Annotated in this window: 59 protein-coding genes and 1 riboswitch (2 of these 60 running past the window's edge); of the genes, 57 read left to right on the forward strand and 2 right to left on the reverse strand. The window is 42.7% G+C overall.

Annotated elements, in window-relative coordinates; all coding sequences use genetic code 11:
* From NSQ52_RS07510 to NSQ52_RS07705, 40 genes are all read left to right on the forward strand, one after another.
* A protein-coding gene (locus NSQ52_RS07510) for a S8 family serine peptidase (protein WP_342474107.1) crosses the window boundary here: on the forward strand, window positions 1-1,865 show its final stretch. It extends 2,449 nt beyond the left edge of the window; the window shows 1,865 of its 4,314 coding nt (coding positions 2,450-4,314); the start codon falls outside the window, past its left edge; its stop codon occupies window positions 1,863-1,865.
* Between the two features lie 249 nt (window positions 1,866-2,114).
* Window positions 2,115-3,044 (forward strand): sigma-E processing peptidase SpoIIGA, encoded by a 930-nt coding sequence (spoIIGA, locus tag NSQ52_RS07515; RefSeq protein WP_342474034.1) that lies wholly within the window; start codon window positions 2,115-2,117, stop codon window positions 3,042-3,044.
* A 59-nt stretch (window positions 3,045-3,103) separates the two neighbouring features.
* Window positions 3,104-3,823, forward strand: a complete 720-nt coding sequence (sigE, locus tag NSQ52_RS07520; RefSeq protein WP_007499746.1) for an RNA polymerase sporulation sigma factor SigE — start codon at window positions 3,104-3,106, stop codon at window positions 3,821-3,823.
* Window positions 3,824-3,966: 143 nt separating this feature from the next.
* Window positions 3,967-4,746, forward strand: a complete 780-nt coding sequence (gene sigG, locus NSQ52_RS07525; RefSeq protein ID WP_003211879.1) for an RNA polymerase sporulation sigma factor SigG — start codon at window positions 3,967-3,969, stop codon at window positions 4,744-4,746.
* 150 nt (window positions 4,747-4,896) lie between these two features.
* A complete protein-coding gene (locus tag NSQ52_RS07530; RefSeq protein WP_024720314.1) occupies window positions 4,897-5,835 on the forward strand; it encodes a sugar-binding transcriptional regulator in 939 nt (312 codons plus the stop codon).
* A 243-nt stretch (window positions 5,836-6,078) separates the two neighbouring features.
* On the forward strand, window positions 6,079-7,323 hold the full coding sequence (locus NSQ52_RS07535; RefSeq protein WP_007499740.1) for an SAF domain-containing protein: 1,245 nt from the start codon (window positions 6,079-6,081) through the stop codon (window positions 7,321-7,323).
* Window positions 7,324-7,335: 12 nt separating this feature from the next.
* The gene (locus tag NSQ52_RS07540; RefSeq protein WP_008354650.1) at window positions 7,336-7,767 is read left to right on the forward strand and encodes a transcriptional regulator GutM; all 432 of its coding nucleotides are present in this window, start codon (window positions 7,336-7,338) and stop codon (window positions 7,765-7,767) included.
* Between the two features lie 17 nt (window positions 7,768-7,784).
* Window positions 7,785-8,315, forward strand: coding sequence for a PTS glucitol/sorbitol transporter subunit IIC (locus tag NSQ52_RS07545; RefSeq protein ID WP_003210918.1), 531 nt, complete (start codon window positions 7,785-7,787; stop codon window positions 8,313-8,315).
* 13 nt (window positions 8,316-8,328) lie between these two features.
* A complete protein-coding gene (locus NSQ52_RS07550) occupies window positions 8,329-9,339 on the forward strand; it encodes a PTS glucitol/sorbitol transporter subunit IIB (RefSeq protein ID WP_024720315.1) in 1,011 nt (336 codons plus the stop codon).
* A gap of 26 nt (window positions 9,340-9,365) precedes the next feature.
* The gene (locus NSQ52_RS07555) at window positions 9,366-9,722 is read left to right on the forward strand and encodes a PTS glucitol/sorbitol transporter subunit IIA (protein WP_007499733.1); all 357 of its coding nucleotides are present in this window, start codon (window positions 9,366-9,368) and stop codon (window positions 9,720-9,722) included.
* Between the two features lie 128 nt (window positions 9,723-9,850).
* On the forward strand, window positions 9,851-10,627 hold the full coding sequence (locus NSQ52_RS07560; protein ID WP_019743283.1) for an ABC transporter ATP-binding protein: 777 nt from the start codon (window positions 9,851-9,853) through the stop codon (window positions 10,625-10,627).
* Window positions 10,628-10,706: 79 nt separating this feature from the next.
* The gene (locus NSQ52_RS07565) at window positions 10,707-10,943 is read left to right on the forward strand and encodes a YlmC/YmxH family sporulation protein (RefSeq protein ID WP_008344958.1); all 237 of its coding nucleotides are present in this window, start codon (window positions 10,707-10,709) and stop codon (window positions 10,941-10,943) included.
* 212 nt (window positions 10,944-11,155) lie between these two features.
* The gene (pgeF, locus tag NSQ52_RS07570) at window positions 11,156-12,019 is read left to right on the forward strand and encodes a peptidoglycan editing factor PgeF (protein ID WP_342474035.1); all 864 of its coding nucleotides are present in this window, start codon (window positions 11,156-11,158) and stop codon (window positions 12,017-12,019) included.
* Window positions 12,020-12,025: 6 nt separating this feature from the next.
* A complete protein-coding gene (locus NSQ52_RS07575; protein WP_026050091.1) occupies window positions 12,026-12,715 on the forward strand; it encodes a YggS family pyridoxal phosphate-dependent enzyme in 690 nt (229 codons plus the stop codon).
* A 1-nt stretch (window position 12,716) separates the two neighbouring features.
* Window positions 12,717-13,175 (forward strand): cell division protein SepF, encoded by a 459-nt coding sequence (gene sepF, locus NSQ52_RS07580; RefSeq protein ID WP_017359354.1) that lies wholly within the window; start codon window positions 12,717-12,719, stop codon window positions 13,173-13,175.
* Between the two features lie 3 nt (window positions 13,176-13,178).
* A complete protein-coding gene (locus NSQ52_RS07585; protein ID WP_255290858.1) occupies window positions 13,179-13,463 on the forward strand; it encodes a YggT family protein in 285 nt (94 codons plus the stop codon).
* Window positions 13,464-13,517: 54 nt separating this feature from the next.
* Complete coding sequence (locus NSQ52_RS07590; protein ID WP_135008929.1) at window positions 13,518-14,294, forward strand: RNA-binding protein; 777 nt, start codon at window positions 13,518-13,520, stop codon at window positions 14,292-14,294.
* A gap of 26 nt (window positions 14,295-14,320) precedes the next feature.
* Complete coding sequence (locus NSQ52_RS07595; protein WP_008344947.1) at window positions 14,321-14,815, forward strand: DivIVA domain-containing protein; 495 nt, start codon at window positions 14,321-14,323, stop codon at window positions 14,813-14,815.
* A 356-nt stretch (window positions 14,816-15,171) separates the two neighbouring features.
* Window positions 15,172-17,937 carry an isoleucine--tRNA ligase gene (ileS, locus tag NSQ52_RS07600; RefSeq protein WP_135008928.1) on the forward strand — a complete coding sequence of 922 codons (2,766 nt, stop codon included), beginning with the start codon at window positions 15,172-15,174 and terminating at the stop codon, window positions 17,935-17,937.
* A gap of 160 nt (window positions 17,938-18,097) precedes the next feature.
* Window positions 18,098-18,472, forward strand: coding sequence for a hypothetical protein (locus tag NSQ52_RS07605; protein WP_008344944.1), 375 nt, complete (start codon window positions 18,098-18,100; stop codon window positions 18,470-18,472).
* A gap of 94 nt (window positions 18,473-18,566) precedes the next feature.
* Window positions 18,567-19,034 (forward strand): signal peptidase II, encoded by a 468-nt coding sequence (lspA, locus tag NSQ52_RS07610; RefSeq protein ID WP_008344942.1) that lies wholly within the window; start codon window positions 18,567-18,569, stop codon window positions 19,032-19,034.
* On the forward strand, window positions 19,031-19,945 hold the full coding sequence (locus NSQ52_RS07615; protein ID WP_024720321.1) for an RluA family pseudouridine synthase: 915 nt from the start codon (window positions 19,031-19,033) through the stop codon (window positions 19,943-19,945). Before lspA ends, NSQ52_RS07615 begins: the two co-directional genes overlap by 4 nt.
* Window positions 19,946-20,115: 170 nt before the next feature.
* The gene (pyrR, locus tag NSQ52_RS07620; RefSeq protein WP_007499718.1) at window positions 20,116-20,658 is read left to right on the forward strand and encodes a bifunctional pyr operon transcriptional regulator/uracil phosphoribosyltransferase PyrR; all 543 of its coding nucleotides are present in this window, start codon (window positions 20,116-20,118) and stop codon (window positions 20,656-20,658) included.
* Window positions 20,659-20,812: 154 nt separating this feature from the next.
* Entirely contained in the window at window positions 20,813-22,141 is a 1,329-nt protein-coding gene (locus tag NSQ52_RS07625) for a solute carrier family 23 protein (RefSeq protein WP_024720322.1), read from the forward strand.
* Window positions 22,142-22,271: 130 nt separating this feature from the next.
* On the forward strand, window positions 22,272-23,195 hold the full coding sequence (locus NSQ52_RS07630) for an aspartate carbamoyltransferase catalytic subunit (RefSeq protein ID WP_342474036.1): 924 nt from the start codon (window positions 22,272-22,274) through the stop codon (window positions 23,193-23,195).
* Window positions 23,179-24,465 (forward strand): dihydroorotase, encoded by a 1,287-nt coding sequence (locus NSQ52_RS07635; protein WP_035392124.1) that lies wholly within the window; start codon window positions 23,179-23,181, stop codon window positions 24,463-24,465. Before NSQ52_RS07630 ends, NSQ52_RS07635 begins: the two co-directional genes overlap by 17 nt.
* Complete coding sequence (locus NSQ52_RS07640) at window positions 24,462-25,556, forward strand: carbamoyl phosphate synthase small subunit (protein WP_110487253.1); 1,095 nt, start codon at window positions 24,462-24,464, stop codon at window positions 25,554-25,556. Before NSQ52_RS07635 ends, NSQ52_RS07640 begins: the two co-directional genes overlap by 4 nt.
* The gene (carB, locus tag NSQ52_RS07645; protein ID WP_342474037.1) at window positions 25,541-28,756 is read left to right on the forward strand and encodes a carbamoyl-phosphate synthase (glutamine-hydrolyzing) large subunit; all 3,216 of its coding nucleotides are present in this window, start codon (window positions 25,541-25,543) and stop codon (window positions 28,754-28,756) included. The genes NSQ52_RS07640 and carB overlap by 16 nt, the downstream gene beginning before the upstream one ends.
* Window positions 28,753-29,529 carry a dihydroorotate dehydrogenase electron transfer subunit gene (locus NSQ52_RS07650; RefSeq protein ID WP_007499709.1) on the forward strand — a complete coding sequence of 259 codons (777 nt, stop codon included), beginning with the start codon at window positions 28,753-28,755 and terminating at the stop codon, window positions 29,527-29,529. Before carB ends, NSQ52_RS07650 begins: the two co-directional genes overlap by 4 nt.
* Complete coding sequence (locus NSQ52_RS07655) at window positions 29,523-30,455, forward strand: dihydroorotate dehydrogenase (protein WP_017359348.1); 933 nt, start codon at window positions 29,523-29,525, stop codon at window positions 30,453-30,455. The genes NSQ52_RS07650 and NSQ52_RS07655 overlap by 7 nt, the downstream gene beginning before the upstream one ends.
* Window positions 30,427-31,131, forward strand: a complete 705-nt coding sequence (gene pyrF, locus NSQ52_RS07660) for an orotidine-5'-phosphate decarboxylase (protein WP_041507326.1) — start codon at window positions 30,427-30,429, stop codon at window positions 31,129-31,131. The genes NSQ52_RS07655 and pyrF overlap by 29 nt, the downstream gene beginning before the upstream one ends.
* 7 nt (window positions 31,132-31,138) lie before the next feature.
* Window positions 31,139-31,777, forward strand: coding sequence for an orotate phosphoribosyltransferase (gene pyrE, locus NSQ52_RS07665; protein ID WP_017359346.1), 639 nt, complete (start codon window positions 31,139-31,141; stop codon window positions 31,775-31,777).
* Window positions 31,778-31,935: 158 nt separating this feature from the next.
* Window positions 31,936-32,038, forward strand: a riboswitch (SAM riboswitch).
* A 74-nt stretch (window positions 32,039-32,112) separates the two neighbouring features.
* Window positions 32,113-32,259, forward strand: coding sequence for a YezD family protein (locus NSQ52_RS07670; RefSeq protein WP_008344920.1), 147 nt, complete (start codon window positions 32,113-32,115; stop codon window positions 32,257-32,259).
* A 45-nt stretch (window positions 32,260-32,304) separates the two neighbouring features.
* Complete coding sequence (locus NSQ52_RS07675; RefSeq protein WP_008344917.1) at window positions 32,305-33,006, forward strand: phosphoadenylyl-sulfate reductase; 702 nt, start codon at window positions 32,305-32,307, stop codon at window positions 33,004-33,006.
* Window positions 33,007-33,019: 13 nt separating this feature from the next.
* Window positions 33,020-34,084 carry an inorganic phosphate transporter gene (locus NSQ52_RS07680; RefSeq protein ID WP_008344915.1) on the forward strand — a complete coding sequence of 355 codons (1,065 nt, stop codon included), beginning with the start codon at window positions 33,020-33,022 and terminating at the stop codon, window positions 34,082-34,084.
* 57 nt (window positions 34,085-34,141) lie between these two features.
* On the forward strand, window positions 34,142-35,278 hold the full coding sequence (sat, locus tag NSQ52_RS07685; RefSeq protein WP_045034247.1) for a sulfate adenylyltransferase: 1,137 nt from the start codon (window positions 34,142-34,144) through the stop codon (window positions 35,276-35,278).
* A gap of 13 nt (window positions 35,279-35,291) precedes the next feature.
* Window positions 35,292-35,885 (forward strand): adenylyl-sulfate kinase, encoded by a 594-nt coding sequence (cysC, locus tag NSQ52_RS07690; protein WP_008344911.1) that lies wholly within the window; start codon window positions 35,292-35,294, stop codon window positions 35,883-35,885.
* A 28-nt stretch (window positions 35,886-35,913) separates the two neighbouring features.
* On the forward strand, window positions 35,914-36,669 hold the full coding sequence (gene cobA, locus NSQ52_RS07695) for a uroporphyrinogen-III C-methyltransferase (RefSeq protein WP_024720329.1): 756 nt from the start codon (window positions 35,914-35,916) through the stop codon (window positions 36,667-36,669).
* A 76-nt stretch (window positions 36,670-36,745) separates the two neighbouring features.
* A complete protein-coding gene (locus NSQ52_RS07700; protein ID WP_017367214.1) occupies window positions 36,746-37,531 on the forward strand; it encodes a sirohydrochlorin chelatase in 786 nt (261 codons plus the stop codon).
* Entirely contained in the window at window positions 37,512-38,015 is a 504-nt protein-coding gene (locus NSQ52_RS07705) for an NAD(P)-dependent oxidoreductase (protein ID WP_072367282.1), read from the forward strand. Before NSQ52_RS07700 ends, NSQ52_RS07705 begins: the two co-directional genes overlap by 20 nt.
* A gap of 31 nt (window positions 38,016-38,046) precedes the next feature.
* Here NSQ52_RS07705 and NSQ52_RS07710 read toward each other — a convergent pair whose 3' ends face one another.
* Window positions 38,047-39,756 (reverse strand): NFACT RNA binding domain-containing protein, encoded by a 1,710-nt coding sequence (locus tag NSQ52_RS07710; RefSeq protein WP_024720332.1) that lies wholly within the window; start codon window positions 39,754-39,756, stop codon window positions 38,047-38,049.
* 165 nt (window positions 39,757-39,921) lie between these two features.
* Between NSQ52_RS07710 and NSQ52_RS07715 the strand changes: the two genes are divergently transcribed.
* The 17 genes from NSQ52_RS07715 to spoVM all read left to right on the forward strand — a co-directional run bounded on the left by NSQ52_RS07715 (window position 39,922) and on the right by spoVM (window position 57,492).
* Window positions 39,922-42,597 carry a calcium-translocating P-type ATPase, SERCA-type gene (locus NSQ52_RS07715; RefSeq protein WP_342474038.1) on the forward strand — a complete coding sequence of 892 codons (2,676 nt, stop codon included), beginning with the start codon at window positions 39,922-39,924 and terminating at the stop codon, window positions 42,595-42,597.
* Between the two features lie 83 nt (window positions 42,598-42,680).
* Complete coding sequence (locus NSQ52_RS07720; protein ID WP_342474039.1) at window positions 42,681-43,556, forward strand: YicC/YloC family endoribonuclease; 876 nt, start codon at window positions 42,681-42,683, stop codon at window positions 43,554-43,556.
* A gap of 76 nt (window positions 43,557-43,632) precedes the next feature.
* Window positions 43,633-43,902: an extracellular matrix/biofilm regulator RemA gene (gene remA, locus NSQ52_RS07725; protein WP_008344898.1), complete on the forward strand. Its 270-nt coding sequence runs from the start codon at window positions 43,633-43,635 to the stop codon at window positions 43,900-43,902.
* A 9-nt stretch (window positions 43,903-43,911) separates the two neighbouring features.
* Window positions 43,912-44,526, forward strand: a complete 615-nt coding sequence (gmk, locus tag NSQ52_RS07730; protein WP_007499680.1) for a guanylate kinase — start codon at window positions 43,912-43,914, stop codon at window positions 44,524-44,526.
* A gap of 3 nt (window positions 44,527-44,529) precedes the next feature.
* Window positions 44,530-44,733, forward strand: coding sequence for a DNA-directed RNA polymerase subunit omega (gene rpoZ, locus NSQ52_RS07735; protein ID WP_008344896.1), 204 nt, complete (start codon window positions 44,530-44,532; stop codon window positions 44,731-44,733).
* A 115-nt stretch (window positions 44,734-44,848) separates the two neighbouring features.
* Window positions 44,849-46,066: a bifunctional phosphopantothenoylcysteine decarboxylase/phosphopantothenate--cysteine ligase CoaBC gene (coaBC, locus tag NSQ52_RS07740; RefSeq protein ID WP_041090556.1), complete on the forward strand. Its 1,218-nt coding sequence runs from the start codon at window positions 44,849-44,851 to the stop codon at window positions 46,064-46,066.
* Window positions 46,063-48,471: a primosomal protein N' gene (gene priA / locus NSQ52_RS07745; protein ID WP_342474040.1), complete on the forward strand. Its 2,409-nt coding sequence runs from the start codon at window positions 46,063-46,065 to the stop codon at window positions 48,469-48,471. The genes coaBC and priA overlap by 4 nt, the downstream gene beginning before the upstream one ends.
* Before the next feature lie 15 nt (window positions 48,472-48,486).
* Entirely contained in the window at window positions 48,487-48,969 is a 483-nt protein-coding gene (gene def, locus NSQ52_RS07750) for a peptide deformylase (protein WP_008344891.1), read from the forward strand.
* Between the two features lie 5 nt (window positions 48,970-48,974).
* Window positions 48,975-49,928 (forward strand): methionyl-tRNA formyltransferase, encoded by a 954-nt coding sequence (gene fmt, locus NSQ52_RS07755; protein WP_017359336.1) that lies wholly within the window; start codon window positions 48,975-48,977, stop codon window positions 49,926-49,928.
* Window positions 49,915-51,258, forward strand: a complete 1,344-nt coding sequence (gene rsmB, locus NSQ52_RS07760; RefSeq protein WP_058337363.1) for a 16S rRNA (cytosine(967)-C(5))-methyltransferase RsmB — start codon at window positions 49,915-49,917, stop codon at window positions 51,256-51,258. Before fmt ends, rsmB begins: the two co-directional genes overlap by 14 nt.
* A gap of 3 nt (window positions 51,259-51,261) precedes the next feature.
* Window positions 51,262-52,350: a 23S rRNA (adenine(2503)-C(2))-methyltransferase RlmN gene (rlmN, locus tag NSQ52_RS07765; protein ID WP_024720337.1), complete on the forward strand. Its 1,089-nt coding sequence runs from the start codon at window positions 51,262-51,264 to the stop codon at window positions 52,348-52,350.
* Between the two features lie 3 nt (window positions 52,351-52,353).
* Complete coding sequence (locus NSQ52_RS07770; protein ID WP_034647887.1) at window positions 52,354-53,124, forward strand: Stp1/IreP family PP2C-type Ser/Thr phosphatase; 771 nt, start codon at window positions 52,354-52,356, stop codon at window positions 53,122-53,124.
* Window positions 53,118-55,073 (forward strand): Stk1 family PASTA domain-containing Ser/Thr kinase, encoded by a 1,956-nt coding sequence (gene pknB / locus NSQ52_RS07775; protein WP_144678831.1) that lies wholly within the window; start codon window positions 53,118-53,120, stop codon window positions 55,071-55,073. Before NSQ52_RS07770 ends, pknB begins: the two co-directional genes overlap by 7 nt.
* A gap of 12 nt (window positions 55,074-55,085) precedes the next feature.
* Entirely contained in the window at window positions 55,086-55,982 is an 897-nt protein-coding gene (gene rsgA, locus NSQ52_RS07780) for a ribosome small subunit-dependent GTPase A (protein ID WP_326241488.1), read from the forward strand.
* A gap of 3 nt (window positions 55,983-55,985) precedes the next feature.
* The gene (gene rpe, locus NSQ52_RS07785; protein ID WP_017367226.1) at window positions 55,986-56,636 is read left to right on the forward strand and encodes a ribulose-phosphate 3-epimerase; all 651 of its coding nucleotides are present in this window, start codon (window positions 55,986-55,988) and stop codon (window positions 56,634-56,636) included.
* Between the two features lie 59 nt (window positions 56,637-56,695).
* A complete protein-coding gene (locus NSQ52_RS07790; RefSeq protein WP_342474041.1) occupies window positions 56,696-57,340 on the forward strand; it encodes a thiamine diphosphokinase in 645 nt (214 codons plus the stop codon).
* Window positions 57,341-57,411: 71 nt separating this feature from the next.
* Window positions 57,412-57,492: a stage V sporulation protein SpoVM gene (gene spoVM, locus NSQ52_RS07795; RefSeq protein WP_008354550.1), complete on the forward strand. Its 81-nt coding sequence runs from the start codon at window positions 57,412-57,414 to the stop codon at window positions 57,490-57,492.
* A gap of 69 nt (window positions 57,493-57,561) precedes the next feature.
* Here spoVM and rpmB read toward each other — a convergent pair whose 3' ends face one another.
* Window positions 57,562-57,671: the 3' portion of a 50S ribosomal protein L28 gene (rpmB, locus tag NSQ52_RS07800; protein ID WP_003212514.1), read on the reverse strand. 79 nt of this gene lie beyond the right edge of the window; the window shows 110 of its 189 coding nt (coding positions 80-189); its start codon lies off the right edge, out of view; it ends in the stop codon at window positions 57,562-57,564.

Raw genomic sequence — 57,671 nt, forward strand, 5'->3', positions numbered from 1 at the left:
CAAAGCCTGCTAAAGTAAAAAATAAACATGTACACATTCAAAAGCAAAACAGTCATGATGCTCCATCTATTCAAGCTCTTCCAATGAAAGCGCAAATCAGTGTTCTAGAAAGCGGAAAATCAACTTCCACCGATGAAGCGACAGGGAAATATCAGCTGTCTCAAGGAGCAGGAGAATGGACAGTGAAAGCGGAAGCTTACGGCTTTGAATCACGGTCCCAAAAAGTCAAAGTGGCATCAAAAGAAACAGCAGAAGCGAATTTCTCCTTACAGCCGCTAGAGAAACGAACGATCTCCGGCACGGTCGTCAATGAAACAACTGGTGAAAAGGTGAAGAATGCAACTGTTTATCTTGTGGAGGACGCAAAAATTGAGCCGGTGAAAACAGATGAATCCGGTGAATTTTCTCTAGAGGCATTAAGCGGTGTCTATACAGTCAAAATTTTTGCAAAGGGGTTTAAAGGCTATACGTTTACAGCGGATGTGACGGCAAAGCCACTTGAAAAGTCAGTGAAACTTGAGCCTTTTATCGGTTTTCCGGGGGAGATTGGCTACGATGATGGAACGGCTGAAAATGCACGGGCTTTCTACGATCCTGGCAATGGCTGGGCTGTGAAGTTTTCATTAGAAAAAGGAAAGAAACAAGCACAAGTCACAGGTGGTCTTTTCCGGTTTTGGACATCAGAATGGCCAGCTCCTGGAGGCGATGAATTTGCTGTTGAAGTATATGATGCTTCTGGGAAGGGTGGCGCACCAGGTGAGAAAATCGCAGGACCTTTAAAAGCAAATGCACTGCGTAATGGTGAATGGACAAAAGTAGATTTAGAAGATCAAGCCATTACAGTGGATGGAGATTTCTACCTTGTTTATATTCAAACGAAAAAGAATACCGAATCGCCGGGACTTGCCACAGATGAAGATGGCCCTAATGCTGAAAGAAGCTGGCAGCTGACGAGCGGTGCTTTTTCTCCTTCTCCGAAAGAAGAGGGGAATTATATGATTCGTGCGCTCGTAAACTATGAAGCAGATGTACCAGAAATCACTTCTCCAAAGGAAGGAACCATTACAAATCAAGGTGAATTGACGATTGAAGGCACAGCCTCTCCGGGTCTCGATGTGGCCATTTATCAGAATGATGAAGAGGTGGCCAACGTCAAATCAGATGAGTCGGGTACTTTCAAAGAAAATGTATCTGTTCCAAGTGGAGAGCATGTCTTCACGGCGGCGACTGTAACGGATAAAGGCTCAACAAAACATTCCAAGCCAGTCAAGGTGATCATCGATCAAACAGCACCGACATTGACCATTGATACACCGAAAAAAGGCGACAAGTCTAATAGAGAATCACTCACGGTGGAAGGGAAAGTAGCGGATGATTATCTAGATCAAGTCACAGTCAATGGAAAAAAAGCGACCGTAAAGGATGGGGCATATTCTGCAAGGGTGCTGCTTGAGAACGGGAAAAATACAATCAAAGTGACAGCAAAAGATGCGGCTGGAAACAAAACGACTAAAAAGGTCGACATCGATGTACAATATGATGCACCTGTCATTTCTGAATTAACGCCAAAAGACAATATGAATCTATCATCAGGTGAATCGGTTAAGATTTCATTTAAAAGCAGGGAAAAGCTAGATGCCACCTTTGTTCTTCATATGCCGCTAACAAATGCTAGATCAAAACTTCAAAACACAACCGAACTGCCGATTCGTGAAGTAGCACCGGGAAAGTATGAAGGCTACTGGACGGCAACATCTATTGCAAAAGCAAAAGGTGCGGTGATTGAAGTCATTGTCAAAGATGATTATGGAAATGTCACAAGACAGAAGGCAGAAGGAACACTCACCATCAATGAGAAAGAATGACAGCGAAAAAGACACGACTCTTCGGAGCGTGTCTTTTTTTGTGCAATGGGTAGAGGAGACACTTGTCCAACAAATCATTCGGATGTTCTTTCTGTCTCATACGTCGACAAAAACGATAACAATCCACCAAAAGTTCTCTATCATCCCCTACAAGAATTGACAGACTTCCATCCGATGACTGTTTTATACTGGTACAAACAAGTGCAAGTACTGCTTTTGATTCTTTGTTTCAGATGAAAGGAGCAGAAGGTGGTCATTTATTTAGATGTCATTTGGCTGTTAAACTTTTGTTTTGATCTATTGCTGCTCTTACTCACGGCATTTATTCTCAAACGACAAGTGAAAAAAAGGCGATATATGTTAGGAGCTCTCATTGGATCGAGCATTGTTCTCTTGCTCTTTACGCCATTTGCAATGATTGTGTCGCATCCTTTAGGTAAACTGCTTTTTTCTGTCTTGATCGTGCATGGAACCTTTGGCTTTCAAAGATTTCGTTCCTTTTTTCAAAACCTGTTTGCTTTTTACTTTGTCACATTTTTGATGGGAGGGGGCATGATCGGGGTTCATTCGTTTTTGCAGACAAATACAGTCATTCAAGATGGACTGCTTATTTCACAAAATGATGGATTTGGTGATCCCATTAGCTGGCTTTTTGTTCTCACTGGCTTTCCGGCCATTTGGCTGTTTTCAAAGAAACGATTAGGAGAGGTTGGTGCGAAAAAAAGACAATATGACGAACAAGTACTTGTGGAGATACACATTCAAGGAGAAACAATCCGCTTAAATGGGCTGGTCGATTCTGGAAATCAGCTGTATGATCCATTGACGAAAACACCTGTCATGATCGTCCAGCTCGATCAGCTCACATCTATTTTTGGAGAGCCATTTATAGAAAAAATGAAACAGTTTCATCCTGTTGAAGTGATGCAAAAGCTCGATGACCATTTTCCGCTGCTTGATCGTTTAAGACTCGTTCCGTATCGCGCAGTCGGTCATGATCACGGGTTTCTACTATGCTTTAAACCAGATACGGTCGTCCTTTATACAAAAACGCATATGATCCAGCCAGCGAAGTGTTTTGTTGGGATGAGTCTAAGCGGATTATCAGCAGATCAGGAATTTCAATCCATCATTCATCCAGAGATGTTAGACGGAAAAATGATACAAGGGGTGTCGTAGTTTTTTTGTGATGTCTTTTATCTTACGAAGTCAACTGGACATTTAGAAGGGAGAAGAAGATGAAAAAATTAAAATTTAAACTCACTTACTACTGGTATAAACTCCTCATGAAGCTAGGGCTAAAGAGTGATGAGATTTATTATATTGGTGGAAGTGAGGCACTGCCTCCGCCATTATCAAAGGATGAAGAACAAGAATTGCTCGTTAAATTACCTAAAGGGGATCAAACAGCAAGAGCCATTTTGATCGAAAGAAACTTGCGATTGGTCGTTTATATCGCAAGAAAATTTGAAAACACAGGCATTAATATTGAGGATTTGATTAGTATCGGAACGATAGGCCTCATAAAGGCAGTAAATACGTTTAATCCAGAAAAAAAGATCAAACTGGCCACATATGCGTCTAGATGTATTGAAAATGAGATTTTGATGTATTTGCGCCGAAATAATAAAATCCGTTCAGAAGTATCGTTTGATGAGCCGCTTAACATTGACTGGGACGGCAATGAATTGCTTTTATCAGATGTACTTGGGACAGATGATGATATTATCACCCGCGATATTGAAGCAAATGTCGATAAAAAATTACTGAAAAAAGCGTTAGAACAATTAAACGATCGTGAAAAACAGATCATGGAACTGAGATTCGGTTTAGTTGGCGGTGAAGAAAAGACACAAAAAGATGTTGCCGACATGCTTGGTATTTCTCAGTCCTATATTTCAAGGCTCGAAAAAAGAATTATTAAACGATTGCAAAAAGAATTTAATAAGATGGTCTAAAAAAATTTTTTTGAAAGCTTTATCCCTGTACTGTCAAAGGGATCACCATTTTTTCACATATTTCTCGTCATAGACCGTGCATATTTTTCCATCCCACGGAGATACTGAACTTTGTACAACAGCTCCTGTAGGGAGGGAAAAAAGTGTCCAGAAATAAAGTGGAAATCTGCGGAGTCGACACCTCCAAACTGCCTGTTCTGAAAAACGACGAGATGAGAAAATTATTCAGACAGCTGCAAGATGAAGGTGACGATACAGCAAGAGAAAAGCTAGTCAATGGCAATTTGCGGTTGGTTTTAAGTGTGATTCAGCGTTTTAACAACAGAGGCGAGTATGTTGATGATCTCTTCCAAGTAGGCTGTATCGGATTAATGAAATCAATTGATAATTTTGATTTAAGCCACAATGTCAGATTTTCAACTTATGCGGTCCCTATGATCATAGGAGAAATCCGTCGATACTTGCGCGATAACAACCCTATCCGGGTGTCTCGTTCACTAAGAGATATTGCCTATAAGGCGCTTCAAGTCCGTGAGAGACTGATTAGTGAGACAAGCAAGGAACCAACGGCAGAAGACATTGCCAAAGTGTTAGAAGTCCCTCATGAGGAAATTGTTTTTGCCCTAGATGCCATTCAAGATCCTGTTTCTTTGTTTGAACCGATTTATAATGACGGAGGAGATCCGATTTATGTGATGGATCAAATTAGTGATGAACGGAACAAAGATACACAATGGGTAGAAGAATTGGCCTTAAAAGAGGGAATGCGCAGATTGAATGATCGAGAAAAAATGATTCTTCGTAAACGCTTCTTCCAAGGCAAAACACAAATGGAAGTGGCAGAAGAAATCGGCATTTCTCAAGCACAAGTATCAAGGCTTGAAAAAGCAGCAATCAAACAAATGAATAAAAATATTTTTTAAAGCCGCCGCTAATGTGCGGCTTTTTTCATTCTTTTTAGAGAACCCATCTGTAGTATTGACTCTGTTATTTTTTTCATTTAATCTGTTTTTAACAAATGTTATTTAAAATATCATTTGTGAGGGAATAGAGAAGCGGAAAGAAGGGTTATTATGACATTCCATGATGAAAGAAGGCTGCTCATTAAGGTTGCGCATATGTACTATGAAGAAGGCGCCACTCAATCTAAAATTGCAGAAGCTGTTGGGGTTAGCCGTTCGCTCATATCGAAATATTTGGCAAAAGCACGTGAAGCAGGAATCGTGGAAATCATTATTCATGATGAAGTAAATCAACAATATGGTTCGTTAGAAAGAAAAATAGAGCGGAAATACGGGCTGCGAGAAGTCGTGTGTGTGGAATCTCTCAGTCAAGAAACAACAAAAAGTCGAATAGGAGCTGCGGCTGCGGGCTTTTTATTAAAAGTCATGAAGGATGGACAAGTCATCGGTTTTTCATCAGGGACAACCTTGCATGAAATGGCGAAAGCGCTTACGTCTGTTCAGCATTTTCCATCTGTGACATTTGTTCCGCTTGTCGGAGGCGTCGGAAATGAAGATGTTGATATTCATGCCAACTATATTATTGGAAGATGCTCAGAAGCACTCAAATCCAAATGTGAGTTTTTACATGTGCCTGTTATGCTTGATACGAAAGAAGCGAAAGATGTACTCATTAGACAGCCGTCGATCAAAAAAGTCATTGAATTAGGAGAATCATCAAATATCGCGGTCGTAGGAATAGGCGGGGTTCCGCAACATTCAACGATGGTGAAATCCTATATGACAAGTGGTGAGGAAGATATCCTGCAAGCGAAAGATGTTGCGGGCGACATTTGTTATAACTTTATTGATCATAAAGGTGAAGTGTATCCGCATCCGTGGAACGACCGGGTGATGGGGATCAGTCCTCTAAAACTGAAAGAGATCCCTCTTGTGATTGGTGTCGCTGGAGGAGAAGAGAAAATTGAAGCGATCAGGGCAGCGTTAGAAGGTGGATTAATTCATGTGTTAATTACAGATGAACAAACCGGAGATGCCCTATTAAAGTAACTACCTAAGCCGATTAGGTAGTTTTTTTGAGTCTTTAGACTCAAAAAGATTGAGAATTTTATCGATTTTATCTTGACACAAAGTTGACACATCATATAAACTAAGTTCATAACAAATGATAAATAAAATAACAAATGTTACAGTAAACAGATTTTTGTTAATTTTTATAACATTTGTTAAAAGTTTCAGATTATTTTTCTAGCAATCTATTGTGAAGCAAGAAAACCTGAAAGGATGATTTAGATGTCAATTTATCAACAATTGTTAGCACGAGAACGCAGCGGAGATCCAATCAAAGTTGGGATTATCGGGGCAGGCCAAATGGGGTTTGGACTCATTTCACAAATTTCTAAAATTCCAGGCATGATTGTTGCAGGTGTTTGTGATATTCATCTTAGTGCAGCTGAGAAAGCAGCGAATTTTTACAAGCAACATGCGAAACCACATCAAATGGTCGTCACAAATGATTACAGAGAAGTGATTCAATCAGATTCTGTGGAAGTCGTTGTGGATGCAACAGGTGTTCCAGAGGTCGGAGCAAACATTTCTTTGGAAGCGCTTAATTCAAAAAAACATCTCGTTCTTTTAAATGTAGAAGTCGATATTACGATCGGCTTGGTCATGCATAAGTTATTCACGAATGCAGGACTTGTTTACTCTGGATCAGCTGGAGATGAACCAGCAGCAACGCTAGAACTATACGAATTTGCAAAAACAATGGGGCTTGAAGTATTGGTTGCTGGGAAAGGTAAGAACAACCCATTCTTCCCAGAAGCAAACCCAGATACGTGTAAAGCTGAAGCAGATAGTAAACATATGAGTGCCCACATGCTAGCAGCATTCCAAGACGGAACAAAAACGATGGCAGAAATGAACCTATTAAGTAATGCAACAGGACTTTTGCCTGATAAAGTCGGCATGCATGGAGTAGAAGCGAATTTAGAAAATGTAGCAGATAAATTAAATCAAAAACAGCAAGGCGGCGTACTGGATAACTTCGGAGTCGTTGAATATGTAAACGGACTGGCACCAGGTGTCTTTGTCATCGTCAAGAGTGATCTTGAGCCAGTAGATGAAGAACTTCGCTACTTAAAAGTTGGAAAAGGTCCTCACTACACACTGTATCGTCCTTTCCACTTAGCAAGTCTTGAAACACCAGTGACGATCGCAAAAGCAGTCTTACAACACGATTCTTCAATCCATCCAATTGGTGTACCAGTATCAGAAACTGTCGCTGTGGCGAAAAGAGATATTAAAGCAGGAGAAACACTTGATGGTATTGGCGGATACTCCGTAAGAGGTGTACTTGAAACACATCAAGACATGAAAGCGAACGGCCACATCCCAATTGGCTTAATCAGCGGAAAAGTGGTAGCGAAAAAAGATATCAAATTGGGGCAATTCCTATCTCATGATGATGTAGAACTTGATGCAAGCACAACGGTCTGGAAGCTGCGTTCATTACAAGATCACTTATTTCAATCATAAGGACGTGAGGCTATGGAAAAATTAGCAATCGTACTTTGTATCATTTTGATTGTGCAGTATGGTTTATCGTTTATTCAAATCAAGTACTACCGCAAGAGCATGGATTCACTGATTGACGACTATAAAGGGAAACAAGGCTATCACTTGTTTTCAGGAATGGAGCGGCGCAAATTTGGTCCTGGAGCCATTGCGCTCATCATTGTCGATGAATCATACATCATTCAAAAGTGTCATGTGCTGGGTGGCGTCTCGATTTTGTCTAAATTTAAGGAACTGCCTTCCTATGAAGGAAAACATGTGGGGGCTGTGCTTGATGAGCATCACATGATGAAACAAACATTGAAAAAGCGCAAAAGGGGACCAGCTGTCATGCAAGCACTCTCCATGGCAGCGGAGCAGGCGCTTGTCTCGATTTCTAAAAAAAATATAACAAATGTGAACTAAGAAAGGGGAGATGAAACATGGAATGGATTCAATGGTTTGGAGAGCACTTTATCGGGATGTTTGAAGCCGGCGGAAAGCAGTTCATGGGTCTTGTGACAGGTATCGTTCCAACTCTTGTTGTGTTACTTACTTTCACTTATGCTGTCATGAAGTTTATTGGAGAAGAGCGAGTGAATAGAGCGATTCAGTTTGCAGCGAAATATACCATTTTGCGCTATACGTTAATGCCGATCTTATCCGTTCTTATTTTGACAAACCCAATGGCTTATACGTTTGGCCGCTTCTTACCTGAAAAACAAAAACCAGCATTCTATGATTCAGCTGTTTCATTTGTTCATCCGGTGACATCGCTGTTCCCGTATGCCAACGCAGGAGAACTGTTTGTCTACTTAGGAATTGCGAACGGGATTAAAGAAGCTGGATACTCTATGTCAGAGCTGGCTGTTCGTTACTTCTTAGTCGGGATCGTTGTCATTTTACTTCGCGGAATCATTACGGAATGGATCACAAAGTACTTAGCAGGAAAAATGAAAGCGAATTCACAATAGGGGAGGGTTAGACATGACAAACCACAAAGTATTTGTTGCAAAAGGTGCTGGCGGATGGGGAAAAGGATTAGAGCTCGAACCAACCGGTAAAAGAAGAAAGGTCGTTTCCATTACAGGAGGAGGCATTCACCCAGTTGCACGTAAAATTGCAGAAATGACAGGGACAGAAGCATGTGATGGCTTTAAAAATTCTATACCAGAAGATGAAATGATGTGTGTTGTCATTGACTGCGGAGGAACAGCGCGAATTGGGCTTTATCCAATGAAACGCATTCCTACTGTCGATGTGCTGGCATCCTCTCCTTCTGGACCGCTTGCAAAACACATTACAGAGGATATCTTCGTATCAGGTGTCACAGAAAAAGATATTTCCTTTGCTGAAGCATCTGATAGTGAAGGGAATGTAGAAGGTCAAGAAAGCAGCGGCCCAATTGACAAAGAGAATTTCAAAGAAACCTATTCAAAACTGAAAGAGGAAAATATCGAGCGTCAAGAAAAAGGGAATTTCCTCATGAGATTCTCAAGAGGAATCGGAAAAGTAACCGGCACATTCTATCAAGCTGGTCGTGATTCTGTTGATATGCTCCTTAAAAACATTATTCCATTCATGGCCTTTGTCAGTATGTTAATTGGAATTATCAATTATACAAAAATCGGTGATCTGATTGCCCATTTCCTTTCACCTTTGGCAGGATCTTTATGGGGGCTCTTACTGCTCGTTGTTGTCTGTACCTTACCGTTCCTATCGCCTGTCTTAGGACCTGGGGCAGTCATCGCACAAGTCATCGGTGTACTGATTGGTAGTCAAATTGCACTAGGAAACATTCCGCCTCAATTTGCTCTTCCAGCACTGTTTGCAATCAACGGTCAAGTAGGGTGTGACTTTATCCCGGTTGGGCTATCACTTGGTGAAGCGAAGCCGGAAACGGTACAATATGGGGTACCAGCTGTTTTGTATAGCCGTCTCATTACAGGCGTTCTATCTGTTGTGATCGCATACGTTGCTAGCTTCGGTATGTATTAAACGTATTAAAGGAGGAATCGAGATACATGGTAACACAATCTGTCGTAAAAGAAATTGGGATATTAGTCCCGCAGTTTAAAGAAGATAAGCTGATTGTTTTATTTGGACCAGCAGCGCCGCAGGAATTAAGAGATATGTCTGTCATTCATGAGTTTGAACACTTAGAAGAAGAGCCGCTGAAATTAGGCGGAACGATTCAAGTGGGCGACCAAACTTATACCATTACTGCTTTAGGCAATAAAGCAAATGACAACTTTAAGGAACTCGGCCATATTTCGATCTACTTCCAAGAGCCGTTTGATGATGTATTACCGGGAGCTGTCTTTGCATCCCCACATACGTTTCCTGATATTAAAGAAGGCGTACGAATTGAAATTTCGTAACCATGGAAAAAAGCTGTTCCTTATAGGGAGCAGCTTTTTTGCGTTAGGTTTACTGATTGAAACATTTGCGATATGCTGTAGACGTTATTATTTGTATATTCAGAATTTTTATTCAGGGGGAAAAGATCGTGTCGCTTGACTTGAAGGATGTTTCTTTAAAACGAAATGGAAAATGGCTGCTTCGTTCTATTGACTGGCAGGTGAAAAACCAGGAACACTGGGTGCTTTATGGTTTAAATGGTGCTGGGAAAACGGCTTTATTAAATATGCTTTGCTCATATTATTTTCCAACGTCAGGTGAGATGACGGTGTTAGGCCATGTGTTTGGCAAGGAAGCGCTTGGTGAAAAACTAAGGAAGAAAATTGGTCTCATCTCTGCTGGTCTTGAAAAGAAGCTGCACAGAGATGACAATGCATTTGAAATTGTTTTGAGCGGGGCATTTGCTTCCATCGGACTTTATGAAACACCGACAGATGAGATAAGAGAGAAGGCGATTGATTTATTAAAAACATTTGGCTCGTTTCAATATGCCAATCGCACGTATGAAACCCTGTCGCAAGGAGAGAAACAAAAAGTGCTCATCGCAAGAGCTTTAATGAATGATCCGAAGCTCCTAATATTAGATGAACCTGTGACGGGTCTTGATTTTTTAGCAAGAGAACAGGTGCTAGAGACGATCTCATTGATTGCATCAAAACCAGATGCGCCCACATTGCTCTATACGACCCACCATGCAGAAGAGATTCTCCCGATTTTTCAGCACACCTTATTATTAAAAGAAGGTACTGTTTTTCATAAAGGGGAGACAAAGCAGATGATGACAAGTGACTTGCTTTCTTCCTTTTTTGAATGTCCAGTCGAAGTCATGTGGCAAAACGGCCGCCCTCACTTAAGTAAATTGTAGATAAGAGAAACTATTGGTCTGCTTCCCTGCTTTTCCATCATACATATTATAGTAGAAAACGAAAGGCGGGGAAGGACAGATGATCAGTATTTCTGAATTCCAAATCAAAGATGTCGTCGATGTGTCCAGCGGAAAAAAATTAGGTACTATTGGAGACATCGATATCAATGTCACGAGCGGTAAAATACAAGCGATTATCATTGGCGGTACAGGTAAAATGATGGGATTTTTCGGAAAAGAAGAGGAAATGATTGTCCCGTGGCGAAATATAGTAAAAATTGGCGAAGATGTGATACTTGTCCGTTTGTCTTCTTAATTTGTGTAAATTCCTCAACTAATAGATCAAATTTTCCTTAAAACAAGCTCTCCATTCTCAGCAATCAATGTCTTTTTCGGGTAAAAAGATTACGTTTTCATATCAATTTGAAAAAAAACCTGTAGAAAGGGCACATTTGAGTGTAATATTTAATGAATCCCACTAACTGTCTTAGCAGGTCTTGTGGTAAAATAGGAGCGATATAAAGAGAGATGAATGAAAGGTGGGAGGCAGCTTTGATAGACAAATATGACCCCTTTCAGCAGAAATCACCTTATGCAATGCTGATTCATGATTGGACGAACATGACATGTTCTGGAAAAGAGATATTGGCCGGTTTTACGACAAAAAATGGCGGCTTTAGTCTTTATCCATATCAATCAATGAACACTGGACTCCATGTAGGAGATGATGCTTCTAGTGTCCAAATGAATCGTCAAGTCATTGCAGATGCTACTGCTGTGCCGCTCTCTAATTGGGTGTTTGCTGACCAAACACACGAGGATCGCATCATGAAAGTCACGAAGGAACAAAAGGGAAGAGGAAGTCTTCAGTATGATGAAGCGCTCTCTAGAACAGATGGTTTATACACCTCTGAACCAAACATCATGCTCGCTCTTTGTTTCGCTGACTGTGTTCCGCTTTATTTTCTAGCGCCGCAATCTGGGCTGATTGGAACGGCTCATGCCGGCTGGAAAGGAACCGTCAAACAAATTGGCGCCAACATGGTTGATGCATGGGTTCGCCAAGAAGGCGCTGATGCCGATCATATACAAGTCGTCATTGGACCATCCATTGGCAGCTGCTGCTACATAGTAGATGATGTTGTCATAGATCAAGTGAAACAGCTTCCTTTTTCAACAGAGGATGTGTATTCCGAGATGTCACAAGGACAATACAAAATTGACTTAAAAACACTAAACAAAAACGTATTACTTCATGCAGGATTAAAAGAAGAAAACATACATGTCAGTTCGATGTGCACAAGTTGCAATGAGCAACATTTCTTCTCACACCGGCGTGATCAAGGGAAAACAGGACGTATGATGTCTTTTGTCGGGTTTAAGGAGGCATAAGTGCAATTGAATGTACGAGAGAATCTCAGACAAATAAATGAACAAATAAACGAAGCATGTAAAAGAGCAGGTAGACATCCAGACGATGTATCGGTTGTCGCTGTCACAAAGTATGTCTCGATTGAACGAGCATTAGAAGCCAAGGATGCCGGAATTTTGCACTTTGGTGAAAATCGTGACCAAGGGTTACTTGAAAAACAGGCAGCCATAACCGATGAAAACATTAGCTGGCACTTCATCGGCAGTTTACAGACGCGAAAAGTGAAATCTGTCATTCAGACCATTGACTACTTACATTCGCTAGACAGAATGTCTCTTGCGAATGAAATTGAAAAAAGAGCGGATCACACGGTTCGCTGTTTTGTACAGGTGAACACTTCACTTGAGGAGTCAAAACACGGCTTACAAAGCGAAGACGTGATTCCATTTGTCAAACAGCTGGCTGATTTCAAACATATTGAAATTGCTGGACTCATGACGATGGCTCCATTTACAGATGATCACACGGTGATACGAAACTGTTTTAAAACATTAAAAAGCCTTCAACAAGAGGTAAAACAACTGAACCAAGTAAATGCACCTTGTCAGCATTTATCGATGGGCATGTCAAACGATTTTGAAATTGCAATTGAAGAAGGTGCGACATTTGTTCGGATTGGCTCTTCACTTGTTGGAAATGAAACAGGAGGTGCGTGACATGAGCATAAAAAATAAGTTTAAAAGCTTCTTCACACTCGATGATGAAGAGTATGAGTACGAATATATTGATGAAGAAAGAGAACCAGCACAAGAAGAAAAAAACACAAAAGATAAAGCGGCATTTCAAGAGCGTCCTCAGGCAGGAAAACAAAATGTCGTCAGCTTGCAAAGCGTGCAAAAATCCTCTAAAGTGGTGTTAAGTGAGCCACGTGTTTATGCAGAGGCTCAAGAGATTGCAGATCATATTAAAAATCGGCGTGCAGTCGTCGTCAATTTGCAGCGCATTCAGCACGATCAAGCAAAGCGAATCATCGACTTCTTAAGCGGAACGGTTTATGCAATCGGTGGAGACATTCAGCGTATTGGCTCGAATATATTCCTCTGCACTCCTGATAATGTGGATGTATCTGGCACAATATCAGAGCTATTGACAGAGGAAGAACCTCAGAGGTGGTAAATCATAGTTATTCTAAATTTCATTTTTAATATTTTGGGTACGGTATTAACGATTTACTCATTCGCGATCATTATTTACATCTTTATGTCATGGGTGCCATCTGCAAGAGAAACAGCGATTGGCCGCTTCTTGACAAACATTTGCGAACCGTATTTAGAACCATTCCGTAAAATTATTCCGCCAATTGGCATGATTGACATCTCGCCGATTGTGGCATTGCTTGTGATTCGTTTCGCATCATCGTATGGACTAACTGGTCTTTATAATATGATTGTACGATTCATGTAAACAGGCTGCCGGGCTTGGCATCTGCCAGGCTCTTTTACATAAAAGGGGAACAAAATGAGCGATATTTATCAACATTTTAGAAAAGACGAACAGCCATTTGTCGACCAAGTATTAGGCTGGAAAAACATCGCACTCGAACAATATCGAATGAAATTAACAGACTTTCTTGATCCGCGTGAGCAGTTCATTACCCAGTCCGTGATTCAGCATTCTGATGAACTGGGTCTCATGTTTTTTGGCGGGTATGAGGAAGCAGAGCGGAAAAGGGCTTTGATCTATCCTGACTATTTAGCACCGACCATACAGGATTTTGAACTGACTTATTTTCAGGTGAACTATGCGAAAAAGTTTATTTCGATAGAACACCCCAACCTTCTCGGTTCGCTCATTGGGACAGGCCTGAAGCGTCAAAAATTCGGTGATTTGTTGTTTTCAGAGGACAGCGTGCAATTTATTTGTACAAGCGATGTTGCCGATTTTGTTCGGGCTCAGCTGACGCATGTCGGCAGAGCATCTGTTTCATTAGAGGAAATCAGCAAGGCAGATCTTCAGCCAGTCATCAGCAAAACCGATATCAAAGAAGATACGATTTCTTCACTGCGGCTTGACGCTGTATGTGCTGCTGTCAGCCGTCAGTCTCGGCAAAAAGCACAGCTTTTGGTCAAAAATGGTCTTGTCAAAGTAAACTGGAAAGTCACTGAAGACCCTTCCTTTACAATTGGTGAAGGTGATCAGCTCTCTGTCAGGGGATTTGGCCGCTTTAGCTTAAAAACAATTGATGGGAAGACGAAAAAAGATAAATTCAAAGTAACATTTGAGCTTCTGACATAACGAATTTGAATCTGGAGGTGGCAAGAGTGCCATTAACACCTAATGATATTCATAATAAAACGTTCACAAAAAGTTTTCGCGGCTATGACGAAGATGAAGTAAATGAGTTTTTAAGCCAAGTACGTAAAGATTACGAGATCGTACTTCGCAAAAAGAACGAGCTTGAAGACAAAGTCAACGAGCTTGATGAAAGACTAGGCCATTTTGCAACAATTGAAGAAACATTAAACAAATCCATTCTTGTGGCGCAAGAAGCAGCAGAAGACGTGAAGCGTCATTCTGATAAAGAAGCGAAATTGATCATTCGTGAAGCTGAGAAAAATGCAGACCGTATTATCAACGAAGCGTTATCAAAATCAAGAAAGATTGCAATGGAAATCGAAGAGCTCAAGAAACAGTCGAAAGTCTTTAGAACTCGTTTCCAAATGCTCATCGAAGCTCAGCTTGATCTTCTGAAAAATGATGATTGGGATCATTTGCTGGAATATGAAGTTGACGCTGTCTTTGACGAAAAAGAATAAGCGCATCACCTTGACATGACGTGCTCATGTTGCATATAATACCATCATAAATTAACAAGAGATAAACGTTTGAAAGGGACACTCGCAGCGGTTACATGCGTAATAAAGCGAATCAGGGACGGTGGAAGCCTGACATTACGAAACGCTGCAATGAGATCACCCCTTTAGTTCCTTTTCTGAAATGAATGAGTAAGAAAAGGCGTCAGATCACGTTACGATTTTAGAGTGGATAAGCGGCAATTTCAAAGCGCTTGTCTAAAAGGGTGGTACCGCGAGACAAGCCTTCTCGTCCCTTATGGGATGAGAGGGCTTTTTTTATTGTTTTTTAATACGAATTTGCATGTGGAGGAATAGGTATGAACTACAAAGACACCTTATTAATGCCAAAAACAGAATTCCCGATGAGAGGGAACTTGCCGAACAAAGAGCCTGAAATCCAAGAGGAGTGGGCAGAAAAAGACATCTATCAAATGGTTTTAGAGCGGACAAAAGGACGCCCGACCTTTATTTTGCATGATGGACCTCCATATGCGAATGGTGACATTCATATGGGGCACGCACTCAATAAAATCCTCAAAGATTTTATTGTCCGTTTTAAATCAATGAATGGATTCCATGCACCGTACGTACCGGGCTGGGATACACATGGCTTACCGATTGAAACAGCCCTTACGAAAAATAAAAAAGTCAAACGCAAAGAAATGTCGACAGCAGAATTCCGTAAACTATGTGAGGAGTATGCATGGAAACAAATCGAAGGTCAGCGCAATCAGTTTAAACGTTTGGGCGTAAGAGCAGACTGGGATAATCCATATGTGACATTGAAGCCTGAATACGAAGCGCAGCAAATTCTTGTCTTTGGTGAAATGGCGAAAAGAGGCTATATTTACAAAGGTCTTAAGCCAGTTAACTGGTCTCCATCAAGTGAATCAGCACTTGCTGAAGCAGAAATTGAATACAAGGACAAACGTTCACCATCGATTTACGTATCATTTAAAGTGAAAGATGGCAAAGGCGTACTTGAAAACGGCGAGCAGTTCATCATCTGGACAACAACACCTTGGACACTTCCTGCAAACCTTGGCATTTGTGTACATCCAAACCTAGAGTACAGTGTGCTTCAAGTGGGTGCTGAGCGATATGTCATCGCATCTGAGCTAGTTGAACAAGTGGCAAAAACACTTGGCTTTGAAGAGTACGAAGTTGTGAAAACCTTAAAAGGTAAAGAATTAGATAAGGTCGTTGCAGCACATCCAATTTACGATAGAGATTCTCTTGTGATGCTTGGCGATCACGTCACAACAGATGCAGGAACAGGCTGTGTTCACACAGCGCCAGGTCACGGGGAAGATGACTTTATCGTAAGTATGAAGTACGGTCTTGATGTGTTATGTCCAGTAGATGAAAAAGGTGTGATGACAGAAGAAGCACCTGGTTTTGAAGGACTATTCTACGAGGATGCCAATAAAGCCATCACAGAACAGCTTGAAGCAAAAGGCGCATTGAAAAAGCTCGACTTTATCACGCACTCCTATCCGCATGACTGGAGAACGAAAAAACCAACAATTTATCGTGCAACTGCTCAGTGGTTTGCTTCCATTAAAGATTTCAGAGAAGCGCTATTAGATAATATTAAAGAAACGAAATGGGTTCCAGCTTGGGGCGAAACGCGCCTGTTCAATATGGTGCGTGACAGAGGTGACTGGTGCATTTCAAGACAGCGTGTATGGGGCGTTCCAATCCCAGTCTTCTATGCTGAAAATGGTGAGCCAATCATCACAGATGAAACGATTCAGCACGTCTCTCAATTATTTAGAGAACATGGCTCGAATATTTGGTTTGAAAAAGAAGCAAAAGAATTATTGCCTGAAGGCTTTACACATCCAGGCAGCCCGAACGGTGAATTTACAAAAGAGCAAGATATCATGGATGTATGGTTTGATTCTGGTTCTTCTCACCAAGCGGTATTAGAAGAACGAGATGACCTGGTTCGTCCGGCAGACCTTTACCTTGAAGGTTCTGATCAATATCGCGGCTGGTTTAACTCATCTTTATCTACAGCAGTTGCAGTCACTGGAAAAGCGCCATATAAAGGTGTTCTCAGCCATGGCTTTACGCTTGATAAAGAAGGACGCAAGATGAGTAAATCATTAGGAAATACGATTGATCCGACGAAAGTAGCGAAGCAGCTTGGTGCGGAGATTCTTAGACTTTGGGTATCTTCTGTCAACTATCAAGCCGATCATCCAGTGTCTGACGACATTTTAAAACAAGTCGCAGAAGTTTATCGTAAAATCCGTAACACGTTCCGCTTCTTGCATGGTAACCTGTTTGACTTTGATCCAGCAGTCAATGCAGTACCAGTCGAAGAGCTTCGCGAAGTGGATCAATATATCTTAATCAAATTAAACAAATTGATTGATAAAGTGAAAAAAGCTTATGATGATTACGAATTTGCGGTTGTCTATCATGCCATCCACAATTTCTGTACGATTGAGCTTAGCTCTTTCTATCTCGATTTTGCAAAAGATGTGGTATACATTGAGCATGCGGATCATCCAGACCGCCGCAGCATGCAAACGGTTTTCTATGAAACATTAATGGCGTTAGTGAAGCTCACAGCACCAATTCTTCCGCATACAGCAGATGAACTATGGAGCCACTTAAGCTTTGTTGAAGAGCCAAGTGTTCAGTTAACAGATATGCCAGAAGGTGTAGCTGTTCCTCAAGCAGAAGCGACAGAAGTGAAGTTTGACCGCTTTATGGAAGTACGTGACGATGTGCTAAAAGCGCTGGAAATTGCGCGTAATGAGAAAGTCATCGGACGTTCACTTGAAGCGAGTGTGACCGTTTATGCAACAGAGGAAGTGAAAAACCTTCTTGCATCCATTAAAGAAGATGTGAAGCAGCTCTTTATCATTTCTGAGTTAACAGTAGAAGATGAGAAGCATGCAGACGCATCAGCGCCTGAATACACATCAGGACGTATTGTTGTTCAAAAAGCAGAAGGCGAACTGTGCGAACGCTCCCGCATTATTTCAAAAGATGTTGGCGCAAATCCAAAATACCCAACATTGTCGCTCAAAAATGCTGAAATCGTGGAGAAATATTACCAGAATTAACAGCGTGATATCACCAACTAGCGCCCCGCATATAGCGGGGCGTTTTTGATATAGAGAAAATGACAGCGTTTAGAACGAAAGGAAAAATCTTATGGCTTTAAAGTGAACAGGCGGGGCAACAATATGATTATTACGACAGGGCAGGAGTTGAAACAGCGACATGAATGGCGATCTAGAGACGATTTACATGGAACTCCTTCAAATGAGAGAAGAACTGCAATCGAAACTGTTTGAATATGCATCATTGCGTTCACCCGCTGAACATGTCACGTTCGATCAAGCAAAAACGACCACGCTTCTTTATCACATCAAAGAAGAACTGCAAGATGTTTCGCTCGCGATTGCAAAAATTGAACAAGGAACTTATGGCATATGTGAGGCGACAGGGCATACAATGCCCATTGAACAAATGAGTATTCTTCCGACAGCTCGTACGACTGACGACTTTTTATATCATAAGCAATACGAGAAAAAAGCATTCACCCCTTATCCTTATGAATCAAACGATTCTCATTTTGAAGCCTTCCACATGTAGGGAGGTTTTTGTCTGTCAACTAAAGTTTCTTTACTCCTTCCTGTTTTCTTGATAAAATGCATAAAGACCAAAGTATGAAGATGGAGGAACGTGTGTGTTCTATTACATAATCGCATTCGTGATAATTTGTTTAGATCAATTAACAAAATGGCTCATTGTCAAACATATGATGCTCGGTGATTCTATTCCTGTGATTGATGGCTTCTTTTACATCACATCCCACCGAAATTCAGGAGCCGCATGGGGGATTCTCCAAGGACAAATGTGGTTTTTCTATGTGATCACACTCGTTGTTATTGCAGGAATTGTTTATTATTTGCAAAAACATGGACAAAAGGACAAGCTACTTGGCGTAGCGCTTGCCTTAATGCTTGGCGGAGCGATTGGAAACTTTATTGACCGTATTTTCCGTCAAGAAGTGGTTGATTTTGCTCATTTCGTATTTGGGGATTATCATTATCCAATCTTTAATATCGCAGATTCCTCTCTATGTGTGGGGGTCATTCTGCTCTTTATTCAAATGCTGTTAGATGGAAAGAAAAATAAGGAGTCAACTACATGAATCAAGTAAACATTGCCGTTTCAGAAGAACAAACGAGTGAACGGCTTGATAAATTTTTAAGCACAACTGAACCAGAATGGTCAAGAACCCAAGTCCAGCAGTGGGTGAAAGATGGTCTCATCGAAGTAAATGGAAAACAAGTGAAGGCCAATTATAAAGTACAAGCTGGAGATCAAATCAAAGTAGAGATTCCAGATCCAGAAGCACTAGATGTAGAAGCGGAATCAATGGATCTTGATATTTATTATGAGGATGAAGATGTACTAGTGGTCAATAAACCAAGAGGAATGGTCGTTCATCCAGCACCAGGACATGTGACAGGTACTCTTGTCAATGGCCTCATGGCTCATTGCAATGATTTGTCAGGCATTAATGGTGTGATGAGACCAGGAATTGTCCACCGGATTGATAAAGATACTTCAGGGCTTTTAATGGTCGCAAAAAATGATATGGCGCATGAATCACTCGTCAATCAGCTGGTGGCGAAAACGGTCACTAGAAAATACACAGCCGTTGTTCATGGCATCATTCAGCATGATACTGGAACGATTGATGCACCAATTGGTCGAGACAAAAAAGATCGCCAAAGCATGACGGTCACAAAAGAAAATGCAAAGCAGGCAGTCACTCATTTTGATGTGATGGAGCGCTTTAAAGACTTTACCGTTGTAGAATGCCGCCTTGAAACAGGAAGAACCCACCAAATTCGTGTTCATATGAAATACATTGGTTATCCTCTTGCCGGAGATCCAAAATATGGCCCGAGAAAAACCGTTGATTTCAATGGACAACTGCTGCATGCAGGCGTGTTAGGATTTGATCACCCTAGAACAGGAGAATATATGGAGTTTACAGCTCCAATTCCAGCTGATATGCAAGCTTTTATCGATTCATTAAGAAATAACGATTGACAGGCCGTTCTTTTTTTGAAATAATAAACGAAGAAATTGAGATTCTTTAAAACAGTCCAGAGAGGCTGAGAAGGATAACGGATCAATTTGTGCACGAGTATGCACAAATGAGCGCCCCTCTCTGCCCTTTGCAGAAGGGGCTTTTTATTTGTCAAAAAGAGGTGTAAAAGATGGAACAAAAAGCAGTTATTCTTGATGAACAAGCGATAAGACGAGCGCTTACCCGTATTGCACATGAAATGATTGAGCGCAACAAAGGGATGAAGGATGTCATCCTGGCCGGGATCAAGACAAGAGGTATTCATCTTGCAAAGCGCCTTGCAGAGCGCATCGAGCAAATTGAAGGAAACCCCGTGACTGTGGGTGAACTGGATATTACGCTATACCGTGATGACCTGACAAAAAAGACAGAGAATCAAGACCCACTTGTCAAGGGTGCAGACATTCCAGCTGACATTAATGACAAAACACTCATTGTCGTGGATGATGTTCTGTTCACAGGCAGAACGGTGAGAGCAGCTATGGATGCGCTTGTGGATGTAGGAAGACCATCTTCCATTCAGCTGGCTGTTTTAGTCGACCGGGGACACCGGGAGCTGCCGATTCGAGCGGATTATATCGGAAAAAACATCCCGACATCAAAAGCAGAGACAGTCATGGTTCAGCTCAATGAAGTAGATCAAAACGACCTTGTCGCTATATATGAAAAATAACCTTTTTAAATGCATTCCAGAGAGTTTGCAAAGAGGGCAATAACAGAGACACCGAGCACACGACTAAAGTGACGTGTACGGTTTTTCTAGGCCTCTTTGCGCATACTCGCAAAGAGGCTTTTTTAATGAAAAGGACACATCTAGGAGGAAAATCATGAGTCAGCAAAAAGCCAATTTAGGCATTCGAGATATCCCAAAACCGTTCACATGGCTGTCACTCAGCCTGCAGCACTTGTTTGCCATGTTTGGTGCAACCATTCTTGTACCAAAGATCATTGATATGAGCCCAGCCGTTGCGCTCATCTCAAGCGGGGTTGGAACCATTGTGTACTTAATCATCACAAGAGGACAGATTCCGGCGTATCTTGGATCGTCCTTTGCCTTTATCGCCCCTATCTTGAATGTAAAAGCCACCGGCGGCCCAGGAGCCGCAATGGTAGGTGCCTTTATGGCGGGTGTGGCATATGCACTCATCGCATTATTTATCAAATGGCTCGGCACAGGCTGGTTAATGAAGCTTCTGCCGCCTGTTGTTGTAGGACCCGTCATTATGGTCATCGGACTCGGACTCGCTGGAACAGCTGTTAACATGGCGATGTACGTGGATCCAAATGCAAAGGAGCTTGTTTACAGCCTGAAGCATTTAATGGTTGCAGGCTTCACGCTCGCTGTCACCATTATTAGTATGATCTTCCTAAGAGGATTCCTTAGCTTGATTCCAGTCTTAATCGGCATTATCAGCGGCTACCTTTTTGCTTTAACACAAGGCATTGTGAACTTCCAGCCGGTTATTGACGCAAAATGGTTTGCTGTACCAGACTTTGTTGTGCCATTTGTCGACTATACACCTGCTGTTACCTTAAGCATTCTCACAGTGATGGTGCCGGTTGCCTTTGTGACGATGTCTGAGCACATCGGCCATCAAGTCGTGTTAAGCAAAGTTGTTGGACAAGATTTTATTAAAAAGCCAGGTCTGCATCGCTCCATTTTAGGAGACAGTGCGGCGACAATCTTCGCTTCACTCATCGGTGGACCTCCAACAACGACTTATGGAGAGAACATTGGCGTCCTTGCGATCACAAGAGTGTTCAGTATCTTCGTCATCGGCGGAGCAGCGGTGTTTGCGATCTGCTTCGGCTTTGTTGGGAAAATTTCAGCATTAATCAGTACAGTACCGTCCGCGGTTATGGGGGGCGTTTCGTTCCTGCTCTTTGGAATCATAGCCTCAAGCGGACTGCGAATCCTGATTGATCATAAAGTGAACTTTGAAGAAAAGCGCAATCTCATTATCGCATCAGTCATCTTAGTCATTGGAATTGGCGGGGCATTCATTGAGGTGAAACAAATCAATCTGACGCTGTCAGGAATGGCACTCGCTGCCATTACTGGCGTCCTGTTAAACATGATTCTGCCGCATCAGAAGGCAGAAGATGATGAGTCAAATGAATCGAATACCGAAAACCTTTTAAAAGAAGTCCAGTGAGGCTGACAAGGGTTCTAAACGGAGCAGAACGTGCGAAAGCACCCCTGCTTCTTTTGGAGAACCCTAAGCTGCCGAGGCTTAGGGTTTTTTTGAACCTGAAAGTGATGAAAAACTAGAGGGGGCAGAAAAAATGAATGATTTATCGACAATGAGCAGCTTGTCAAAGGAAGAAATTTTACAGCTGATTGAAGAAGCATGTGCATTGAAAAAAGGGAAACAGGAACATGGTTTAGCAGGTGAATTTGTAGCGAACCTCTTCTTTGAACCAAGTACAAGAACGCGTTTTAGCTTTGAGGTGGCAGAGAAGAAACTTGGAATGAATGTGCTGAACCTAGACGCAGCAAGTACCTCTGTTCAAAAGGGAGAGACCCTTTACGATACAGTGAAAACACTTGAATCCATCGGAGTCAAGGCATGTGTCATCAGAGACAGTACAGACGAATATTACAAAGAGCTGATTGGGAAGGTCGGGATTCCAATCATTAATGCGGGAGATGGCTGCGGTCAGCATCCTACCCAATCATTGCTGGATTTGATGACGATTTATGAAGAGTTTGGCGGTTTTGAAGGATTAACGATCTCGATTCATGGTGATATCAAACATAGCAGGGTGGCAAGGTCCAATGCTGAAGTCCTCGCAAGACTAGGAGCGACAGTGCTCTTTTCAGGACCAGCATCCTTCCAAGATGAACAAAACCCTCATGGAACGTATGTCGAAGTGAACGAAGCCATGAAGCGGTCTGACGTGGTGATGCTGCTGAGAATTCAGCATGAAAGACACTCAGAAAAGATGGGCAACGAGGGTTACTTATCGACTTATGGATTAACAGTAGACAGGGCAAGCAAAATGAAAGAAAGAGCAATTATTATGCATCCAGCACCAGTAAATAGAGGTGTTGAAATAGATGATTCATTAGTAGAGTCAAAACAGTCAAGGATTTTCAAACAAATGGAAAATGGTGTGTATATCCGAATGGCTGTGTTAAAAAGAGCTTTTCAAAATAGCAGACTACATCAAAAAGGGAGAGATTCTGTCTATGTCATATCTCATTAAAAACGGTTTTATCTTAACAAGCACAGGGGAAAGAGTGCAGCAGGATATTAGGGTAGAAGGAAAAGTGATTCAAGCAATGGGTCACTTAGAAAGAGAAGACGGAGAAGAAGTCATTGATGCAGCAGGGCTATTTGTATCACCAGGTTTGATTGATCTGCATGTGCATTTAAGAGAGCCAGGCGGCGAGAAAAAAGAAACTATTGAAACAGGTTCTAAGGCAGCAGCAAGAGGTGGGTATACGACCATTGCAGCGATGCCGAATACAAGACCAGTTCCAGATACAAAAGAACAAATGGAATGGCTGATGAATCGAATCAAAGAGACCTCCTCTGTAAGAGTACTGCCATACGCTTCCATCACGACGAGACAAATTGGCGAAGAGATGACAGACTTTGCAGCGTTAAAAGAAGCGGGCGCATTTGCCTTTACGGATGACGGTGTTGGTATTCAAACCGCAGGCATGATGTACGAAGCAATGAAAAAGGCAGCAAGCCTTGATCAAGCCATAGTGGCGCACTGTGAAGATAACTCACTCATTTATGGAGGATGCGTTCATGAAGGAGACTTTTCAAAAGCAAATGGGTTAAATGGGATACCGTCAATTTGTGAATCGGTGCATATTGCAAGAGATGTCCTCTTAGCAGAAGCAGCGAATTGTCATTATCATGTATGTCATATCAGTACAAAGGAATCCGTCCGAGTGGTACGCGATGCAAAAAAAGCAGGCATTCGTGTGACGGCTGAGGTCTCTCCACATCACCTTCTCTTATGTGATGCAGACATTCCAGGTCTTGACACAAACTATAAAATGAATCCGCCGCTCAGAGGAGCAGAAGATCGCGAGGCACTGATCGAGGGACTTTTAGATGGCACGATTGATTTTATTGCCACAGACCATGCACCGCATACAGAAGAAGAAAAGAACGAAACGATGCAGAGGGCACCATTTGGGATTGTCGGACTTGAAACAGCGTTCCCGCTTCTGTACACACGTTTTGTGAAAACAGGGGAATGGACATTAAAAGAACTTGTTGATTATATGACCATCAAACCAGCAGAAGCCTTTGCTCTTCCATACGGAAAGCTGGAAGAAGGTCAAATCGCTGATATCACACTGATTGATTTAAACAAAGAAATGGCAATTGACAAAAAAAGCTTCTTATCTAAAGGGCAAAATACACCGTTTGACAAATTGACTGTATCAGGATGGCCGGTCATGACACTTGCATCTGGGAAAGTCGTTTATGAAGAGGGGAGACTAGTAAAATGAAGAGACGCTTAGTGCTAGAAAACGGAACAGTATTCGAAGGAACAGGCTTTGGCAGCTTAGAACCGTCAGTCGGAGAAGTCGTCTTTAACACAGGGATGACAGGCTATCAAGAAATTTTGTCTGACCCGTCGTACTGCGGACAAATTGTCACACTCACTTACCCGCTGATCGGCAACTATGGCATTAACCGTGATGATTTTGAATCGATCACACCGTTTGTGAAAGGGCTGATCGTGAAAGAGCTTTGTGAAAAGCCTTCAAATTGGCGTTCTTCATACTCACTTGATGAGTATTTAAAAATGAAAAAGATCCCGGGTCTTAGCGGCATTGATACACGCAAGCTCACGCGTATGATTCGAAGTGCAGGTACATTAAGAGGAGCTTTTGCAGGACCGGATGAACAAGTAGAAGACGTTGTGAGCCGCCTTCAAACAATGCAGTTACCAACAGATCAAGTAAGCCAAGTATCTGTGAAAAATGCGTATCCAAGCCCAGGAAGAGGCAAAAGAATTGTGCTTGTCGATTTCGGCATGAAGCATGGCATTTTGCGCGAACTCAATAAGCGAGATTGTGATGTCATTGTGGTGCCATACAATATCACAGCAGATGAAGTATTACAGTTAAAACCAGATGGCATCATGCTTTCAAACGGACCTGGGGATCCAGTCGATGTGCCAGAAGCGGTTGAAATGATTCAGCAGCTGATTGGAAAGGTACCACTCTTTGGTATCTGCCTAGGACACCAGTTATTCGCGCTTGCGTGCGGCGCAAGTACAGAAAAAATGAAATTTGGGCATAGAGGATCCAATCATCCAGTCAAAGAACTAGCAACTGGCAAGGTAACCTTGACGTCTCAAAACCATGGCTACACGGTTAGCGCCATTAATGAAGACGTGCTTGAAGTCACACATATTGCGCTAAATGATAATACCATTGAAGGATTAAAACATAAAGAAGCACCAGCATTCACTGTCCAGTATCACCCAGAAGCATCGCCGGGTCCAGAAGATGCGAACTACTTATTTGACGAGTTCATGGACATGATTCATACAACTGAGAAAGAAGGGGAAGAAGTATGCCAAAACGCGTAGATATCAAAAAGATTTTAGTGATCGGTTCAGGTCCAATCATCATCGGTCAGGCAGCGGAGTTTGACTATGCAGGCACACAGGCTTGCTTAGCGCTAAAAGAAGAGGGCTATGAAGTCGTTCTTGTGAACTCTAACCCTGCGACGATCATGACGGATACAGAAATGGCCGATAAGGTATACATCGAACCACTGACACCAGAATTTTTAACACGAATCATTCGAAAAGAACGTCCTGATGCGATTTTGCCGACACTTGGCGGACAAACTGGATTGAACCTTGCTGTTGAATTATCAGATCTTGGTGTACTCGCTGAATGCGATGTTGAAGTACTAGGCACCAAGCTGTCAGCTATTCAAAAAGCAGAGGACAGAGATTTATTCCGTAATCTAATGAATGAATTAAATGAACCTGTACCAGAAAGTGAAATCATCCATAACCTTGAAGAAGCGATGGCATTCACAGATCAAATCGGTTTCCCGGTCATTGTTAGACCAGCCTATACACTAGGCGGAACAGGCGGCGGAATTTGTACAAATGAGCAAGAATTAAAAGAAATCGTCGAGAATGGACTGAAGTTAAGTCCGGTGACACAATGTTTGCTTGAAAAAAGTATCGCAGGCTTTAAAGAAATTGAATATGAGGTCATGCGTGACAGCGGAGATCATGCCATTGTGGTTTGTAACATGGAAAACTTTGATCCTGTCGGCATTCACACAGGTGACAGTATCGTTGTGGCACCAAGTCAAACGCTAAGTGATCGTGAATATCAGCTGCTTCGTAATGTGTCACTCAAGTTGATTCGTGCACTTGGCATTGAAGGCGGATGTAACGTACAGCTGGCGATTGATCCAGACAGCTTCCAATACTATATTATCGAAGTAAACCCGCGCGTGAGCCGTTCTTCTGCTCTTGCGTCTAAAGCAACTGGATATCCAATTGCAAAACTTGCAGCGAAAATCGCAGTCGGCCTAACACTTGATGAAATGATGAACCCAGTCACAGGTAAAACATATGCAGCGTTCGAGCCAGCACTTGACTATATTGTTTCAAAAATCCCGCGCTGGCCGTTCGATAAATTTGAATCTGCCAACAGACGACTTGGAACACAAATGAAAGCAACTGGTGAAGTCATGGCTATTGGCCGCACATTAGAAGAGTCTCTTTTAAAGGCTGTGCGTTCACTTGAAGCGGATGTGCATCACATTGAATTAAAAGACGAAGCGGACATTACAAACGAAGTGCTTGAAAAGCGGATTATCAAAGCAGGAGATGAGCGTCTGTTTTATATCGCTGAGGCGCTAAGAAGAGGCTATACCGTCGAACAGATTCATGAATTCTCGAAAATTGATTATTTCTTCCTTCATAAACTGGAAGGCATCATCGCATTTGAAAAGACACTAAAAGAAAACAAAGGCAATGTAGACGTTTTAAAAGAAGCGAAAGAAAAAGGTTTCTCAGATATTTATATTAGCCGCGAATGGAATATGAATGAGGCAGATGTCTATAACCTAAGAACAGAAGCAGGCATCGTTCCTGTGTATAAGATGGTGGACACATGTGCGGCAGAATTTGAATCAGAAACACCGTATTTCTACAGCACATATGAAGATGAAAATGAATCCGAACGAACAGATAAGAAAAGTGTCATCGTGCTAGGCTCAGGTCCAATCAGAATCGGACAAGGGGTTGAATTTGATTATGCGACCGTGCATTCAGTGTGGGCAATCAAACAAGCAGGCTATGAAGCCATTATTATTAACAACAACCCTGAAACTGTCTCAACAGACTTTAGTATTTCAGATAAGCTCTACTTTGAACCACTCACTGTAGAAGATGTGATGCACATCATCGACCTTGAACAGCCAGAAGGTGTCGTCGTTCAGTTTGGCGGACAAACAGCGATTAACTTAGCAGATGAATTATCAAATAGAGGGGTTAAGATTCTTGGAACTTCGCTTGAAGACCTTGACCGTGCGGAAAACCGTGACAAGTTTGAACAAACATTAGAAACACTCGGCGTGCCGCAGCCAAATGGTAAGACAGCGACGTCTGTACCAGAGGCAGTAGCCATTGCGAATCAAATCGGTTACCCTGTGCTTGTCCGTCCTTCCTATGTATTAGGCGGCCGTGCAATGGAAATTGTGTATCAAGAAGCTGAGCTCCTTCACTACATGGAGAATGCGGTGAAAGTCAATCCGCAGCATCCAGTGCTCATTGACAAGTATTTGACAGGAAAAGAAATTGAAGTAGATGCTGTGTCTGACGGAGAAACGGTTGTCATACCAGGCATTATGGAACACATTGAAAGAGCCGGCGTTCACTCTGGAGACTCCATTGCGGTCTACCCGCCGCAAACTTTGTCTGAGGACATCAAAGCGAAAATCGCAGAATACACGATTAAACTCGCAAAAGGCCTTAACATCATTGGGCTTTTGAACATTCAATTTGTTCTATCAAAAGGTGAAGTGTATGTACTTGAAGTGAATCCGCGTTCAAGCCGGACTGTCCCATTCTTAAGTAAAATTACAGGCATTCCAATGGCGAACTTAGCTACAAAGGTTATTTTAGGAGAAAAACTGAAAAACTATGGCTACCAAGAAGGGCTTCATGTTGAGCAAGAAGGCGTATATGTTAAAGTTCCAGTCTTCTCTTTTGCAAAACTAAGAAGAGTAGATATTACACTAGGGCCTGAAATGAAATCAACAGGTGAAGTCATGGGGAAAGATGTCACAATCGAAAAAGCCCTCTACAAAGGATTGATTGCATCAGGCATTCAAATTCCAAAAGACGGAACGGTTCTCCTGACAGTGGCTGATAAAGATAAAGAAGAAGGACTTGAGATTGCAAGAAGATTCCATTCCATCGGCTATCATATTTTAGCAACAGAAGGAACAGCGAATTACTTAAAACAAGCTTCCATTCCATCAAGTGTTGTCGGCAAAATAGGAGAAGAAGGAAAGAATCTGCTGGATGTCATTCGAAATGGTGAAGCCCAATTTGTCATCAACACCTTAACAAAAGGAAAACAGCCAGCAAGAGACGGCTTTAGAATTAGACGTGAATCTGTTGAAAATGGTGTCGCTTGCTTAACGTCACTAGATACAGCGGAAGCGATTTTAAGAGTGCTAGAGAGCATGACATTTAGAGCAGATGAAATGCCAGAAGTGAAAACGAATGCTGAGGTGACAGTAACGATATGAAAAAAGCATACTTGACGGTCGTCTCGAACCGAGAGATCGCTGATCATATTTACGAAATGACATTAAAGGGTGATCTTGTTGAATCCTTTCAAACAGCTGGACAGTTTCTTCATATAAAGGTCAGTGAATCCATGACACCGCTGCTGAGAAGACCGATCAGTATTGCCAACATTCATGCCGAAAAGCAAGAAGCAACCATCATTTACCGCGCAGAGGGAGAGGGCACAAAGCTCCTTTCCCAAAAGCGGGCGGGAGAGTCAGTCGATGTGTTAGGTCCGCTTGGAAACGGCTATGACCCTTCAGTCGTTCAGGCTGGACAGACCGCATTATTAGTCGGTGGAGGAATCGGTGTGCCTCCGCTATATGAACTGTCTAAGCGGTTAACGAAAAAAGGCGTCATCGTAAAACATGTTCTCGGTTTTCAATCGAAAAAGGATGTATTTTATGAGGAGAAATTTCAAGCACTCGGAGATACGTTTATCGCAACCGTTGATGGGACATATGGTTCGAAAGGTTTCGTGACAAATGTCATTGAAGAGAATGAGCTGGACTTTGATGTCTTGCTTTCCTGTGGACCGACACCTATGTTAAAAGCACTAAAAGACTCTTATCCCGATAAGCCTGTCTATATTTCAATGGAAGAACGAATGGGCTGCGGAATCGGTGCATGCTTTGCTTGTGTCTGTCATACCGATCAGCACGAGAAACCGTACGTTAAAGTTTGTCTGGATGGACCTGTTTTTAAAGCGGAGGAGGTGGCGCTATCATGCTAAACATCGAATTACCCGGCTTATCTTTAAAAAATCCAATCATTCCTGCATCAGGCTGTTTTGGATTTGGAAAAGAATTCGCATCATTATATGACCTTTCCTTGCTGGGTGGCATCATGATTAAAGCCACGACCCTTGAACCGAGATTTGGCAACCCGACACCGAGGGTAGCTGAGACAGGAGCCGGTATGCTGAATGCGATTGGTCTCCAAAATCCAGGTCTAAAAGGCGTGCTTGAACATGAATTACCTTGGCTTGAGCAGTTCGATACCCCTATTATTGCCAATGTTGCTGGATCACAAGTTGATGATTATGTTGAAGTAGCAAAGCAAATTAGTCAAGCAAGCAATGTTCACGCCCTTGAACTGAATATCTCGTGTCCGAATGTGAAAACAGGCGGAATTGCCTTTGGGACCGATCCAGAAATGGCGGCTACATTGACAAAAGCTGTTAAGGAAGTTTCCTCCGTTCCTGTTTATGTGAAACTGTCACCTAATGTAGCCAATATCGTTGAGATTGCTAAAGCGATTGAATCGGCTGGAGCGGATGGACTCACCATGATCAATACCTTGATTGGGATGCGTTTAGATTTAAAAACAGGCAAACCCATTCTTGCTAATAAAACAGGCGGATTATCAGGTCCTGCTGTAAAACCTGTTGCCATCCGAATGGTGCATGAGGTCAGTCAGGCCGTTTCTATTCCGATTATTGGGATGGGCGGGGTGCAAAGCGCTGAAGATGTACTTGAATTTTTACTAGCTGGCGCAAGTGCGGTAGCTGTTGGGACAGCCAATTTTGTGAACCCATTTATTTGCCCGGAAATCATTGATGAACTGCCGAATGTGTTAGCGGCTTATGGGTATTCATCTGTAGAGGAATGCATCGGAAGGAGCTGGAAACATGAAGCACTTGCCCATCATCGCGCTTGATTTTCCATCAGGACAGGAGGCGCACGCCTTTATAGATCGTTTTGAAGGCACTCCATTATTCGTAAAGGTCGGCATGGAGCTGTTTTACCAAGAAGGTCCTGCCATTATTGACGCACTGAAAGAAAAAAATTGCCGTATTTTCCTTGATCTGAAGCTTCATGACATTCCAACAACTGTGCAAAAAGCGATGAACAGGCTTGCTGCACTTGGTGTTGATTTGGTGAATGTACATGCAGCCGGCGGGAAAAGAATGATGCAGGCGGCTGTAGAGGGGCTTGAAAGCGGAACCCCTGCCGGGCAAAATCGCCCGGCTATTATTGCAGTGACCCAGCTGACAAGCACGTCAGAAGATATGATGAAAAAAGAATTACTAATTGACCGCCCATTGCAAGAGGCTGTGCTTCATTATGGACAATTGGCATATGAAAGTGGACTTGATGGTGTGGTGTGCTCTGTTCATGAATCAAAACAGCTTCATGAACAAATCTCTCCTTCCTTTCTCACTGTGACGCCAGGAATTCGCTTACCAAATGATCAAACGGATGACCAAAAGCGTGTGGCGACACCTGCCTTTGCCAAAGAACAGGGTGTTTCACAGATTGTTGTGGGAAGATCGATCACAAAAGCCACAAACCCAGTGGAAGCTTATCAACAAATTTTGAAAGAGTGGGAGTGACTGCCGGATGAAAACGAAAATCGCGAAGCATTTATTACAAATCAAAGCTGTCTCTTTAAAACCAGACGAACCATTTACATGGGCGAGCGGTATCAAATCACCGATTTACTGTGACAATCGCCTCACCTTGTCTTATCCTGAGGTCAGAGGGGACATTGCGGAAGGTTTAAAAGACTTGATTCTCACTCATTTTGAAGGAGCGGAAGTTGTCGCAGGTACAGCTACAGCTGGCATTCCTCATGCGGCATTAGCAGCTGATCGTCTGAATGTACCGATGTGTTATGTAAGAAGTAAACCAAAAGCACACGGAAAAGGAAATCAAATTGAAGGAGCCGTATCACCTGGACAAAAGGTGGTTGTCGTAGAAGACCTCATCTCAACTGGAGGCAGCGTTCTTGAAGTTGTGGCTGCTCTAGAAGAAGAAGGCTGTGACGTACTCGGAGTTGTTGCGATCTTCACTTATGGACTGCCAAAAGCAGCTGCGGCTTTTCAAGAGAAAAACATTCCCTATGTCACGCTGACAGACTATGACACACTGACAGAAGTGGCACTTGAGCTAAAAGCAATCGAGCCTTCTGCTATGAATAAACTAAAACGCTGGAGACAGGATCCTTCGTCTGAATCTTGGATGGAAGAAACGGTCTAAAAAGCTTGTCTTGTTTTAAAAAAGCTGTGCTGCACTGCACAGTTTTTTATTTGGTTAAAAATAGTAAAATAGACTCAAATTTAAATAAAAACTAATCCTATCAATAAAGTCGGGTTGACTTTTGTTTGAATTGTGTTAATATTTAATACAAATTAAAACTCTTATCCAGAGAGGTGGAGGGACTGGCCCGATGAAGCCCGGCAACCTGCGATTTGCAAGGTGCTACTTCCTGCAAAATGATTCTATTTTGAAAGATAAGGAAATCGTGAGCTTCCTCATCTTTCTTTCGGACTGAAAGAAAGTTTTTTTATTTTAACGGTGAGGAGGAAGAGGAGATGGAACTGAAACAAAACCAGGATGAGGACTTAGTGAAGCATATGCAAGAGCTGATTGGGGATATGAAATTCGGTTCAATTACGTTGATCGTTCAGGACGGTCAAGTGATTCAAGTGGAAAAAAATGAAAAAATCAGATTAAAGTAGTGCGGAGAATAGCAATAGAAGCAGTACTCCGGAAGGGGAGAAACAATGTTAACTTATGAAAATTGGCAAGAGCCGTCCATTACATTTCAAGAGGACGATTTGTATAAAGGGGCCCTATCTGTGCTGAAATGGGCGTACGGCCACTATGGTGATCAGCTCGTTTATGCATGCAGTTTTGGCATTGAGGGCATTGTCCTGATCGATCTTATTGCGAAAGTAAAAAAAGATGCAAGAATTGTCTTTTTAGATACAGGTCTGCATTTCAAGGAAACATACGACACCATTGATGCAGTTAAGGAAAGATATCCTGGTTTAGACATCGTGCTGAAAACACCTGAGCTGACAGTGGAAGAGCAGAATGAGCAGCATGGTGATAAATTATGGGAAACGAATCCTCAAAGCTGCTGCCATATGAGAAAGGTCATTCCATTGCAAGAGGCACTATCTGGCTATCCGGCATGGCTGTCTGGTTTAAGAAGAGAGCAGTCGCCTAAACGAGCAGGTACGAACTTCTTAAATAAGGATGAAAAATTCCAATCAGTCAAAGTATGTCCGCTCATCCACTGGACGTGGAAGGACATATGGAGATATGCGTCTAGAGAGGATCTTACTTATAATCCGCTGCATGACCAAGGATATCCAAGCATCGGGTGTGCACCTTGTACACAGCCGGCATTTACTGCTGATGATTTGCGTTCTGGAAGATGGTCAGGGACAGCGAAGACTGAGTGCGGATTACATGAGTAAGGGAGCATAATGTATGGAAATCGCCGCAATTTTATTTAGCTTATTCTTTGCTTTAAATATTGGCGCAAGCGGAGCAGCCGCTTCGATGGGCATCGCATATGGTTCAGGTGCGATCAAAAAGCCAATATACGCGCTCAGCGTTTGTGCAGTTGGAATATTAGCAGGTTCAGTGATTGGCGGCGGCGAGGTCGTCAAAACGATCAGCTCCGGGATTATGCCTGAATCTGTCATCACACTTGAAATTGTGTGTATCATCATTGGCTCGGCCGCATTATCACTTTTCATAGCGAATCTCTTAGCCATTCCTTTATCCACAAGTGAGGTCACAGTAGGAGCTGTGGTCGGTGTGGCAGCCGCATATAAAGTGCTGTATGTGAAATCGATCTTAGTCATTGTCTCTTTTTGGGTGATTATTCCGATTGTTGCCTTTGTTTTTACCTTTGCTGTTGTCAAAATCATCAGATTGTTCCCTAAACGGACATTATCCAAAAAAGGTACATTGATCTTATCTGTTGTTTTGATTATCAGTGGGTTTTTAGAAGCATTTTCAGCCGGCATGAACAATGTCGCCAATGCGGTCGGCCCGCTTGTCGCGTCAGGTGTTTTATCAGTCGGGCAAGGAACCCTTTACGGCGGAATCTTTGTGGCCATTGGGGCGCTGCTTCTAGGAAGAAGGGTACTAGAAACAAACGGAAAGAAAATTACACGCTATCAAACGGGTGAAGGCATTCTATTATCGAGCACCGGTGCAGGACTTGTCATCGTCAGCTCTATATTCGGACTCCCTGTTCCCCTTACTCAAATTACCTCCTCATCCATTATTGGGCTTGGTATGGCAAAGGGTGGACCGAACATTTTTCATAAACATGTTGTGAAAAAAATGCTGAAGGTATGGGTTGTGTCACCTTTCTTATCACTTAGTCTATCGTATTTGTTGGTAAGCCTTTTCTTAAAAGGAGACTATTACTCTATCTTTATCATGATGAGTGTACTGCTTGCTTCATTAGGTGCACTGAGTCTTATGAAGGCAGTTAAAAATGAGAGCAGCTCGATTCATGAACAGGGCGGCGGGATTTAAATATAAATCCGACTATTAACATCTAATAAATATGAACATTGAGAGGAAGATGAACAAATGAGTTTAACACCACATGGTGGCGTATTAATTAATCGAGTAAATGAAGAATTTGATCTAAGCACAGCTGCGAAAGAAATTGAGCTGGATGCCATCTCTTTTGCAGACCTTGAACTCATCGCAATTGGCGGGTATAGTCCAATTGAAGGGTTTTTAACGAAAGCTGATTATGAAGCAGTTGTCAGCAGTATGCGACTAGCAAGTGGTGTCGTTTGGTCTCTTCCGATTACTTTGCCTGTCACAAAGGAAAAAGCAGCGGAGATCAATCAAGGTGACATTGTTCGTCTATCGTATAATGGAACAGTATACGGGGTCATTGAGGTGGAAGATCAATACACACCTGATAAGGAAAAAGAAGCAGTGAATGTGTATAAAACAGATGACCGCAATCACCCAGGCGTGAAAAAATTATTTGAACGCGGTGATACGTATATTGGTGGTAAAATTACACTGACGAAACGCAGCGAAAAACCTTTCCCGCAATTTACGTATGAGCCAGAAGAAACAAGAAAACAGTTTAAAGAAAACGGCTGGAAAACCATTGTCGGTTTCCAAACGAGAAACCCAGTCCATCGTGCGCATGAATACATTCAAAAGACAGCACTGGAAACAGTGGATGGTCTATTTCTAAATCCACTTGTTGGTGAAACAAAATCTGATGATATTCCAGCAGATGTAAGAATGAAAAGCTATCAAGTGTTACTGAACGGTTATTACCCGAAAGACCGCGTCTTTTTAGGTGTTTTTCCTGCTGCCATGCGTTATGCTGGACCAAAAGAAGCCATTTTTCATGCGCTTGTGCGTAAAAATTATGGCTGTACACATTTTATTGTCGGCAGAGATCATGCGGGTGTTGGTGATTATTACGGCACATACGAAGCGCAGGAGCTATTTGAACAATTTACAAGCGAAGAAATTGGGATCACACCATTAAAATTTGAGCACAGCTTTTACTGCAATACATGTGAAGCCATGGCAACACCAAAAACATGCCCACATGATAAAAGCGAACATGTCATTCTCTCAGGTACAAAGGTCAGAACGATGCTGAGAAATGGTGAATTACCACCGAGCACGTTCAGCCGAAAAGAAGTCATTGAAACATTAATCGAAGGATTAAAAACGACGGTATCTTAAAGGAGGGTATGACATGAGCAACGAACATATCGTGTGGCATGATTCATCTATTACTAAAAAAGAATATCAACAGAAAAACAACCATACAAGCGGGATCATTTGGCTGACAGGTCTAAGCGGTTCAGGTAAATCGACGATCGCCAACGCAGCGGCTCGAGAGCTGTTTGAACAGGGGTACCAAGTGACAGTCCTTGATGGCGATAACGTACGCCATGGACTCAATAAAGACTTAGGCTTTTCAGATGACGACAGAAAAGAGAACATTCGGCGCATCGGTGAAGTGGCGAAATTATTTGTTGAGCAAGGAACGATTGTCATTACTGCTTTTATTTCACCATTTCAAGAAGACCGCCAAATCGTAAGACAGTTAGTCGAAGACGGAGAATTTCACGAAGTGTTTGTGAAATGTGATCTGAACGTGTGTGAAGAGCGTGATCCAAAGGGATTATATAAAAAAGCAAGAAACGGCGAAATTCCATTTTTCACGGGAATCGATTCACCATACGAAGAGCCAGCTGCGCCTGAGCTCGTCCTAGATACAGGTGAATTATCACGCGAGGAGTCAAAACAGCGCCTTGTTGATTATGTAAAGGATAAAACGAAATAATCGCCTGATGGCAGGGGGAGAAAGCAAGATGGGGAAAGTATACATTGTTGGTGCCGGACCGGGTGACCCAGACTTAATTACGCTAAAGGCCCATAAGGCAATACAGCAGGCAGATGTCATTTTATATGATCGTCTTGTCAATCAAGAGATTCTTGCCCATGCCAAACCGGAGGCGGAGTTGATCTATTGCGGCAAACTGCCGAATCATCATACGATGAGACAGGAAGCGATTAACGAAGCACTTGTTGCTCATGCGAAGGAAGGGAACATAGTCGTTCGTCTAAAAGGCGGTGATCCCTTTGTATTTGGCCGTGGCGGTGAAGAAATCGAATGCTTAGCTGAGCATGGTATTCCGTATGAAGTTGTCCCGGGGATTACTTCTGGCATTGCAGCGGCTGCTTATGCAGGCATTCCAGTCACGCACCGAGAATTCAGCTCAAATGTTGCGTTTGTGACAGGGCATTATCAAAAGGATGAACATTTTGAAGAAAAGTGGGAAGCGCTGGCGACGGGGATTGATACCCTTGTCATTTACATGGGTGTCAAAAACGTGGAAAGAGTCCAGCGGCTGCTTTTGAAAAATGGGCGGAATCCTGAAACCCCAGCTGCGTTTATTCACTGGGGAACGACCACAAGGCAAAAGACGACTTGCTGCACGGTGGCGACACTATCTAAAACGGTTGAAAAAGAAGGGATCGAGCACCCAAGTTTAATTGTGGTAGGAGATGTCGTTCACTTTCATCAAAAGTTGAACTGGTTTGAACCAGCACTGATTGAGAAATGAGAACAAAGGTGAAAAGACACGTGTAGACATCGTGTCTTTTCGTCTGAATAAAACTAAGGTCGCAAGGAGGAGTCAAATGAAACAAGCTGTCCTTTATGTTGGGCATGGAAGCAGGGTAAAAGAAGCACAGGATAAAGCCATTTCTTTTATGAAAAGCTGTATGCCGTTAGTCGAAGCAGATATCCAAGAAATTTGTTTTTTAGAGTTGACGGACCCTTCAATCGAAGAAGGGTTTGAGACTTGTGTACAAAAAGGAGCAACCCACATTGCGATCGTCCCGCTCCTCCTTTTAACTGCCATGCATGCCAAATCAGATATTCCAGATGAGATTGTGAAAGTACAAAAACGTTTCCCACAAGTGAAGGTGACATATGGAAGACCTATAGGCGTGAACCAAGAAGTCACGAAAGCGGTTATCGCAAGGATTGAAGAAGCAGGATACAAGGGAGAGCACGCAAAAATTCTCTTAATTGGCCGTGGAAGCTCTGATCCAGATGTAAAGCGGGATGTGTTTGGCATTGCAGATGATGTCCGAAGCATGTTGCCTTGTGCAGAGGTTTTTCCGTGTTTTATTACAGCGTGTGAACCGAATTATCGTGACGTCTTAGCACAGTTAACAGTAGATGATGATACGCCTGTCTATCTCGTGCCTTATCTTTTATTTACCGGCATTTTAATGAAAGAGATTGAGAGTGAAGCGAATCAGGCGAGAGAGCGGCTGCGAGATGTCCGTGTCTGCCGATATATTGGGTTTCATCCCCATGTAAAAGCAGCTTATATTGAACGTGTGCAGGAAACCATCTTAAACAAAGAGGATGCGTTTCGTTTTCAAGGAGAAAGCCATGCTTCCAGTTCATCTTGATCTAACCAATAAACACGTGCTAATTGCCGGTGGTGGAAGGGTTGCGGCTAGAAGGACGAGTGCGCTATGCATGGAGCCATGCAGCATAACCATTGTGAGCCCTGACATTTGTGATGAAATGGCGAATCTCATTGAGACATATCAGCTGACTTGGAAGAAAAAGAAAGTGGATGCGGAAGATGTAAAGGATGCATTTTTAATTGTCGCTGCTACAGACGATCCTTCAGTAAACGAGTGGATGACGCAATCAGCGCTTCCTCATCAGCTCGTCAACTGTGTGAGCCAGTCAGAGCTAGGCAATGTGATTGTGCCAAAGGTTGTAAGGGCAGGAAAAGTAACAATCTCCATATCTACGAGTGGTGCAAGCCCAGCCCGCACTAAACAGCTGGCTGCGGCCATTGAGACCTTGCTTGAACAAGAGGATGTAGATGCACTGGATGAGCTCTATATAGAAAGAAAAAAAAGACAAAGAAAAAGCCGATAAAATCTCATCTAAAGATTTAATCGGCTCTTTTTTATTTTCTCAGCTTTAGGACAACATCCTCATCAGGCGTCACAAATAATGTTTGCTGCTGATCATACGTGACAAAGCCCGGTTTTGCTCCGTTTGGTTTTTTTACATGCCGGATTTTCGTATAATCGACAGGGACGGAGCTTGATTCTTTTGCCTTCGAGAAGTAGGCAGCAATTTGTGCCGCTTCAAGCAAGGTTTGTTCATCAGGCGCTTTGTGACGAATGACGACATGTGATCCAGGAATATCCTTTGTGTGCAGCCAAATGTCATCACGAGCTGCCGCCTTTGTGGTCAAATATTCGTTTTGCTTGTTGTTTTTTCCAACGAGAATCGGAACACCTTGAGAAGATTCATATGCTTCAAGCTGAATGGCCGATGGTTTTTTCTTTTTGGCGTTGCGTTTTTGTTTGGGACGCAAATATTTTCCTTCCACCAGTTCTTCTCTTATTTCCTCTAAATCTTTTGGTGAGGCAGAGGACAGCTGCTGGATCAGCTCGTCAAAATAAACAATTTCTTCATGTGTTCGCTTGATTTGTTCATTTACGGCCTCTACTGCATTTTTTGCCTTTTGGTATTTTGTAAAATACGCTTGTGCATTTTCAGAAGGGGTTTTGTTTGTTTTGAGCGGGATCGTGATCTCTCCGCCTTCTTCATCATAATAATTGATGACAGTTGCTTCTTTATCCCCTTTTTTAATCGCATATATATTGGCAGTAAGCAATTCACCATAAAGCTGATACTTATGCGCATTTTGAGATTCTTCAAGTGTTCTTGTTAGTTTTTTCAGCTTGTTTTCATTTTTCTTTTTTTCATTGGCAACAAAACGTTCAAGATCAGCCGCCTGCTGTTTGACTCTGTCTCTTTCAGCTTTTCCGAAATAAAAACGGTCAAGTAGCTCGCTAAGAGAATCAAATGTCTTCATGTCACCATCGACGTGCTGAAGTTCTAATAAATAAAAATACTCTTTCCCGTCTTTTCTCGTGAGCTGAGGGGTAAAAGAATGCGCCTGAATGAGCTGAAACATCTCGAGCAATGTACTTGGAATCGTTTCCTGATTGGCAAGACCGGCCCTGTGGACGGCTTCCTTAGCAAACAGCGGAGAAACCCCAGAGAATGTATCGACAATTTGATTGGCGATTTTCCCTTCTTGAAAACGTAAATGCTTTAAAATATCTTCCTTCGTCACGTCAAAAGGATTCAGCTTTTGCTGTGCCGGCGGCAGAAGATATTGATGTCCGGGCAGCACCGTTCGATAGCTGTTCACAGATGGAGAAAGATGTTTCAGTCCGTCAATGATCTGCTCCGTTTCGTCCTCCACGAGAATTAAGTTGCTGTGCCTGCCCATAATTTCAATATACAGCTTACGGGTTTGTTCATCGCCAATTTCATTTCGGCTTCGCACGTGCAGCACGATCACCCGATCTAACCCAATTTGTTCAAAACGTTCAATGAACCCACCCTCAAGATGTTTTCTGAGAAGCATACAAAACATTGGCGGTTCGCTCGGATTATCATCATGGTGCTCAGTGAGCTGTACCCTTGCATAGCTCGGGTGAGCGGATAAAAGAAGTTTATGATTCTTCCCCTTTGACCGGATATGAAAAATCAGCTCATGCTTGTATGGCTGATGTATTTTCGAAATTCTTCCGCCAGTTAATGTTTCTTGCAATTCATTTGTCATACCGTATGTAAAAATGCCGTCAAATGACATGTTGGATACACCCTCTTCTTTCACACAAATCTACTGAAAGAACCTTACGTTTTCTCGTTCTTTAGGCAGTCTTATTATTATAGCATGATTTAGGACGAGTCTGAATAAACTGGCTTATAGAACACTGCATAAGAGAGAGAACAAAAGAGGAGTGGACGAGGTCAAATGAATTGGCATGAACTGAACCAAACCGATTTATTAAAAACAATGAATACATCGATAGGTGACGGACTGTCAGACAAAGATGTGCAAAAGCGGCTTGAAAAGTATGGGCCAAATGAATTACAGGAAGGGAAAAAGGTGTCGGCGTTCGTTATTTTTTTAGCGCAATTTAAAGACTTTATGGTGTTAATCCTGCTTGCGGCAACGATTATTTCTGCTTTTTTAGGTGAATACATTGATGCTGTGGCGATTGTGGCGATTGTGCTGATAAATGGTGTGCTTGGCTTTTATCAGGAACGCCGTGCGGAAAAGTCCCTCCAAGCACTAAAGGAATTATCAACGCCGCATGTCTATGCAAGGAGAAACAATGAATGGGTCAAGATCCCGTCAAAGCACCTCGTGCCGGGAGATATTGTGAAGTTTTCAAGCGGGGACCGAATTGGGGCAGATATCAGATTACTAGAAACAAAGAGTTTGGAAATCGAAGAATCTGCCCTCACTGGAGAGTCCATCCCAGCGGTCAAACATGCGAGTCCGCTCTCGCGAGATCATGTCTCACTTGGAGATTTGACGAACATGGCCTTTATGGGGACGCTTGTCACGAGGGGAAGCGGTGTAGGGGTTGTCATTGGTACAGGGATGAATACGGCGATGGGACAAATTGCCGGTATGTTGGATTCAGCAGGTAATATGGAAACACCGCTGCAAAGACGCCTTGAGCAGCTGGGGAAAATTTTAATTGTTGCTGCATTATTTTTAACTGTTCTTGTGGTTGTTCTTGGTGTGGTGCAAGGTCATGATTTGTATCATATGTTCTTAGCGGGTGTATCTCTCGCTGTTGCTGCGATTCCAGAAGGACTGCCGGCGATCGTCACTGTCGCACTTTCCCTAGGTGTGCAGCGGATGATTAAACAAAAATCCATTGTCAGAAAGCTGCCGGCTGTGGAAACACTCGGCTGCGCCTCGATTATTTGCTCAGATAAAACAGGCACAATGACACAAAATAAAATGACAGTGACACATGTATGGGCAGAGGGGAAAACATGGAATATTTCTGGCACGGGGTACGAGCCGTCAGGTGATTTTACCTTAAACGGAGAACTTGTCCATGTAGACAAACATCCAAGCCTGCAAAAGGTGCTATTATACGGAGCACTTTGTAATACATCGACCATCGTTGAAAAAGACGGAGAGATGAGACTTGATGGTGATCCGACAGAAGGAGCACTTCTAACCGCTGCGCGTAAAGCGGGTTTTACAGAGCAATTCATCGAAGCGGGATTTCGTGTGGTGGAGGAATTCCCTTTTGACTCTGAAAGAAAAATGATGTCAGTCGTCGTGGAAACGAATCAGAAGGAGCGGTATGTCATTGCCAAAGGGGCGCCAGATGTGCTGATGAACCGTTCAAGTCATATGATGCACGGCGGACGCACCGCCTCATTTTCAAAGGCCCACCGGCAAGAAACAGAAGCTGCCATTCAAGGTTTAGCAAGACAAGCGCTCAGAACCATTGCGATTGCATATAAAAAAGTAAGTCTGACAGAAAAAATCACCTCTGTTCAGCAGGCAGAAACTGGCCTCACATTTATCGGTCTAGAGGGCATGATTGATCCACCTCGTCCTGAAGTGAGACGAGCGATTAAAGAATGCCGGGATGCCGGCATTAAAACAGTGATGATTACAGGCGATCACGTAGAAACGGCTAAAGCGATCGCTAAAGATTTAAGTCTCTTACCGAAGCAAGGAAAGGTGCTTGATGGAAAAGCTCTGGATCAGCTAAGCGACAAAGAGCTGGAGCAAACAGCAGAAGATGTGTACGTCTTTGCCCGTGTATCACCTGAGCATAAACTGAGAATTGTGAAGGCCTATCAAAAAAATGGACATATTGTCGCGATGACAGGTGATGGGGTGAATGATGCGCCAGCGATTAAACAGGCGGATATCGGCATATCCATGGGGATTACCGGAACAGATGTTGCCAAAGAAGCTTCTTCTCTTATTTTGCTTGATGACAACTTTGCGACCATTAAATCCGCTATTAAAGAGGGTCGGAATATTTATGAAAACATTCGCAAATTTGTCCGCTATTTGCTGGCATCGAATGTGGGAGAGATTTTGGTCATGCTGTTTGCGATGCTTCTTGCGCTTCCATTGCCTCTCGTTCCAATTCAAATTTTGTGGGTAAACCTTGTCACAGACGGCTTGCCGGCTATGGCACTTGGAATGGATAAACCAGAAGGCGATGTCATGAAGAGAAAGCCGCGGAACATGAAAGAGGGGATTTTTGCAAGAGGGCTTGGTTGGAAGGTCATATCAAGAGGGTTTCTGATTGGGATTGCCACTTTGTTAGCCTTTATGTTTGTGTATCACCGTGATCCGAACAATCTTCAATATGCGCAGACGGTTGCATTCAGCACACTCGTTTTGGCGCAGCTCATTCATGTGTTTGACTGCCGCAGTGAACGGTCTATTTTTGAACGCAATCCATTCGGGAATATGTACTTGATCGGCGCTGTTGTGTCTTCCCTGCTGCTGATGCTTGTGGTCATTTATTATCCACCGCTTCAGCCAATTTTCAAAACGGTGGCGGTCGCCCCAGTCGATTGGCTTCTGATCATCGGTATGTCTGCATTGCCAACTTTTTTACTGGCAGGATCACTTTTGACAAGAAAAAAATAATTGGTTATGGTATAATTTTGAGGTAATAGTGTCTGCTATTACCTTTTTCATTTTATTAATATGAAAGAATTGGGTGTTTTCACATGATACGCAGTATGACGGGATTCGGCCAAGCGAGTAAAACGGATGGAGAACTGACAGTGTCAGTTGAGCTAAAATCGGTCAATCACCGTTTTAAAGAGGTTCATGCCCGTTTGCCGAGGCCGCTTTTATATTTCGAAGATACATTAAAAAAAATCATTCTTCGTCACGTGCAGCGCGGTCGAATTGAGCTGTTTGTTACGATTGAAGGCGGTAAACTTGCAAACCGGTCTTTACAGATTGACTGGCCGCTGCTTGATGAATATATGAAAGCCGCAAAAGACCTTGAGGACCGCTATCATATTTCAGGTATTCAGCATGCACATGACTTACTGAAGCTGGAACAGGCTGTTCAGGTGGAAGAGTCAGTCAGCCGAAATGAGCAGCTGGAGCATTTGCTGATAGACACTTGTGAAGAAGCTGTCAAGGAGCTTTGCTTTATGAGAGAGCGGGAGGGAACATCACTTCAAAAAGACTGTGAACTCAGGCTGTCTGAACTCGAGGCATTTACAGAAGAAATCAAAGTGTTTGCACCAGAGGTTGTGAGTCAGTACAAAGAACGATTGAATCAAAGATTGCAAGAATGGATCGGAGAGGCGCTTGAAGAGAGTAGGCTGACCACAGAAGCGGCCATCTTTGCTGATCGCTGTGACATTACAGAAGAGATTACCAGGCTGAAAAGTCATTTTCAGCAGTTTCAGCAAATTTTGACGCAAGGCGGCGCTGCCGGACGAAAGCTTGACTTTCTTGTACAGGAGCTCAACCGTGAAGTGAACACGATTGGATCAAAAGCAAACCATCACCATTTAACAAAGCTGGTGGTTGAAATGAAAAGCGCTATTGAAAAAATAAAAGAACAAGTGCAAAATATAGAATAGTCATTGTGTATGCTGTTTACAGTGCGTCTCTTTCGGCGAGACTAGAGACGTTTATATTACAGGGGGACGAAAGAAGATGACCATAAAGTTGATCAATATCGGATTTGGAAACATCATTTCAGCGAATCGGATGATTTCGATCGTCAGTCCGGAATCAGCACCGATTAAACGAATGATACAAGACGCAAGAGATCGAGGCATGCTCATTGATGCGACATACGGAAGAAGAACCCGTGCTGTTGTCATTATGGACAGTGACCATGTCATCTTATCTGCCGTTCAGCCTGAGACTGTCGCGCAAAGACTTTCTGTAAAAGAAGAAATCATAGATGAAGGGCAGGGGTAATACGCCATTATGAAAGAAAGAGGACTTTTAATCGTTCTCTCTGGACCTTCGGGAGTTGGAAAAGGAACGGTCAGACAAGCCATTTTCTCCCAGGAAGATACGAAATTTGAATACTCTATTTCTGTGACAACCCGCAAACCGCGTGAAGGTGAAAGAAATGGTGTTGATTATTTCTTTAAAACCAGGGAAGAATTTGAACATATGATTGAAAACAAAAAGCTGTTAGAATGGGCAGAATATGTCGGGAATTACTACGGCACGCCTGTTGACTATGTAGAACAAACATTGAGCGAAGGAAAAGATGTTTTCCTTGAAATCGAAGTGCAAGGTGCACTTCAAGTAAGAGAAGCATTCCCGGAAGGTCTCTTTATTTTCCTTGCACCGCCAAGTCTTTCAGAACTTCAAAACCGCATTATTACACGCGGGACAGAATCTGAGGATCTCATTCGTAACCGAATGGCTGCTGCAAAAGAAGAAATTGAAATGATGGATGCTTATGACTATGTCGTTGAAAACGACGATGTCGAGCTTGCATGTGAAAGAATTAAAGCGATCGTCCTTGCAGAGCACCTGCGAAGAGACAGAGTCGCACCAAGATATAAAAAAATGCTGGGGGTAGAATAAACCATGTTAGATCCTTCAATTGACTCATTGATGAACAAACTTGACTCAAAATATACACTTGTCACAGTGTCTGCACGCCGTGCACGTGAAATGCAAATCCATCAAGATCAACAAATCGAAAACACAAAATCCTATAAATTTGTAGGGAAAGCTCTTGAAGAAATCGATGCTGGTCTTTTGACATTTGAAAAAGAAGAGCAAGAATAACATCGCTTCTGCTATGCAGATACGATACGTTCAAAAAAGTCAAAACTATGATTGGTTTTGACTTTTTTGAATTGTAGACGAATTTGTGAAAAAGGCCGTTAAGGGGGACAAACAAATGTTACAGTCAAAAAATATTTTACTCGGCGTCAGCGGAGGAATCGCCGTATATAAAGCAGCTGCACTCACTAGTAAACTCGTACAGGCAGGCGCAAACGTAAGAGTGATTATGACAGAATCTGCCCGTGAGTTTGTGTCTCCGCTCACCTTTCAAGCCCTATCTCGGCATGAGGTGTATGTGGATACATTTAAAGAAAATAATCCAAAAGTCATAGCGCATATTGATGTAGCTGACTGGGCCGATCTCATTCTTGTTGCCCCTGCAACAGCACATACCATTGGTAAAATGGCCGCAGGACTTGCTGATGATATGCTCACAACGACCTTGCTTGCTTCAACAGCTCCTGTATGGGTTGCACCGGCTATGAATGTACACATGTATGACCATCCAGCTGTCAAGCGGAACATCCGCACTTTATATGAAGACGGCTACCGGTTTATAGAGCCAAGTGAAGGCTATTTAGCATGCGGCTACATTGGAAAAGGACGCTTAGAGGAGCCTGAAAAAATTGTTGAACACATCCGTGCGTTTTTTGATGAGCCAACCAGCTTGCCGCTTTCAGGCAAAAAAGTCGTGGTCACAGCTGGCCCTACACGAGAAGTGATCGACCCTGTTCGTTTCCTTTCAAATCGATCTTCTGGGAAAATGGGCTATGCCATTGCAGAAGCTGCCGAGCAAATGGGGGCTGATGTCACGCTCATTTCAGGACCTGTTTCGTTAACTGCGCCTGAGCATGTGAATGTGGTGCAAGTGGAATCGGCTGAGGAGATGTATCAAGCAGCGTTAGAGGTGTACGAGAAAGCAGATATAGTGATTAAATCAGCAGCCGTTGCCGATTATACGCCTGTCACGACGTATTCTCATAAAATGAAAAAACAAGACGGTGAACTAGCGGTTGAATTTAAGCGGACGAAAGATATTTTAAAAGAGCTTGGGAAAAGAAAAGAACATCAGGTCCTAGTCGGCTTTGCAGCTGAAACGCAAGATGTAGAATACTATGCGAAAAAGAAAATCGAATCCAAGCATTTAGATATGATTGTCGCGAACAATGTTGCAGCAGAGGGCGCAGGCTTTGGCACAGATACAAATGTCGCAGCATTGATCAAAGCAGACGGAACAAAAAAAGAGCTGCCAATGATGAGCAAAAAAGATCTTGCCTTTGAAATCTTACAGGAGGCAAAGCAGCTGCTGCCAAAAGAGCGTGATCGAGCATGATTGCTGAAGTGATCGTCGATGTCACAACGAAAGCCATTGACAGGCCATTTGACTATCGTGTGCCAGACCGCTTTAAAGGCCTTGTCAAGGCTGGTATGAGGGTAGTGGTTCCTTTTGGCCCAAGGAAGATTCAAGGGTTTGTGACAAAAATCAAAGAAGAAACAGACGTACAGTCAGGAAACATCAAGGACATTGTCGATTTATTTGATTTATCTCCTGTTCTGACAGATGAGCTATTGGAGCTTTCCCACTGGCTGACGGAAAAAACATTGTCCTATCATATTACGGCGCTTCAATCGATGCTTCCAGCAGCGATGAAAGCCAAATATGAAAAAGAAATTCAGGTGTTATCAGCTGAGGAACTTCCGCAGTCATTGAAAGAGCTTTTCGGTCAGCAAGAGAGCATCCTTTACGCTGACATTCCGCCTGAACAGCTGAAGCCTATTCAAAAGCATGTCCAAAAAGGTCATCTAGAAGTCAGATATCACGTCTCACAAAAATCCGGAAAGAAAAAGGTGCGGACACTTCAGGTAGCAGTTACGAAAGAAAAACTTGAAGAAAAGCAGGAACAGTTAAAGAAAAATGCGGTGAAACAGAAGGCGCTGCTTACCTTTTTATTTCAAGCGAATGAAACGACGTTTTTAGCAAAAGATTTGCAGCAGCAAACAGGTGCTAGTTCTCAAACGATAAAAGCTTTGATTCAAGAAGGTCTGTTAACAGAAAGCTATGAAGAGATTTATCGAGATCCTTATCGGGATAGGGAGTTTACACCATCTACTCCTCTTGATCTCACAACAGAGCAAGCAGAAGCGGCAAAACCCATTCATCAAGCAGTGAGCGATGAAAAACATGAAACGTTTTTACTGCACGGGGTCACAGGAAGCGGTAAAACCGAAATTTATTTACAGACGATTGATCATGTCCTCCAAAAGGGAAAAGAAGCGATCGTCCTAGTTCCTGAAATTTCATTAACGCCTCAAATGGTCCAGCGTTTTAAAGAGCGCTTCGGCTCCAATGTGGCTGTCCTTCATAGCGGCTTATCGACTGGGGAAAAATACGATGAATGGCGGAAAATCCACCGCAAGGAAGTCAAACTTGTCGTTGGCGCAAGATCGGCTGTTTTTGCCCCGTTTGAGAATTTAGGAATGATCATTATAGATGAAGAACACGAATCGTCATATAAACAAGAAGAAATGCCTCGGTATCATGCGAAAGATGTGGCCATTGAACGAGCAGGGCGGCACCAATGTCCGGTTGTATTAGGCAGTGCAACGCCTTCACTTGAGTCATATGCGCGTGCGAAAAAGGGTGTGTATACACTGCTGACGCTCAAACGGCGCGTCAATCAGCAGCAGCTGCCGCACGTTTCTTTAATTGATATGAGAGAAGAATTAAGAAACGGCAACCGCTCCATGTTCTCAGAAGAATTAATGCTCAAGTTAAAAGAAGTACTTGAAAGGAAAGAGCAGGCAGTTTTATTTCTCAATAAAAGAGGTTATTCATCCTTTGTGATGTGCCGGGATTGCGGATATGTGGAACAATGTCCTCATTGTGAGATCTCTCTCACTTATCACCGCTTTCAAAAACGGCTGAAGTGCCATTACTGCGGTCACGAAGCTCCTGTACCTGCAGAATGTCCAGAATGCCATAGTGAGCATATTCGCTATTTTGGTACAGGCACGCAGCGTGTGGAAGAAGAGCTGACGAAGGTATTGCCAGAAGCGAGGGTCATCCGAATGGATGTAGATACAACCTCTCGGAAAGGTGCGCACGAAAAGCTTCTCACGTCCTTTGGTAATAAAGAAGCAGACATTCTGCTTGGGACGCAAATGATTGCAAAAGGATTAGACTTCCCAGATGTTACACTTGTCGGTGTCCTTAGTGCGGATACGTCTCTTCACATCCCTGATTTTCGTTCAAGTGAAAAAACGTTTCAGCTTCTTACACAAGTAAGCGGACGTGCGGGACGTCATGAAAAAGCGGGGTCAGTCATTATTCAATCATATACACCTTCGCATTATAGTATTGAATTAACCAAACAGCATGATTATGAAGCCTTTTATGAGCAGGAGATGTTGCACCGTCGTCATCAGTCTTATCCGCCATTTTATTTTTTGGCGATGGTGACTGTATCACATGAAGAAGTGACAAAGGCAGCGCATGTCACAGACAAAATTGTTCAGTTCCTGAAAATGAATTGTGCACCGAATACAAGAATTCTCGGTCCTGCTGCTTCTCCGATCGCTAAGATCAAAGATAGATATCGATATCAATGCGTGATAAAATACAAAAGGGAAAATGAACTGGCAAGTTTATTACGAAAAATACAAGATCATTATCAAAAAGAAATGGAACAAAAACAGTTGATGATATCAATCGATATGAATCCATATATGATGATGTAAAACGGAGGTCTTTTCGTGGCAATCAAACCGATAGTCTTACATCCTGCAGACGTGCTTGAACAACAAACAGAGCTTGTTGATACATTCGATAAAAAACTGAAAAAACTGCTGGATGATATGTATGATACAATGCTTGAACTAGATGGAGTCGGCCTAGCCGCACCACAAATCGGCATCTCAAAAAGAATCGCCGTGGTCGATATCGGAGAAGATTCTGGGAGGATTGACTTAGTAAATCCTGAGATTCTTGATGTGGAAGGGAGCCAGACAGACATTGAAGGCTGCCTGAGCTTTCCATCTTTGTACGGAACGGTTGAAAGACCAAATTATGTGAAGGTGAAAGCCTTTGATAAGAAAGGCAAACCATTTACAATAGAAGCAGAAGGATTTTTAGCAAGAGCTTTATTGCATGAAATTGATCACTTAGACGGCGTATTATTCACGTCGAAGATCATTCAAACGTATACAGAAAAAGAACTTGCGGAAATGGAAGGGTGAAGAAAATGGCACGTATCGTATTTATGGGAACCCCTGATTTCTCAGTACCTGTGCTGCAAACACTTATAACAGAAGGATACGAAGTGGTAGGGGTCGTCACGCAGCCAGATCGCCCGAAAGGCAGAAAACGAGTGCTCACGCCGCCTCCTGTAAAAGTAGAAGCCTTAAAACACGGCATTCCAGTTTTACAGCCTGAAAAGGTACGTCTTGATGAAGAAATTGATAAAGTGCTTGCGTTAAAGCCAGATTTGATCGTAACAGCAGCATTCGGACAAATTTTGCCAAAAAGATTACTTGATGAACCTGAATTTGGCTGTATCAACGTTCATGCCTCACTGCTCCCAGAACTAAGAGGCGGTGCACCGATCCATTATGCGATCCTGCAAGGCAAAAAGAAAACAGGCGTGACGATCATGTATATGGTAGAAAAGCTTGATGCAGGTGACATGATTAGCAAAGTAGAAGTAGAAATTGATGAATTAGACAACGTCGGAACACTGCACGATAAATTAAGTGTGGCTGGTGCGGCCTTATTAAAAGACACAGTTCCAAATGTGTTAAGCAGGTCTATCTCGCCAATTCCGCAAAATGAAGAGGCAGCAACGTATGCACCAAATATTAAGCGAGAGCAGGAAAGGTTAGACTGGACCAAGCCAGGGGAAGAGCTTTACAACCAAGTTCGCGGCTTAAATCCATGGCCAGTTGCCTATACTGAATGGAACGGTGCTAACTTAAAAGTATGGGAAGCGAAAAAAGTTCCGCTTCAAGCACCAGAAGAACCTGGGAAAGTGATTGAGCTTCAAAAAGAAGGACCAGTCGTTGGAACAGGAAATCAGCAAGGCCTTTTATTAACGAGTGTACAGCCCGCTGGAAAGAAAAAAATGAGCGGTGAAGACTTCTTAAGAGGCGCAAATATCGAAATTGGACAGAAATTAGGGCTAATCAATGAAGAAAAGTAATGTGAGAGAAGTAGCGCTAGACGCTTTAATCAAACTCGAACAAAATCAAGCCTACAGTAACTTGCTTTTGCAGTCAGTGATGAAAGAGAAAGAACTCTCCGATCAAGACAAACCGCTATTAACAGAACTTGTATACGGTACACTGCAAAACAAGCTGGCACTTGATTATATGCTCACACCCTTTGTGAAAAAACCGCAAAAAGTGGCTCCTTGGGTGATGCAGCTTTTACGGATGTCTCTTTATCAGATGGTTTATCTTGAAAAAATTCCAGATCGTGCAGCCATCCATGAAGCAGTGGAACTCACGAAAAAGCGCGGACATAAAGGTATTTCTTCACTAGTCAACGGCGTTCTTCGTTCTGTGCAAAGAGAAGGCGTGCCATCATTTGATGCGATCAAAGATCCGGTCAAGCGGCTATCGGTTGAGACAAGCCATCCATTGTGGCTCGTACAAGAATGGGTGGAGGCGTACGGTTTTGAAGCAGCAGAAAGCATGTGCCGTATTCATTTAGTCCCGCCAAAGCAGACATTGCGTGTCAATCAAATGAAAAAAAACCGCACTGCACTGCAGCAAGAACTCATGGATGCAGGAATTGAGACAGAACTCGGCGATCTCTCTGAGGATGCACTCAAACTCATGAAAGGATCTATCGTATCCACTCCTTTCTTTCAAGAGGGCTTTGTCACGATCCAAGATGAAAGCTCCATGCTTGTCGCAAGAGCGCTGGACCCTCAGCCGGGAGAAATGGTGCTTGATGCCTGTGCCGCCCCTGGTGGTAAATCAACACATATTGCAGAGCGAATGAACGATGAGGGGAACATTGTGTCTCTTGATTTACATGAGCACAAAGTAAAACTGATCAAACAGGCGGCAAAGCGTCTAAACTTAACGCATATTGAGGCAAAAGCGCTTGATGCAAGAAAAGCATCCGACCATTATGATGATGCTTCGTTTGACCGTATTCTCATTGATGCACCATGTTCAGGTTTTGGCGTCATCAGACGAAAACCAGATATGAAATATACAAAGTCCTCGGAAGACTCAGCAAGACTTGCGACAATTCAGCAATCGATCTTGCATGAAACAGCCCAGCTGCTAAAGCCAGGCGGAACCCTTGTATACAGTACATGTACAATGGATCCAACAGAAAATCAACAAGTGATTCATGCGTTTTTACAAGAACACCAAGACTTCGAACCCGATCTATCTCTTAATGAACGGCTGCCTGAGCAGGTTGCTCCGTTTGTTCAAAACGGAAGTGTACAAATACTTCCTCATTATTTCGGAACAGATGGTTTCTTTATTTGCAGCATGAGAAAGAAGGGATAAAAAATGACAGAACAAAAACAAAAAGTAAGAAAAGAACTGAAAACAGACATGCCGTCGATCTACTCGTTTGAGCTAAATGAAATCAAAGACTGGTTAAAGGAACAAGGCGAAAAGCCTTTCCGTGCAACACAAATTTTTGAGTGGCTTTATGAAAAACGCGTCACATCCTTTGATGAAATGTCTAACCTTTCAAAGGAATTAAGAGAAAAATTAAAAGATCAATTCGCCATCACGACTTTAAAAACAGTGATCAAACAAACATCTCAAGATGGAACGATCAAGTTCTTATTTGAATTACACGATGGCTATACCATTGAAACCGTGCTAATGCGCCACGAATACGGCAACTCTGTCTGCGTCACAACACAGGTTGGCTGCCGGATTGGCTGTACATTCTGTGCATCTACACTTGGTGGATTGAAACGTAACCTTGAGGCGGGAGAAATTGTGGCCCAAGTCTTGAAAGTACAACAGGCGCTTGATGAAACAGATGAACGTGTCAGCTCAGTTGTCATTATGGGAATTGGCGAACCGTTTGATAACTTTGATGAAATGCTTGCATTCCTTAAAATCATTAACCATGATAACGGCTTAAATATTGGAGCACGTCATATTACGGTTTCGACGAGCGGGATCATTCCAAAGATTTATCAATTTGCGGATGAGCAAATGCAAATCAACTTTGCTGTCTCCCTGCACGCACCAAATACTGAAATTCGAAGCCGCCTCATGCCAATCAATAAGGCATACAAGCTGCCAAAATTAATGGAAGCTATTGAATATTACATTCAAAAAACAGGCAGACGCGTGAGCTTTGAATACGGTCTGTTTGGCGGAGTCAATGATCAAGTCCATCACGCAGAAGAACTTGCTGATTTATTAAAAGGAATCAAATGCCATGTAAACCTCATCCCGGTGAACTATGTACCAGAAAGAGATTACGTGAGAACACCAAGAGAACAAATCTTCCTATTTGAAAAAACGCTGAAAGAACGAGGCGTAAACGTAACGATTAGACGAGAGCAAGGCCATGATATTGATGCTGCTTGCGGTCAGCTAAGAGCGAAGGAGCGTCAGGAAGAGACGAGGTGACGAATGTTGATAAGGGCAGCCTTTCAAACCGATACAGGAAAAGTCCGTCAGCATAATGAAGATGATGCAGGTATTTTTGAAGCAAAAGAAGACACACTTCTAGCTGTTGTAGCAGATGGAATGGGAGGTCATCTTGCTGGTGATGTAGCCAGCAAGATGGCAGTTTCTTCTTTAAAAGAATACTGGCAGGAAACATCTTCAATTCCAAATAAACCAGCCGATCAAGAAAATTGGTTAATCTCAAAAATTAGCGACATTAATGACCAAGTATACGAACATGCGAAAAACAATGAGGAATGCCAAGGAATGGGGACGACCATCGTTTGTGCGCTCGTTCATTTGCAAACGGTCACAATTGCCCATATTGGTGACAGCCGCTGCTACTTGCTAAGAGAAGGCGCGCTGACCCAATTAACAGATGATCACTCACTAGTGAATGAGTTAGTGAAAACAGGAGAGATTTCAAAAGCGGATGCAGAATATCATCCAAGAAAAAATGTGCTGACCAAAGCGTTAGGAACGGATAAACACGTTCAAATTGATGCACGAACTTTTGAAGTGGATCCAGGAGATCAAATTTTGCTTTGCTCAGACGGATTATCGAATAAAGTAGAAGAAGAACATTTGATTCAGATTTTATCGCAAACAACCGCACCAGATGAAAAAGTAACAGAGTTAGTTCAAACAGCGAATGACAACGGCGGTGAAGATAACATTACAGCAGTACTGTTAGAAATCTCCTCCCAAACAGAGGAGGGTGACAGCAAGTGTTGATCGGAAAAAGGATCAGCGGCCGTTATCAAATTCTTCGCGCCATAGGCGGAGGCGGAATGGCCAACGTTTATTTGGCGGAGGATATGATTTTAGATCGCGAAGTGGCGATTAAAATTTTACGGTTTGACTTTGCAAGCGATGATGATTTTATTAGACGGTTCCGGAGAGAAGCGCAATCAGCAGCCAGCTTAGATCATCCGAATATTGTCAGTATCTACGATGTAGGAGAAGAAGATGACATTTATTATATTGTCATGGAATATGTCGAAGGGATGACGCTGAAAGAATACATACACGCCAATGGACCGCTTCATCCAAAAGAAGCCGTTCGCATCATGGAGCAAGTCGTTGCGGCGATGGAAGAAGCCCATGCGAAACAGCTCGTCCATCGAGACATTAAGCCTCACAATATATTAATAGACAACTTGGGAAATATCAAAGTCACTGATTTTGGCATTGCCATGGCACTTAGCTCAGCGACCATTACCCATACGAATTCTGTTCTTGGTTCCGTGCATTATTTGTCCCCAGAGCAAGCGCGCGGCGGTCTTGCAACGAAAAAGTCAGACATTTATTCACTTGGTATTGTTCTTTATGAGCTGATTTCAGGACGCATGCCATTTGAAGGAGAATCCGCTGTCAGTGTCGCACTGAAGCATTTGCAATCAGAGCCGCCATCTGTGAGAAGGTGGAATCCTTCTGTACCACAAAGCGTGGAGAACATCATCTTAAAGGCGATGGCCAAAGATCCATTCTATCGATACGAAGATGCATCTGAAATGCAAAAAGACTTAAAAACGGCTTTTGACCCTGCAAGACTAAAAGAAAAGCGCTTTGTCATTGAAGAAGATCATGAAGCAACAAAAGCCATTCCTATTATAAAAGATCATCAAGTCGATCAAGACAATGAAAAAACAGCCGTCCACCCGGTTCAAAAACCAAAGAAAAAAGAGAAACAAAAACCGAAGAAAAAACGGAAAAAATGGCCGTGGATTGTAGCATCGATCTTATTTGTTTTGACGGCTGCGACCATTTTAGCAATCACGGTCTTCCCAGGATTACTCTTTCCAAAAGACGTAGAGGTAACCGATGTTTCTGGCATGACGGTTGAAAAAGCGGAAGACACTTTGAAGAAAGCCGGATTTGCCGTCGCTTCTGAACCCATTGATATTGCCGACGAGAAGATTGAAAAAGGGCTGGTTGTCAAAACAGACCCTAAAATCGGAACAAAGGTAAAAGAAGGGACAGAAATTCAGCTTTATCAAAGTACTGGTAAAGAAAAAACCGAATTACCTGATGTAACAGGTGAAAAGGTCGAGAAAGCAAAAGAACTATTAGAGAAAAAAGGGTTTAAACAGGTTGTTGTAGAGGAAGTGAATGATAATGACACAGAATCAGGCATTGTCATGGAACAGAAACCTTCCGCGAATACAGAACTTGTCGCAGCAGATGAAGAAGTCACATTGACCGTCAGTATAGGCCCTGCCGATATTACCTTACGGGATTTAACGACGTATAGTAAACAGGCCGCATCAAATTATCTAGAGGATAATGGACTAAAGCTAGATGAAAAAGAAGCATATTCTGACGATGTGCCAAAAGGTGAGGTCATGAAGCAGGAACCGGGAGCGGGGACAGCTGTTAAACCTGGTGATACGGTTAAAATTACGTTCTCTCTTGGCCCAAAAGAGAAACCGGCTAAAACGGTGACTGAAAAGATTGCGATCCCGTATGAACCAGAAACAGAAGGACAAGAAATGAATGTTCAAATATCCATTGACGATGCAGAACATAGCATTTCTGATTTATATGAAACCTTTAAAATCACTGCGCCCACTGAGCGAACGATTAAATTTAAGATAGAACCTGGTCAAAAAGGATACTATCAGGTGACAGTGGATGATAAAGTAGTAAGCTCCAAAACGATTGAATACCCTGATGATGAATAAAGGAGGGACTTTATGCCTGAGGGCAAAATTATTAAAGCATTAAGTGGATTTTATTATGTGCTGGATGAGTCTCTAGAAAGTGGCAAAGTAATTCAGTGTAGAGCGAGAGGGATTTTTCGTAAAAACAAAATAACCCCTCTTGTTGGAGATTATGTCGTCTATCAAGCAGATAACGATAAGGAAGGCTATTTGCTGGAAGTAAAAGAGCGGACCAATGAGCTGATTCGGCCGCCTATTAGCAACGTTGATCAAGCGGTGCTCGTTTTCTCAGCAGCAGAGCCGACCTTTAGTACATCGCTTTTAGACAGATTCCTAGTGCTTGTTGAAGAGAGCCGGATTGAACCGATTATCTGCATCACAAAAATGGACTTGCTGAAAACAGAGCAAGAGCGAGAAACGATTCAAGCCTATGCAGAAGACTATCGCCAAATTGGATACGACGTTCATTTAACATCGACGATCGAAGGGGATGGAATTGAAAAGCTGACCCCGCATTTCCATCACAAGATTACTGTATTTGCAGGTCAATCAGGTGTAGGGAAGTCTTCACTCTTAAATGCGATGAGTCCTGATTTAGCACTGAAAACAAATGATATTTCCTCCCATCTTGGCAGGGGGAAACATACAACAAGACATGTGGAACTCATTCGAACGGCTGAAGGGCTCATTGCTGATACACCAGGATTCAGCTCGCTTGAATTTACAGGTATCGAAGCGGAAGATTTAGGGCTCTATTTCTTAGAAATCAGAGAGAAGAGTGCAGAATGTAAATTCAGGGGCTGTTTGCACGTAAAAGAGCCTGGATGTGCGGTAAAAGAGGCAGTAGAAGACGATCGCATCAGAGAGTATCGCTATCAGCATTATTTAGAGTTTTTAACTGAAATTAAAGATAGAAAGCCGAGGTACTAAGTCATGGTTTATATTGCCCCATCCATTTTATCAGCCGATTTTGCCAATCTGGAGAAAGATATCCGTGATGTGGAACAAGGTGGAGCGGATTATATTCATATTGATGTGATGGACGGTCATTTTGTACCGAATATGACATTTGGACCAAATGTAGTGGAGGCGATCAGGCCGCATACAAAGCTGCCGCTCGATGTTCACTTAATGATTGAGCAGCCAGACCAGTATATCCCTGCATTTGCAAAAGCGGGCGCTGATATTATTTCTGTTCATGTCGAGGCGTGTCCACACTTACATCGCACGATTCAGCATATAAAAGAACAAGGTGTCAAAGCAGGGGTTGTTTTAAACCCGCACACACCCGTTTCTCAAATCGCGCATGTATTAGAGGATGTTGACCTTGTCTTATTCATGACGGTGAACCCTGGTTTTGGCGGACAGGCGTTTATTCCATCTGTTCTCTCAAAGGTAAAAGAAGTAAAGACACTTAGTGAACAAAAAGGCTTAACTGATTTACTCATTGAAATAGATGGCGGTGTCAATGTAGAGACAGCAAAGAGCTGCAAAGAAGCAGGCGCTAATCTACTTGTTGCCGGCTCAGCGGTATATGGGAAAGATGACCGCGCGGCGGCCATTCAGGCCATTCGAGAAGCATAAGAAAAGGAACCAAAGTCATTGTGATCTTTGGTTCTTTTTCAATGGAGAGGAGCGTAATCATGCACATACATATCGTAGCCGGCGGTCCTTTTGCGTACATCCCGCCGCTTGATCATGAAGCATCTGAGGAGGACATTCTCTGGGTCGGCGTAGATCGGGGAACCCTTTTCTTACTAGAGCATGGCATTGTACCTGACAGAGCATTTGGTGATTTTGATAGTGTGACAGAAGAAGAGCTTCATGAGCTGAAAAAGAAATTGCCTGCACTCAATCTATTTCAGGCAGAGAAAGATGAAACGGATTTAGAACTTGCGCTGAACTGGTCTTTGCGTCAGAATCCAGCACATATTCAAATTTACGGCATCACAGGCGGAAGAGCAGATCATTTTCTTGGGAATATCCATCTCCTTTACAAAGGCATTCAGCACAAACAGAGCATGACCCTTGTAGATAAACAAAATATCATTCAAATGTTTGGACCTGGTACATACGAAATCAAACAAGACCTGGATAAAAAATATGTGTCGTTTTTGCCTTTCGGTACATCGATTGAAAAGCTGACATTAAAAGGTTTCAAATATCCTCTGAAAAATTGTCATATTGAGCCTGGTTCCACACTATGTATTAGTAACGAACTCATCCACTCAAATGGTACTTTTTCTTTTCATGAAGGCATATTAATAATGGTAAGAAGCAAAGATTGACCAACCTATCAATGTGGATGGCTGATTAAGCTCAATTGTGCTGCAAGCGGTACTTTTAGGAGGGGGACAAAATGAAATTTTATACAATCAAACTGCCTAGATTTCTTGGCGGCATTGTCCGTGCGATGCTTGGTTCATTTAAGAAAGATTAATGAGTAATCTCCTTTATTTCCACATAAAAACGCCTGCTACATTTAACTGTAGCAGGCGTTTACTCTTGCTTATACACGCTCAACTTTACCAGATTTCAAAGCTCGAGCTGATACATATACTCTTTTAGGCTTACCGTCCACTAGAATACGAACTTTTTGAAGGTTCGCGCCCCATGTAC

The organism is Bacillus sp. FSL W8-1141, from assembly GCF_038593205.1.
Taxonomy (GTDB): domain Bacteria; phylum Bacillota; class Bacilli; order Bacillales; family Bacillaceae; genus Bacillus; species Bacillus altitudinis.

What these genes read in the sequence shown, in the direction of transcription:
- sigE (WP_007499746.1), top strand. Translation starts at nt 3,104, where the DNA reads ATGAAAAAATTAAAATTTAAACTCACTTACTACTGGTATAAACTCCTC.
- NSQ52_RS07530 (WP_024720314.1), top strand. Translation starts at nt 4,897, where the DNA reads ATGACATTCCATGATGAAAGAAGGCTGCTCATTAAGGTTGCGCATATG.
- NSQ52_RS07535 (WP_007499740.1), top strand. Translation starts at nt 6,079, where the DNA reads ATGTCAATTTATCAACAATTGTTAGCACGAGAACGCAGCGGAGATCCA.
- NSQ52_RS07540 (WP_008354650.1), top strand. Translation starts at nt 7,336, where the DNA reads ATGGAAAAATTAGCAATCGTACTTTGTATCATTTTGATTGTGCAGTAT.
- NSQ52_RS07545 (WP_003210918.1), top strand. Translation starts at nt 7,785, where the DNA reads ATGGAATGGATTCAATGGTTTGGAGAGCACTTTATCGGGATGTTTGAA.
- NSQ52_RS07550 (WP_024720315.1), top strand. Translation starts at nt 8,329, where the DNA reads ATGACAAACCACAAAGTATTTGTTGCAAAAGGTGCTGGCGGATGGGGA.
- NSQ52_RS07555 (WP_007499733.1), top strand. Translation starts at nt 9,366, where the DNA reads ATGGTAACACAATCTGTCGTAAAAGAAATTGGGATATTAGTCCCGCAG.
- NSQ52_RS07565 (WP_008344958.1), top strand. Translation starts at nt 10,707, where the DNA reads ATGATCAGTATTTCTGAATTCCAAATCAAAGATGTCGTCGATGTGTCC.
- pgeF (WP_342474035.1), top strand. Translation starts at nt 11,156, where the DNA reads ATGAATGAAAGGTGGGAGGCAGCTTTGATAGACAAATATGACCCCTTT.
- sepF (WP_017359354.1), top strand. Translation starts at nt 12,717, where the DNA reads ATGAGCATAAAAAATAAGTTTAAAAGCTTCTTCACACTCGATGATGAA.
- NSQ52_RS07590 (WP_135008929.1), top strand. Translation starts at nt 13,518, where the DNA reads ATGAGCGATATTTATCAACATTTTAGAAAAGACGAACAGCCATTTGTC.
- ileS (WP_135008928.1), top strand. Translation starts at nt 15,172, where the DNA reads ATGAACTACAAAGACACCTTATTAATGCCAAAAACAGAATTCCCGATG.
- NSQ52_RS07605 (WP_008344944.1), top strand. Translation starts at nt 18,098, where the DNA reads ATGAATGGCGATCTAGAGACGATTTACATGGAACTCCTTCAAATGAGA.
- NSQ52_RS07615 (WP_024720321.1), top strand. Translation starts at nt 19,031, where the DNA reads ATGAATCAAGTAAACATTGCCGTTTCAGAAGAACAAACGAGTGAACGG.
- pyrR (WP_007499718.1), top strand. Translation starts at nt 20,116, where the DNA reads ATGGAACAAAAAGCAGTTATTCTTGATGAACAAGCGATAAGACGAGCG.
- NSQ52_RS07625 (WP_024720322.1), top strand. Translation starts at nt 20,813, where the DNA reads ATGAGTCAGCAAAAAGCCAATTTAGGCATTCGAGATATCCCAAAACCG.
- NSQ52_RS07630 (WP_342474036.1), top strand. Translation starts at nt 22,272, where the DNA reads ATGAATGATTTATCGACAATGAGCAGCTTGTCAAAGGAAGAAATTTTA.
- NSQ52_RS07635 (WP_035392124.1), top strand. Translation starts at nt 23,179, where the DNA reads ATGTCATATCTCATTAAAAACGGTTTTATCTTAACAAGCACAGGGGAA.
- NSQ52_RS07640 (WP_110487253.1), top strand. Translation starts at nt 24,462, where the DNA reads ATGAAGAGACGCTTAGTGCTAGAAAACGGAACAGTATTCGAAGGAACA.
- carB (WP_342474037.1), top strand. Translation starts at nt 25,541, where the DNA reads ATGCCAAAACGCGTAGATATCAAAAAGATTTTAGTGATCGGTTCAGGT.
- NSQ52_RS07650 (WP_007499709.1), top strand. Translation starts at nt 28,753, where the DNA reads ATGAAAAAAGCATACTTGACGGTCGTCTCGAACCGAGAGATCGCTGAT.
- NSQ52_RS07655 (WP_017359348.1), top strand. Translation starts at nt 29,523, where the DNA reads ATGCTAAACATCGAATTACCCGGCTTATCTTTAAAAAATCCAATCATT.
- pyrF (WP_041507326.1), top strand. Translation starts at nt 30,427, where the DNA reads ATGAAGCACTTGCCCATCATCGCGCTTGATTTTCCATCAGGACAGGAG.
- pyrE (WP_017359346.1), top strand. Translation starts at nt 31,139, where the DNA reads ATGAAAACGAAAATCGCGAAGCATTTATTACAAATCAAAGCTGTCTCT.
- NSQ52_RS07670 (WP_008344920.1), top strand. Translation starts at nt 32,113, where the DNA reads ATGGAACTGAAACAAAACCAGGATGAGGACTTAGTGAAGCATATGCAA.
- NSQ52_RS07675 (WP_008344917.1), top strand. Translation starts at nt 32,305, where the DNA reads ATGTTAACTTATGAAAATTGGCAAGAGCCGTCCATTACATTTCAAGAG.
- NSQ52_RS07680 (WP_008344915.1), top strand. Translation starts at nt 33,020, where the DNA reads ATGGAAATCGCCGCAATTTTATTTAGCTTATTCTTTGCTTTAAATATT.
- sat (WP_045034247.1), top strand. Translation starts at nt 34,142, where the DNA reads ATGAGTTTAACACCACATGGTGGCGTATTAATTAATCGAGTAAATGAA.
- cysC (WP_008344911.1), top strand. Translation starts at nt 35,292, where the DNA reads ATGAGCAACGAACATATCGTGTGGCATGATTCATCTATTACTAAAAAA.
- cobA (WP_024720329.1), top strand. Translation starts at nt 35,914, where the DNA reads ATGGGGAAAGTATACATTGTTGGTGCCGGACCGGGTGACCCAGACTTA.
- NSQ52_RS07700 (WP_017367214.1), top strand. Translation starts at nt 36,746, where the DNA reads ATGAAACAAGCTGTCCTTTATGTTGGGCATGGAAGCAGGGTAAAAGAA.
- NSQ52_RS07705 (WP_072367282.1), top strand. Translation starts at nt 37,512, where the DNA reads ATGCTTCCAGTTCATCTTGATCTAACCAATAAACACGTGCTAATTGCC.
- NSQ52_RS07710 (WP_024720332.1), bottom strand. Translation starts at nt 39,756, where the DNA reads ATGTCATTTGACGGCATTTTTACATACGGTATGACAAATGAATTGCAA.
- NSQ52_RS07715 (WP_342474038.1), top strand. Translation starts at nt 39,922, where the DNA reads ATGAATTGGCATGAACTGAACCAAACCGATTTATTAAAAACAATGAAT.
- NSQ52_RS07720 (WP_342474039.1), top strand. Translation starts at nt 42,681, where the DNA reads ATGATACGCAGTATGACGGGATTCGGCCAAGCGAGTAAAACGGATGGA.
- remA (WP_008344898.1), top strand. Translation starts at nt 43,633, where the DNA reads ATGACCATAAAGTTGATCAATATCGGATTTGGAAACATCATTTCAGCG.
- gmk (WP_007499680.1), top strand. Translation starts at nt 43,912, where the DNA reads ATGAAAGAAAGAGGACTTTTAATCGTTCTCTCTGGACCTTCGGGAGTT.
- rpoZ (WP_008344896.1), top strand. Translation starts at nt 44,530, where the DNA reads ATGTTAGATCCTTCAATTGACTCATTGATGAACAAACTTGACTCAAAA.
- coaBC (WP_041090556.1), top strand. Translation starts at nt 44,849, where the DNA reads ATGTTACAGTCAAAAAATATTTTACTCGGCGTCAGCGGAGGAATCGCC.
- priA (WP_342474040.1), top strand. Translation starts at nt 46,063, where the DNA reads ATGATTGCTGAAGTGATCGTCGATGTCACAACGAAAGCCATTGACAGG.
- fmt (WP_017359336.1), top strand. Translation starts at nt 48,975, where the DNA reads ATGGCACGTATCGTATTTATGGGAACCCCTGATTTCTCAGTACCTGTG.
- rsmB (WP_058337363.1), top strand. Translation starts at nt 49,915, where the DNA reads ATGAAGAAAAGTAATGTGAGAGAAGTAGCGCTAGACGCTTTAATCAAA.
- rlmN (WP_024720337.1), top strand. Translation starts at nt 51,262, where the DNA reads ATGACAGAACAAAAACAAAAAGTAAGAAAAGAACTGAAAACAGACATG.
- NSQ52_RS07770 (WP_034647887.1), top strand. Translation starts at nt 52,354, where the DNA reads ATGTTGATAAGGGCAGCCTTTCAAACCGATACAGGAAAAGTCCGTCAG.
- rsgA (WP_326241488.1), top strand. Translation starts at nt 55,086, where the DNA reads ATGCCTGAGGGCAAAATTATTAAAGCATTAAGTGGATTTTATTATGTG.
- rpe (WP_017367226.1), top strand. Translation starts at nt 55,986, where the DNA reads ATGGTTTATATTGCCCCATCCATTTTATCAGCCGATTTTGCCAATCTG.
- NSQ52_RS07790 (WP_342474041.1), top strand. Translation starts at nt 56,696, where the DNA reads ATGCACATACATATCGTAGCCGGCGGTCCTTTTGCGTACATCCCGCCG.
- spoVM (WP_008354550.1), top strand. Translation starts at nt 57,412, where the DNA reads ATGAAATTTTATACAATCAAACTGCCTAGATTTCTTGGCGGCATTGTC.